The 57671-nt window shown below is 41.7% G+C and carries 52 protein-coding genes and 4 pseudogenes (2 of these 56 cut by a window edge); 27 read left to right on the top strand and 29 right to left on the bottom strand.

Annotated elements, in window-relative coordinates:
- A protein-coding gene (locus tag V7L12_RS19005) for an alpha-mannosidase (RefSeq protein ID WP_335086538.1) crosses the window boundary here: on the bottom strand, positions 1-3085 show its 5' portion. Its footprint begins 257 nt before the window's first position; 3085 of the gene's 3342 nt are visible here — the first part of the coding sequence; the start codon lies at positions 3083-3085; its stop codon lies off the left edge, out of view.
- Between the two features lie 87 nt (positions 3086-3172).
- Here V7L12_RS19005 and V7L12_RS19010 point away from each other — a divergent pair, with 87 nt between their 5' ends.
- A complete protein-coding gene (locus V7L12_RS19010) occupies positions 3173-4834 on the top strand; it encodes a hypothetical protein (RefSeq protein WP_335086540.1) in 1662 nt (553 codons plus the stop codon).
- 2 nt (positions 4835-4836) lie between these two features.
- Here V7L12_RS19010 and V7L12_RS19015 read toward each other — a convergent pair whose 3' ends face one another.
- Entirely contained in the window at positions 4837-5115 is a 279-nt protein-coding gene (locus V7L12_RS19015; protein WP_335086542.1) for a hypothetical protein, read from the bottom strand.
- Between the two features lie 318 nt (positions 5116-5433).
- On the opposite strand from V7L12_RS19015, the gene V7L12_RS19020 reads away from it, so the two are divergent.
- On the top strand, positions 5434-6354 hold the full coding sequence (locus V7L12_RS19020) for an alpha/beta hydrolase (RefSeq protein WP_335086544.1): 921 nt from the start codon (positions 5434-5436) through the stop codon (positions 6352-6354).
- A 329-nt stretch (positions 6355-6683) separates the two neighbouring features.
- Here the strand turns inward: V7L12_RS19020 and V7L12_RS33255 are convergent, their stop codons facing one another.
- The 9 genes from V7L12_RS33255 to V7L12_RS19060 form a co-directional block, all read right to left on the bottom strand.
- The gene (locus V7L12_RS33255; RefSeq protein WP_442947899.1) at positions 6684-6797 is read right to left on the bottom strand and encodes a ribbon-helix-helix domain-containing protein; all 114 of its coding nucleotides are present in this window, start codon (positions 6795-6797) and stop codon (positions 6684-6686) included.
- A gap of 69 nt (positions 6798-6866) precedes the next feature.
- On the bottom strand, positions 6867-7184 hold the full coding sequence (locus tag V7L12_RS19025; protein ID WP_335086546.1) for a hypothetical protein: 318 nt from the start codon (positions 7182-7184) through the stop codon (positions 6867-6869).
- A gap of 62 nt (positions 7185-7246) precedes the next feature.
- Positions 7247-8017, bottom strand: a complete 771-nt coding sequence (locus V7L12_RS19030; RefSeq protein WP_335086548.1) for an SDR family NAD(P)-dependent oxidoreductase — start codon at positions 8015-8017, stop codon at positions 7247-7249.
- Positions 8018-8023: 6 nt separating this feature from the next.
- The gene (locus V7L12_RS19035) at positions 8024-8311 is read right to left on the bottom strand and encodes a hypothetical protein (RefSeq protein ID WP_335086550.1); all 288 of its coding nucleotides are present in this window, start codon (positions 8309-8311) and stop codon (positions 8024-8026) included.
- Positions 8290-9297 (bottom strand): arsenosugar biosynthesis radical SAM (seleno)protein ArsS, encoded by a 1008-nt coding sequence (gene arsS, locus V7L12_RS19040; protein WP_335086552.1) that lies wholly within the window; start codon positions 9295-9297, stop codon positions 8290-8292. The genes V7L12_RS19035 and arsS overlap by 22 nt, the downstream gene beginning before the upstream one ends.
- Before the next feature lie 43 nt (positions 9298-9340).
- A complete protein-coding gene (locus V7L12_RS19045) occupies positions 9341-10306 on the bottom strand; it encodes an inorganic phosphate transporter (RefSeq protein ID WP_335086554.1) in 966 nt (321 codons plus the stop codon).
- 163 nt (positions 10307-10469) lie between these two features.
- Positions 10470-11438 (bottom strand): arsenosugar biosynthesis arsenite methyltransferase ArsM, encoded by a 969-nt coding sequence (gene arsM / locus V7L12_RS19050; protein WP_335086556.1) that lies wholly within the window; start codon positions 11436-11438, stop codon positions 10470-10472.
- A gap of 296 nt (positions 11439-11734) precedes the next feature.
- Entirely contained in the window at positions 11735-12409 is a 675-nt protein-coding gene (locus V7L12_RS19055) for a response regulator transcription factor (protein WP_335086558.1), read from the bottom strand.
- Positions 12410-12601: 192 nt separating this feature from the next.
- Entirely contained in the window at positions 12602-12889 is a 288-nt protein-coding gene (locus V7L12_RS19060; RefSeq protein ID WP_335086560.1) for a Mo-dependent nitrogenase C-terminal domain-containing protein, read from the bottom strand.
- A gap of 760 nt (positions 12890-13649) precedes the next feature.
- Between V7L12_RS19060 and V7L12_RS19065 the strand changes: the two genes are divergently transcribed.
- The 6 genes from V7L12_RS19065 to V7L12_RS19090 all read left to right on the top strand — a co-directional run bounded on the left by V7L12_RS19065 (position 13650) and on the right by V7L12_RS19090 (position 20166).
- Positions 13650-13811, top strand: a complete 162-nt coding sequence (locus V7L12_RS19065; RefSeq protein WP_334931277.1) for a hypothetical protein — start codon at positions 13650-13652, stop codon at positions 13809-13811.
- A gap of 3 nt (positions 13812-13814) precedes the next feature.
- Complete coding sequence (locus V7L12_RS19070) at positions 13815-15308, top strand: sensor histidine kinase (protein ID WP_335086562.1); 1494 nt, start codon at positions 13815-13817, stop codon at positions 15306-15308.
- 15 nt (positions 15309-15323) lie between these two features.
- A complete protein-coding gene (locus V7L12_RS19075; RefSeq protein ID WP_335086564.1) occupies positions 15324-15752 on the top strand; it encodes a response regulator in 429 nt (142 codons plus the stop codon).
- 109 nt (positions 15753-15861) lie between these two features.
- The gene (locus tag V7L12_RS19080; RefSeq protein ID WP_335086566.1) at positions 15862-16899 is read left to right on the top strand and encodes a sensor histidine kinase; all 1038 of its coding nucleotides are present in this window, start codon (positions 15862-15864) and stop codon (positions 16897-16899) included.
- A gap of 21 nt (positions 16900-16920) precedes the next feature.
- On the top strand, positions 16921-19392 hold the full coding sequence (locus V7L12_RS19085; protein WP_335086568.1) for a GGDEF domain-containing response regulator: 2472 nt from the start codon (positions 16921-16923) through the stop codon (positions 19390-19392).
- 156 nt (positions 19393-19548) lie between these two features.
- Positions 19549-20166: a class I SAM-dependent methyltransferase gene (locus V7L12_RS19090; RefSeq protein WP_335086569.1), complete on the top strand. Its 618-nt coding sequence runs from the start codon at positions 19549-19551 to the stop codon at positions 20164-20166.
- A gap of 69 nt (positions 20167-20235) precedes the next feature.
- On the opposite strand, the gene V7L12_RS19095 is transcribed toward V7L12_RS19090, so the two are convergent.
- The gene (locus V7L12_RS19095; RefSeq protein WP_335086571.1) at positions 20236-20733 is read right to left on the bottom strand and encodes a GNAT family N-acetyltransferase; all 498 of its coding nucleotides are present in this window, start codon (positions 20731-20733) and stop codon (positions 20236-20238) included.
- Positions 20734-21061: 328 nt separating this feature from the next.
- Here V7L12_RS19095 and V7L12_RS19100 point away from each other — a divergent pair, with 328 nt between their 5' ends.
- Complete coding sequence (locus V7L12_RS19100) at positions 21062-21262, top strand: hypothetical protein (RefSeq protein ID WP_334815769.1); 201 nt, start codon at positions 21062-21064, stop codon at positions 21260-21262.
- A gap of 628 nt (positions 21263-21890) precedes the next feature.
- Complete coding sequence (locus tag V7L12_RS19105) at positions 21891-23069, top strand: hybrid sensor histidine kinase/response regulator (protein WP_335086573.1); 1179 nt, start codon at positions 21891-21893, stop codon at positions 23067-23069.
- Between the two features lie 62 nt (positions 23070-23131).
- On the opposite strand, the gene V7L12_RS19110 is transcribed toward V7L12_RS19105, so the two are convergent.
- Together V7L12_RS19110 and V7L12_RS19115 are read right to left on the bottom strand one after the other, a co-directional pair.
- On the bottom strand, positions 23132-23851 hold the full coding sequence (locus V7L12_RS19110; RefSeq protein WP_335086575.1) for a DUF4079 domain-containing protein: 720 nt from the start codon (positions 23849-23851) through the stop codon (positions 23132-23134).
- A 467-nt stretch (positions 23852-24318) separates the two neighbouring features.
- Positions 24319-26043 (bottom strand): glycosyltransferase family 39 protein, encoded by a 1725-nt coding sequence (locus tag V7L12_RS19115; protein ID WP_335086577.1) that lies wholly within the window; start codon positions 26041-26043, stop codon positions 24319-24321.
- 282 nt (positions 26044-26325) lie between these two features.
- Here V7L12_RS19115 and V7L12_RS19120 point away from each other — a divergent pair, with 282 nt between their 5' ends.
- Positions 26326-26721, top strand: a complete 396-nt coding sequence (locus V7L12_RS19120) for a RidA family protein (RefSeq protein WP_335086579.1) — start codon at positions 26326-26328, stop codon at positions 26719-26721.
- 61 nt (positions 26722-26782) lie between these two features.
- Here the strand turns inward: V7L12_RS19120 and V7L12_RS19125 are convergent, their stop codons facing one another.
- Entirely contained in the window at positions 26783-27574 is a 792-nt protein-coding gene (locus tag V7L12_RS19125; protein ID WP_335086581.1) for a GNAT family N-acetyltransferase, read from the bottom strand.
- Positions 27575-28235: 661 nt separating this feature from the next.
- Between V7L12_RS19125 and V7L12_RS19130 the strand changes: the two genes are divergently transcribed.
- From V7L12_RS19130 to V7L12_RS19140, 3 genes are all read left to right on the top strand, one after another.
- A complete protein-coding gene (locus V7L12_RS19130; RefSeq protein WP_335086583.1) occupies positions 28236-29306 on the top strand; it encodes an LOG family protein in 1071 nt (356 codons plus the stop codon).
- Positions 29307-29786: 480 nt separating this feature from the next.
- The gene (locus V7L12_RS19135; RefSeq protein ID WP_335086585.1) at positions 29787-31109 is read left to right on the top strand and encodes a D-alanyl-D-alanine carboxypeptidase; all 1323 of its coding nucleotides are present in this window, start codon (positions 29787-29789) and stop codon (positions 31107-31109) included.
- A gap of 267 nt (positions 31110-31376) precedes the next feature.
- Positions 31377-32600, top strand: coding sequence for an HhoA/HhoB/HtrA family serine endopeptidase (locus tag V7L12_RS19140; protein ID WP_335086587.1), 1224 nt, complete (start codon positions 31377-31379; stop codon positions 32598-32600).
- A gap of 109 nt (positions 32601-32709) precedes the next feature.
- Here the strand turns inward: V7L12_RS19140 and V7L12_RS19145 are convergent, their stop codons facing one another.
- From V7L12_RS19145 to V7L12_RS19190, 10 genes and pseudogenes are all read right to left on the bottom strand, one after another.
- The gene (locus V7L12_RS19145) at positions 32710-32994 is read right to left on the bottom strand and encodes a type II toxin-antitoxin system RelE/ParE family toxin (protein WP_335086589.1); all 285 of its coding nucleotides are present in this window, start codon (positions 32992-32994) and stop codon (positions 32710-32712) included.
- On the bottom strand, positions 32991-33218 hold the full coding sequence (locus tag V7L12_RS19150; RefSeq protein ID WP_335086591.1) for a hypothetical protein: 228 nt from the start codon (positions 33216-33218) through the stop codon (positions 32991-32993). The genes V7L12_RS19145 and V7L12_RS19150 overlap by 4 nt, the downstream gene beginning before the upstream one ends.
- A gap of 212 nt (positions 33219-33430) precedes the next feature.
- Positions 33431-34333 (bottom strand): MBL fold metallo-hydrolase, encoded by a 903-nt coding sequence (locus V7L12_RS19155; protein ID WP_335086593.1) that lies wholly within the window; start codon positions 34331-34333, stop codon positions 33431-33433.
- Positions 34334-34369: 36 nt separating this feature from the next.
- Entirely contained in the window at positions 34370-34729 is a 360-nt protein-coding gene (gene panD, locus V7L12_RS19160) for an aspartate 1-decarboxylase (protein ID WP_335086595.1), read from the bottom strand.
- A gap of 113 nt (positions 34730-34842) precedes the next feature.
- A complete protein-coding gene (locus V7L12_RS19165; RefSeq protein WP_334815798.1) occupies positions 34843-35355 on the bottom strand; it encodes an inorganic diphosphatase in 513 nt (170 codons plus the stop codon).
- Positions 35356-35815: 460 nt separating this feature from the next.
- Positions 35816-36001 carry a hypothetical protein gene (locus V7L12_RS19170; RefSeq protein ID WP_094349221.1) on the bottom strand — a complete coding sequence of 62 codons (186 nt, stop codon included), beginning with the start codon at positions 35999-36001 and terminating at the stop codon, positions 35816-35818.
- 1069 nt (positions 36002-37070) lie between these two features.
- A pseudogene (locus V7L12_RS19175) lies at positions 37071-37499 on the bottom strand (DUF362 domain-containing protein); the annotation flags it as partial.
- A gap of 85 nt (positions 37500-37584) precedes the next feature.
- A pseudogene (locus tag V7L12_RS19180) lies at positions 37585-39161 on the bottom strand (group II intron reverse transcriptase/maturase).
- A 566-nt stretch (positions 39162-39727) separates the two neighbouring features.
- Positions 39728-40270 (bottom strand): annotated as a pseudogene (locus tag V7L12_RS19185) (DUF362 domain-containing protein); the annotation flags it as partial.
- 130 nt (positions 40271-40400) lie between these two features.
- Positions 40401-41822 (bottom strand): aspartate ammonia-lyase, encoded by a 1422-nt coding sequence (locus tag V7L12_RS19190; RefSeq protein ID WP_335086597.1) that lies wholly within the window; start codon positions 41820-41822, stop codon positions 40401-40403.
- 130 nt (positions 41823-41952) lie between these two features.
- Here V7L12_RS19190 and pgsA point away from each other — a divergent pair, with 130 nt between their 5' ends.
- The 5 genes and pseudogenes from pgsA to V7L12_RS19215 all read left to right on the top strand — a co-directional run bounded on the left by pgsA (position 41953) and on the right by V7L12_RS19215 (position 43635).
- On the top strand, positions 41953-42471 hold the full coding sequence (gene pgsA / locus V7L12_RS19195) for a CDP-diacylglycerol--glycerol-3-phosphate 3-phosphatidyltransferase (RefSeq protein ID WP_335086599.1): 519 nt from the start codon (positions 41953-41955) through the stop codon (positions 42469-42471).
- A 117-nt stretch (positions 42472-42588) separates the two neighbouring features.
- Positions 42589-42783, top strand: coding sequence for a type II toxin-antitoxin system HicA family toxin (locus V7L12_RS19200; protein ID WP_335086601.1), 195 nt, complete (start codon positions 42589-42591; stop codon positions 42781-42783).
- Positions 42784-42785: 2 nt separating this feature from the next.
- Entirely contained in the window at positions 42786-43010 is a 225-nt protein-coding gene (locus tag V7L12_RS19205) for a type II toxin-antitoxin system HicB family antitoxin (RefSeq protein ID WP_335086603.1), read from the top strand.
- A 48-nt stretch (positions 43011-43058) separates the two neighbouring features.
- A pseudogene (locus V7L12_RS19210) lies at positions 43059-43310 on the top strand (hypothetical protein); the annotation flags it as partial.
- 172 nt (positions 43311-43482) lie between these two features.
- The gene (locus V7L12_RS19215; protein ID WP_335086605.1) at positions 43483-43635 is read left to right on the top strand and encodes a hypothetical protein; all 153 of its coding nucleotides are present in this window, start codon (positions 43483-43485) and stop codon (positions 43633-43635) included.
- A 78-nt stretch (positions 43636-43713) separates the two neighbouring features.
- On the opposite strand, the gene V7L12_RS19220 is transcribed toward V7L12_RS19215, so the two are convergent.
- Positions 43714-44598 (bottom strand): SMP-30/gluconolactonase/LRE family protein, encoded by an 885-nt coding sequence (locus tag V7L12_RS19220; RefSeq protein WP_335086607.1) that lies wholly within the window; start codon positions 44596-44598, stop codon positions 43714-43716.
- Positions 44599-44826: 228 nt separating this feature from the next.
- Here V7L12_RS19220 and V7L12_RS19225 point away from each other — a divergent pair, with 228 nt between their 5' ends.
- Positions 44827-45573: a Uma2 family endonuclease gene (locus V7L12_RS19225; RefSeq protein WP_335086609.1), complete on the top strand. Its 747-nt coding sequence runs from the start codon at positions 44827-44829 to the stop codon at positions 45571-45573.
- 414 nt (positions 45574-45987) lie between these two features.
- On the opposite strand, the gene V7L12_RS19230 is transcribed toward V7L12_RS19225, so the two are convergent.
- Positions 45988-46926: an NAD-dependent epimerase/dehydratase family protein gene (locus V7L12_RS19230; RefSeq protein ID WP_335086611.1), complete on the bottom strand. Its 939-nt coding sequence runs from the start codon at positions 46924-46926 to the stop codon at positions 45988-45990.
- Positions 46927-47178: 252 nt separating this feature from the next.
- Between V7L12_RS19230 and V7L12_RS19235 the strand changes: the two genes are divergently transcribed.
- The 7 genes from V7L12_RS19235 to V7L12_RS19265 all read left to right on the top strand — a co-directional run bounded on the left by V7L12_RS19235 (position 47179) and on the right by V7L12_RS19265 (position 53811).
- Positions 47179-48321 (top strand): glycosyltransferase, encoded by a 1143-nt coding sequence (locus V7L12_RS19235; RefSeq protein WP_334815814.1) that lies wholly within the window; start codon positions 47179-47181, stop codon positions 48319-48321.
- A 111-nt stretch (positions 48322-48432) separates the two neighbouring features.
- Positions 48433-49188 (top strand): sugar transferase, encoded by a 756-nt coding sequence (locus tag V7L12_RS19240; protein ID WP_335086780.1) that lies wholly within the window; start codon positions 48433-48435, stop codon positions 49186-49188.
- Positions 49189-49681: 493 nt separating this feature from the next.
- Complete coding sequence (gmd, locus tag V7L12_RS19245) at positions 49682-50761, top strand: GDP-mannose 4,6-dehydratase (RefSeq protein ID WP_334815816.1); 1080 nt, start codon at positions 49682-49684, stop codon at positions 50759-50761.
- A 22-nt stretch (positions 50762-50783) separates the two neighbouring features.
- The gene (locus tag V7L12_RS19250; protein ID WP_335086613.1) at positions 50784-51728 is read left to right on the top strand and encodes a GDP-L-fucose synthase family protein; all 945 of its coding nucleotides are present in this window, start codon (positions 50784-50786) and stop codon (positions 51726-51728) included.
- Positions 51729-51796: 68 nt separating this feature from the next.
- Positions 51797-52363, top strand: a complete 567-nt coding sequence (locus V7L12_RS19255) for a 5-formyltetrahydrofolate cyclo-ligase (protein ID WP_335086615.1) — start codon at positions 51797-51799, stop codon at positions 52361-52363.
- A gap of 243 nt (positions 52364-52606) precedes the next feature.
- Complete coding sequence (locus tag V7L12_RS19260; protein WP_335086617.1) at positions 52607-52885, top strand: hypothetical protein; 279 nt, start codon at positions 52607-52609, stop codon at positions 52883-52885.
- 89 nt (positions 52886-52974) lie between these two features.
- Complete coding sequence (locus V7L12_RS19265; protein WP_334716902.1) at positions 52975-53811, top strand: carbohydrate ABC transporter permease; 837 nt, start codon at positions 52975-52977, stop codon at positions 53809-53811.
- Between the two features lie 154 nt (positions 53812-53965).
- Here V7L12_RS19265 and V7L12_RS19270 read toward each other — a convergent pair whose 3' ends face one another.
- Together V7L12_RS19270 and V7L12_RS19275 are read right to left on the bottom strand one after the other, a co-directional pair.
- Positions 53966-54619 carry a sugar transferase gene (locus V7L12_RS19270; RefSeq protein ID WP_335086619.1) on the bottom strand — a complete coding sequence of 218 codons (654 nt, stop codon included), beginning with the start codon at positions 54617-54619 and terminating at the stop codon, positions 53966-53968.
- A 347-nt stretch (positions 54620-54966) separates the two neighbouring features.
- Positions 54967-57671: the 3' portion of a hypothetical protein gene (locus V7L12_RS19275; protein WP_335086621.1), read on the bottom strand. 1384 nt of this gene lie beyond the right edge of the window; only the last 2705 of its 4089 coding nucleotides appear in the window; its start codon lies beyond the right edge, outside the window; it ends in the stop codon at positions 54967-54969.

Below are 57671 nucleotides of genomic sequence, written 5' to 3' on the forward strand. Positions count from 1 at the left end.
CCGCTGATAAATCTAGGAAACTTACTCCTTCAATAGTGCTGTTAGCGGTAGCGGAGGGTTGAGCCAGTGACCAATTCAATATCACTTGCAACGGTATATTCAATTCATAGCCACGCCGTACTGTATGGGCTGATTCCCAGCTATCAGCATGAGGATACAAGGTATATTTGAACTCGTGAAAACCTCGGTCAGCCTCTGAGTCTGGCCAATTAGAACTGCGTAGCAGTGTTAGGCGGAGTTGATTTGGTTTGCTGTCATAACCGTATTTACAATCATTGAGCAAACTGACACCATAACGATTTGGGATTGCGGTATTTGTCTGTGTGTCTTCTGCTGTTAAATCAGCCCAACGCAAAGCAGGAACTTCCCATTTTGCTTTCTCTGCAGGGGTTTGCGGTTTAGTGGGGCGGCGAATCGCACCACAGGGAATTTCATAAGTAGCAAAGTCGGCTTCAATATTTAGAGGAAAAGCAGCTTTCACTAATACATGATTTTCTTGCCAATTGACAGTTGTAGCAATGTTCAGCAGAGGTGAACCAGCTTGCAGAATATAGTCTTGGCAAAATTCCGATTCACCCAACTGACGCACCACGCGTACACGACTTTGCACTGGGCCTTGTTCTAACCACTGAATAGATTGAAGATTTGTTGAGGGTAAGGGATGTTGAGCATAATTGGGGTCTATATTCCAAGCATCCCAATATTGCCCACTGTCTTTAAAAGCTTGTAGTTGATTCCCCGCCCCACTCAAAACTTCTCGTTGATAAGTTTTGTCAAAAACACTTGATAAATCTCCGGTGTCAGGATCTATAACAACTCGCAAGAATTCATTTTCTAAAATCCAGTCTGGGAGGAGTGGGGGAGATGAGGGAGAGACGCGATTAATCTCGTCTGTAGTGGGGAGTGAAGGGGAAAGCCAAAATATGCGGTAGCCTACGGGTGGAATTTCGGTGCCGAGAAATAGTATGGTTGATGGTTCAGATAATTGGGAGACAAGCTGCTTTCCAGAAGCATCGTAAATCTGCCATTCTTGGGTAGTTGTTGGTAGTGTGGGTAAGGCTACAGAGACTACCTCAGAACGTTGCCAATTGAGAGAATTGAAAACAAAAATAGGCAGACTATCGGGTTTTGGTGGTTCTGATAGGGTAATGTGAGATGCGATCGCTAAAAGTGATTCCTGTAATATTTTCGTTCCCACTTGCTCTACTTGTTGCCATTGGGGCAAGGCATCTGTGTAAACTTGGGTAATTGAAGAACCAGGTAAAATATCGTGAAACTGTTGAAATAACACCAATTTCCAAGCTGCTTCAATTTCTGCCTTGGGATATGTCACACCACAGCTTACAGTTGCCAAGGTAGCAAATAGTTCAGCTTCATACAATAAATTTTCACAACGACGATTCCAGCGTTTTTGATCTGCGTGGGTAGTGTAGCAACCGCGATGAAATTCTAAGTATAGTTCGTCATTCCAAGTCGGGAATAAGGGAGAATCATCACTACTGCCTTCTGCCTCACTTCTCCTGCCGGAGACGCTGCGCGAACGACTACGCTCATTGACCATCTGCCTTCTGCCTTCTGCCTCCTGCCTTCTGCCTCCTTTACTGATTTGCTGTAAATACTTTTCAGCCGTCGTAAATTCTAAGTCTGGGAAGAAAGGCGACTTTTGCCAGCGTTGGGCAGTTTCTAACATATCACGAGTGGGGCCGCCGCCGTGGTCGCCAACACCGGGAAGCCAGAGAGATTCTGGTAAACTAGTTTGGCTTTGCCACTCAAGAGTATAAGTTGCCATTTTAACCGGGTCAATGCTTTCACCGATGAGTGCAGACATCAAACTAAAGACTTCGCTACCGTCAGGCGATCGCCACCAAAAAGCCCCATAATCAAATTTAGTAGTATCATTCCACCGCAACTTCTGCGTCACAAAATACTCAATTCCAGCATTAGCGAAAAACTGCGGTAAAGTTGCACAGAAGCCAAAAGTATCTGGAACCCACACTACAGTTGAAAGCTTGCCAAATTTTTCCTGGATGTAGCGTTGACCATACAGTAGCTGACGGACTATTGATTCACCAGCAATTAGGTTGAGTTCTGGTTCCACCCACATTCCGCCGACAACTTCCCAACGTCCAGCAGCTACCTGTGCTTGAATTGCCCTAAACAAATCCGGGCGATGTTCTTCAATCCAAGCATAAAGTGCTGGACTTGAATGACAGAAAATTAACTCAGGAAAATCTTCTTGCAACTTCAGAACCGATTCAAAAGTGTTTTGTGCCGCATTCCAAGTTTCACTCACAGGCCATAACCATGCTAAATCTAAGTGAGCATGACCCAATAAAAAAATTTTAGATTTTATATCCGTAGCTTTCAAAAAGGGGGCTAAGATATCGGATTGAATTAAATTTTGGCGTAGAGATAAAAACGACTGTACCAACTCTCCCTTCTCTTCCTCCGTGTCCTCTGCGCCTCTGCGGTTCGTAATCTCCCCCACCATCGCCGCCAAAACATCCAACTTCTCCGGCGCAAATTTTTCTAAATAAAGTTGCACCACAGCTAACTCATCAGCCACAAAACCCGGATCGGGATTATTATCAACATAAGACTCATAAACTAGGAGCGATCGCACTAAAGCACCATCACAATGTCCCGGACTCACTAACCGCAAAGCCACAGTGAATTCTTCCCCTGGCGTTACCCCTTGACTGAGAAGTACTCTCGGCGAACAATCAAATAAATCACCCACCAGCACTAACTCGCCATTTACATAAATCTCAGCAGAATCCGCCCACCAAACCAGCGCCAGCCGCAAAGATAACCCAGCTAAGGGATAACCGTGTAAATCTTGGGGAACTACCAATCTTTGCGCTAGCCATAGCACTTTTTTCCCGCCCGTCCAAGCAATATGTTCTTTAGCATTCAACTGGACAGGTTGCCAATGAGACAAATCAGCAGCTACAACATCAGTAATAACTAAGTCAGATTCCTGATACAGCCATCTAGACTGAAGATTAACTTGAGAAAAAGAGCGCAATTGCTCAATCGCTTGTGAGATAAGTTTGGTCTGGGATTGAGAGACAGTCGGGGTCATATATTCGCTAAGATGAGGTGTTGGTCGTTTTTATTGTTTGGCGCGAGTCTCACAACTTAACAAGACTTGAACTAAAAAATTACTACTATGTCTTCTGGTTCCTCTGGTCGTTATCAAAGCAGACTATTTAACTTTGTCCACCAGCAATCTCGGCGGGTGACACAACAGTGGGAACATACCTTTCGGCATTTGCAAGTTGCCACTAAGTGGGGTGTCGAGGTACTACTTTACCCAGTGTATCTACTGTTTCAGTCATCTGAATCATCTGGGAAAACGCTACATACTAAAGAACCACAAACTAGATTAAAGTTACAACCAAATGATACCGATTTCCAGCCTGAAACTCTACCCAATGCTGATAGCCCCATTCAAAATGTACTAGAGGCAGTCAATTACCTGTCATCAGATGAACCCGCCTCCACTCCTACGAAAGCATCTGAACATTTTAATCCCTTGGCTTTATTGGGAGTTTTTCGGCTGAAATTCGTTGAGAATAACTCTAATCTTATTCAATCATCAAATACTACAGATAATCAAGCTGTCAGTCTCAACCCTTCACAATTAGAGAATGCCCTTCAACAGCGTCTTCCAATAGTGCGAGGAATTGCCACAAATTTGATAAGTCGAAATTTAGTACTTGTTAATGCTGATAATGAAATTCTGGATATCTTAACATCTGAACAACAGGCAAAATTAGAAGACCGAATTATTAACGAAGTTGCTAATTACTGGCAGTCTTCTCTACGAGACGCTGCGCGAAAGCGTTTAATTGTAGATAAAAAAGAAACGCAGTTATTACCACAAATTGACCGATTATTAGCAAAACTCACTGACGTAAATCCAGCTAAAATTCCGGTTTTAGCCGAGGGTATACCAAAAGATTTACTTAATACAGATAGATTATTAGCATTTCTAGATATAGCCATTGCTAAGTTAGAATCGAATGCTTTAGTCCCTGTGCAAGAACGTAGCCAGAAAATTGTCCAAGTTGGCCAAACTCAGTTAAACATATTTCTTTATGGCAAAGAGCAATTAACTGCCAAAGGAAAAATTGCCCCTAACGCTGATGGTTTAGAAACTCATTCACAGAATTTTCAGGCTTTGATTGAAGCGGCGCTTAATTACTTTTTTGGTGTTGGTAATAGAAAAACACTTGAGACAACAATTAGCAATGAGAAATTGCCAGGTAAACTATTTCCATCACGCCTTAGAAAAGCTTTGTCTAAAAGCCCTCTGGTAGAGAATCAGGATTTAACAGACGATCCTTGGCTAACGTGGAATGATTTATTTGGTGACACCGAAGCCGTTGTTGACAAGCCAGTTACATTTTCTGGGAAGATAAATCCTGCTTTAACCCCAAGTTTATCAGTAGGGCATTTTCCACAAAAGAATTTGAGTGTAAAACAACCTAAAATTGGATCTGGCTTGATAAAAAGAAAACAACCAAGTAGTAATCTTACCTCAAGTCAAAAAACATCTGAAAAAGTCGCCTTTGTAAAACAAACTCAAACCCGCATTTCCCAAACTAAAAGCGAGAGTCGTAAAGGGGAAATTTTGCAACAGCAATTTCACCAAAGCAGTCATGTTGAGGCACAGCCAGACTGGATAGAAACCACAGCAACTTCAACTGGCTATGAAAAGCACCCTTTAGAGCAACTTTTGGAATGGCTTGATTATATTATGGTCTGGCTAGAAGAGAGATTTGTAAAGATTTTTCAGTCGTTGCGGCAGCTATGGCAAGGGAAATAATACTAATTCGTAATTCGTAATTCGTAATGTTTATGAGGTATCCTTTCGAGGTGTTCGACCGTTACTTTGAAAAAGGAATGGATGAGCGCTCGCATCACAAAGCGACGCAACCCAGAGTTAGCTCTAGGTTCGGAATGTCCTTGACTAATAGCTTCCAGTCGATTGAGAGTTTTCTCGATAATTTGGCGAACAGCGCGTAGGCGTAGCCCGTCGTAGACATCGCCAGCTGCACCTACACCCTCTTTTACTCGCTTGATTGCGGCGGTGGTCAAAGATGGCAAAGTTTCTGATTGTTTTCTATTTTCCTGCTGATGGCTAGATTTTGAGTCGGTATGAACTTCCGAAGTTGCCCCATCAGCTAAGTCTTCTTGAACTGACTCGCTAGAAGAACTTTTGATAACACCCTCTTTGAATTCATAAAATAATCATAATTCTTGAGGTTATATCATTAACCAACCCACGGTTAGAAGTTGTGGAATTATTTTCAGGATACTTTAAATACAACATGAGGGTAACTCAATTAACTGTAATTACTATAGATGTTGATAGATGTTGACTTTTTAGTAGCTTGTTGGGAGAATACGTAAAAAATTAACCCTATGATTGACCATAGCGATCGCCTAGCTTCTCGTAAAGAAGGCAGATTCCAAGGTGTTGGAGGACTTGAACTGTATTATCAAAGCTGGCATCCAGAGGGTAAAGTCCGGGCAATATTAGCCATTGTGCATGGACTCGGAGGGCACAGCGATCGCTACAGTAATATAATTGAGCATTTGATACCCAAGCAATACGCTGTCTACGCCTTAGACTTGCGCGGTCATGGACGCTCACCGGGTCAGCAAGGCTATATCAACGCTTGGAGTGAGTTTCGTGAAGACCTGGGAGCTTTTTTACAGTTAATTCAGACTCAGAATCCTGGATGCCCAGTTTTTCTCTTGGGTCACAGTTTAGGAGGGGTAATTGTCTTAGATTACATTCTGCGCTATCCCCAACAAGCATCATTATTGCAGGGTGCGATCGCTCTTGCACCAACCTTGGGGAAAGTTGGGGTTTCACCGATTCGGGTACTTTTAGGAAAAATGCTCTCACGAGTGTGGCCAAGTTTTACCCTGAATACAGGGATTGACATTAGCGCTGGTTCACGAGATCCGCAGATTTTAGCCGCTTATGCCCAAGATACAATGCGACATACCCGTGCTGCTGCCCGTCTGGCTACAGAATTCTTTGCAACAGTTGATTGGATTAATGCTCATGCAGGTGATTGGCAATTACCATTATTGATTCTCCACGGTGGCGCAGACCGAGTGGCTTTGCCAGGGGGAAGCGACATTTTTTACCAACGGCTAAATTGCAAAGATAAGCTGAGAATTGAGTATCCGGGAGCCTATCACGAACTTCAGAGTGACATAAATTACCGCGAGGTAATGGCTGATTTAGAAGATTGGTTGGAGCGACACCTACCATCTGAGGTGGTGCAGTTAAAACGGGGAAGCGCTGAGTTAGAGTTTCCCAGTTCTTAGCCTTTCAGTAGTGAGGCTTGATTACTCTATCGTCAAGCAATGTGTAGGCGTAGCGCGTCGTAGCCCCAAAGCTTAAGGATATGAATAATGCAATATGCCAAGGCAATACCTTCGCCAATTTTTTAGAACGCCCACAGAATGCGGGTTTCGGACTATGAGTTTAAGCCTCAGTTCAAAAGCCTGAAACCCTTACTGTTTTAAGATAGCGCAAATTCGTCAGCTAACTTATCTGCAACTACTTCAAACTCCTCATTGTTCAGTTGATCCTGTGTCTGAAGCTTCGCCATCAACTGAGCGCGTTTTCCTTTTTGACTCTTGCGCTGTTGGTCTTAAAAGATTAGCTCTTGAAGATATTCATTAGCTGAACTATAACCGCCTTTAGCTACTTGTTGTTCGACAAAGACTTTCATCGATTCAGGTAAGGAAATCTGAATGTTAGTCATACCTTGAGATATCTGGTGGGCGATTTTATCTACTACGTTACTAGAGCGATCGCACCTTCAAATGTAGAGTCAATTGTTTGTATTATCCGAAAAATATATTGCTGAGGATTGAGAGTTTTTTCCAACCAAAATAGGTTCTCCCTTCACTCCTCCACGGGTAAGGGTACAAATCTTATAAAGGTTTTCACACTCAAAGATTGCTAGAACTAGCTCTTTCCCAGTTTGATAAGACGATGGTAAAGGTTTACCTACCTCGCATTCCATATCAATTTCGTTATCACGCCACTGTAACTTCCAAATACGCTTTTCGGTTATTGGTGCTTTGACAGACTGAGCAAGAGCGCTATATACCTGCTCTGCTTTAATATCATCCTTGGCTGCTGGCACAAAAAACTTCATAGGCTGAGGTTAAAAATAACGTATGTTTCATTAGCACCAGCGTAACGCAGTTACCAAGGCAATCTGCTCCCATTCCATGAGAAAAAGTGTCCACTATCGCCTTCTTGAAGCTGTTCGATGACAGCCAATAATTGAGTAACGGTGCGTTCCACTGAAAATAATTGTTCCGCAGGTACATTTCTTTGGAAAGGACGAGAAAGGCGGGTATCAGTTGTACCAGGATGCAATGTTACTATTAATACTTTCGGACAACTTCTTTTATACTCAATTGCCGCAGTTCGCATCAACATATTGAGTGCTGCTTTAGAAGCCCGATAGCCGTACCATCCACCAAGTTGGTTATCGCCAATACTCCCCAATTTAGCAGAAATAGTGGCGAACACGCTGCGTTCTCCATGACGAAACAGAGGCAATAAATGTTTAGCCAGTAAGACAGCACCAATACTATTTATCTGAAAGTAGCGCAGCAAATTTTCTGAATTGATCTGTCTTAAGCTTTTTTCCGGTTGCAAAGTATCTTCATGCAACAGTCCTACACAGTTGACTACTAAATGCAGTTTGTCGGCTTGAGTAGATATTTTTTGAACGGCTTCAATAATCTGCAACTCGTCAGTAATATCTATCTCCAAACAAATTAATCGCTCAGGATATTCGTCTGCAAGAGCTATTAACTCTGAGGCCGATTCCGGCTGACGAGAAGTTGCATAAACTTTAGCTATTCTGTCATCTTGTAGCAATTTTTTCACAAAACCCAAACCAATACCTTGGCTGGCTCCCACAATCAAGGTATTGACAAGATTAATTTCATCGATAAAAGACATATCAATTTAGGTAACTTGTGGAGGTATTTGATATTCATAGCGAGAGACAAAATAAGCACCAACTTGTCTGTCGCTGTGATGACGGAAACCAAAGCCTTCATATACTGCTCTTAGGCGCAAACGCAAAGCATCGCAATCTAGACGTAAATAACGTTTACTAAGTGTTTGTGCGTGTTCAACAGCCCAAGTCAGCAGTGTCGAACTGCAAAGCGATGTACAAATGCTGACTCTTCCTGAGAGATGTCGGGCCAGAAAAGTAAATGCTCTAGTTTTTAGAGCAAAGCGCCACCACAACTAGAACCACATCCAGCAGTACAACCATAGCAATAAGCAGCAGTTTGTACCTCACTAATCAGGTCTAAATTGCCAGCTTCTAACAATTTGCCAACTGTCAAAGTTTCACCATTGCGAGTTTTTGCAGGCAAATTCATCATTTGGTTAAAGTCACAATCATATACATTGCCCAGATAGTCAATTGAAAGTTCATCGCGACACATTAAATGTTCAACTGTGCTGGGATTAAAATGCGACTCTAAAAACTGCAAATAGCTAGCGTACAGTTTTCTCCGTTCTAAATGCATTTTGGTTCTACCAACTGGTAAGTTGGTAAAGGTGAAGAGGTTGTTAAACACAATATTAAAATGTTCTTGTAAGAACATTTTGTAATCTCGTTCTAGGTTACTCTGTTCGGGAGCTAAAGAAAATTTTTCATCGGTGGGCAACTGGGGATTAAAAACCAAGTCCAAAATTAAATTCTGGTCTTTACCATAGCCAAGTTGGTTAAGCCACTGCAAAGCTTTGACTGAACTATCAAAAACACCAGTACCACGCATTTTATCAACATTATCTGCTAGGTAACAGGGTAGAGAAGCCACAATTCTTACTTGGTGTTTAGCAAAGTATTCTGGTAAATCACCAAATCCATCTTCAAAATAAATGGCCAAATTAGACCGGACAATCACTTGTTTACCAGTTGCTTTTGCTGCTTCTACCAGTGGCTTAAATCCATAATTCATTTCGGGTGCACCACCAGTTAAATCCACAATTTTAATTTCGGGAAATTTATGGATTAGTGAAATTAGTTGTTCGCAGATTTCAGGAGAAAGTTCTTCTGTACGTTTTGGACCAGCTTCGACATGACAGTGTGTACAAGCAAGATTACAACGCTTACCTAGATTAATTTGTAAAACAGTGATTCCTTTTTTTGTCAAAGGTGAACTGAGTTTGTTTTTAAAGGCTGTGACTGCTGTATCTAGTAGAATTTTAGTTTGAGTTTGCATTAGTTACTACTCCTAAAAAATTGCACAACAATATTCAATTTTTCTAACCTTGCAATAATCTGTAGGTTATTGCACTAATAATTGCAGCAGTTGGTAAAGTTAAAATCCAAGATAGTAGAATCTGATAAAAAACACGAGTATTAGATTTAGATTTTTTGCTAATTAATCCTACACCAAAAATAGAACTGACTGAAACGTGAGTGGTAGAAACTGGAAGCCCAAACTGAGTAGCTGCAATCACCATAACCCCAGTTACTATATTTGCTGATAAGCCTTGAGTAGGATTCATTGAGGTAATCTTTTCACTCATAGTTATTGCAACTTTTTGAGAGTTGAGTAAACCGCCAAGTGCCATTGCGATCGCTATTGTGATCATTCCTCCCTGAATCGAGAAATACTCAATAATTAGGATGAGTGAAACAATCTTAGGAGTATCATTTAATCCTCTAGCAAAACTGATAATTCCAGCACTGAAAAAATGGCAAACATCAATCATTTTTTGGTTGACTGGTAGATGCCATTTTGAATTAAAATAGCCAGATAAGCTGTAAATTCCTGCTCCCAAGGGAATAGCAATGATTGGACTGAGTAATAAAGGCAAAATAAAGGAAGTTCCTAAAGCTGCAAAATTAACTTGTAGTCCAATCGCAACTAATCCAGCCCCAACCAACGCACCTGTTAAACTGTGAGTTGTAGAAATGGGAAACCCCATAAAGGAGGCAATGAGTACAGTCAAACCAGCAGCGATCGCTACTGCAAGATGAAATTCTGGGGCATTAGCGATCGCATCAGGTAATAGTCCTTTTCCAGAGAAGTTTTTAATTAATGCTCCTGCCAAAAAAGTCGCAGTTATTGCACCAGCAAAAGTTGTGAAACTTGCCCACAAAATTGCTGTTTGATAGCTGCTAATTCGGCTACCAAATAGCGTTGCTACACCTTTAAAATTATCATTTGCTCCATTTGAATATGCTAAAAAAAGCGTAGCTAAAAACAGACTAATTAACAACATTTTGGAGTTTATAAAGAAGAACTCAGAATTCAGAAATTAGATGTAATTAGTGAAAGATTCAAATTGTGCATTTATTACCCAGCGATGCACTGAGCTTGTCGAAGTGTCGCACAGAACCATTCTAAATTCTGACTCCTGACACCTGAATTCTTTCTTAGATAAATTAACAGCACCCACCACCGCTATAGTGCCAGGTTGAATTGGTAACAATTATTTCTGCTGGCTTACTAGCAGCAAGTTTAGCAGCAGTTTTATCACATACCGCAGCCGGAATACCTAGCTGAAGTATATGACCTGCTGAATCGTCAAAGAAGGGTTCAGAACCAGCATAAATTGCCGTTTTTCCAGTGAAAATGCAAGCACCATCTTCTGGAATTACAACTTTAAAAGAGACAGAATCCAGACTTTCTAAAAGTAGGTTTTCTTCTAAATTATAAGTCTGGGAATCTAGTAGGCGATAAGGACGACGGGCACGAATTTCAACTTGACCAAAACCAGCATTTATAATCCTTTCAGTATACTGTTGATATGTGAGTGCGCCTGATAAACACATTGCTCTCAATCGCTCATCTTCTTGAAGATGTGCTGGAATTGGACGAGTGGCAATTGGATCGCTCATCTGCAAGCGTCCACCTGGTTTTAATACGCGATGTGCTTCTTTTAAAGCGCGAGTTAAATCTTCTGGTTCAAAGATGTTGAAAAGGCAATTCTGTGCCACGATATCGACGCTAGCATCAGCAACAGGTAAGTTAAAAGCATCACCTTCGCGGATTTCTACAAAGCTGGTGTTAAACCAGGGGTTTTCTTGAGCAGCAATTTCCAGATTACGTGCAGCTGCTTCCCGCATGGCTCCAACCGGTTCAACGGCAATTACAGCACTTGCATAACGGGAAAAATAAGCGAATTGCAACGCTTCTAAGCCGCCACCAACGCCGACGTACAGCACAGTAGGTTGGTTTCCTAGTTCGGTGGGGTGAACAGTAGTACCACAACCATAATTCATTTCCTGCATTGGCAAAGGAATTTTCAATCCTGGTAGTTGCAAGGGCGTACTTTGTACACAACAAAGTCCAACTTGCGGGGTTTGGGCAACTTCACGGTAGAATTGTGCTGCTGTTTCTAGATAAGTCATGCCATTTTGGGTTTTGGATTTTAGATGATGATAGCTTTGTGCATCCTAATATAATTAACTCTGAGTTGGATGAGTTTCTGCTGAGATTGCCAAAAACCCCAAATCCTCCTATAGTAGAAAGTTTGAGATTTTACCGTTATTTGACACTGGAAGACGGACAAGAAGTTAAGAGGAGATGAGGGAGCAGGGGAGCATACTTCCACTGTGTTCAGTAACCAGGGGAACAGGGGAGAAGTTGCAGTAAGTTTTTCCCCTCTGCCCCTCTGCACCTCTGCCTCTTGTGCCCAATGCCCAATTCAATCATGCAATGTGTAGCCAACACCGATCACAGTTTGAATGAGGCATTTTTCGTTATTGGCTTCAAGTTTCAGGCGTAGGTAGCGAATGTAAGTTTCAATGATGTTGGCATCGCTCATAAAGTCGTAACCCCAAACTTCCTCTAAAATGCGATCGCAGCTAATTATCTGTCGCGGATGGGCCAGCAAATATTCTAGTAAATCAAATTCCTTAGCAGTTAACTCAATTAACCGCCGATTTCGGTACACTTCCCGCGTGCGACGATTTAAACTTAGGTCTTCAAATTCTAAAACATCTGCGTACTCTGCTTGCTTGCTTCTTCGTAGGTGAGCGCCGACTCTGGCTAATAATTCATCAACGCTGAAGGGTTTAACGAGGTAATCATCAGCACCAGCGTCTAAACCTGCAATGCGATGGCTCACTTGATCTTTGACGGTTAATAAGATTATCGGCACTTTCTCAGCTATACTTCGCAGGCGGCTGCAAATTTCCAACCCCGACAAACCAGGCAACATCCAGTCTAAAATTACTAAATCCAAATGCAACTCCCTTGCTGCGGTGAGTGCAGTTAATCCATCGTAGGCAATACTGACTTGATAGCCTTCATAATTCAATTCCAATTCGACAAATCGTGCCAGTTTGACCTCATCTTCAATCAGTAAGATGTGCGTCATGATGATGTTAATGATTTCAGCAGGATACGGTAAGCAACAATACGGTCTGGAAACACTTTAGTGAGGTGTCAGCTACTTAATAGCTAAACATCTAATTAGGTGTACGTTAGCTTAGTATAAACCTGAGTAAGTAACAACCGTAAATCTGCAATTAGCGATCGCTGCTCGATCAAAGAACAATCCAACTGGCTATCAGCAATAAGCTGTGATATCTTCACCACATTCATCAGCAAGATAACAGAGCGCTCTAAAACGCAAACCAACCACTTCCTCGTATAGAGGATTTAATTTACACATAGGTGGAATATGAAATAGCTTCCGACCAAACAGCGTGATGTCTCGCTCAAAGGGACATTGAGCAGGAATAGCTTTACATAGAAAATGAGCCAATTTGGAGTTATGAATTTCTATCGTTTCCAACCACTCACGGACTGGGTGCAGTAGCTCGTTGTGTAAGTGAACTTGAATAAAGCTTGTCATAATTTTTCACCTTTATAATTTCAAACTAGATTGAGTTTTTTGTATTTGAACCTTTATAAATAAATACAGTTAGGTTTTATAGTTTTATGCACTTATTACTTTTTCTTTGGTTCTCTACAGAGGTAGAAAGAGTACTGTTAACTACACATTCAAGTACTACAGTTACCGATAATTTGTCCTGACTTTTCACTTCATATTGAAAAACCCATCCAAAACTTAACCCCCTAACCTTTCCCTAGTAGGGAAGCTCGATTTTCAGGGCAAAAATGTAGACAAAACAACGCTTTTGGGCAAATTGGCACTATTTGACAAACATTTCGGCTCAATCCCTTAACAATGCAGAATTTTTCAGGTTACTGACAGTACTTTATGTTTATATAGGACTCCGATTTGATTTCTGAAAACATACTGAGACTGAAAAGCCTGTTTTATCAGGTTTTTATCTGAAATCCTGTTCAGAAATCAGATATGAGTCCTATATCTAGTCTATGTATTTATTAATCAATTTAATATCAAGCTAATATAAGTCAAGGTTTTTAAGTGCAATTACTAATGTTGGCTACCACATTAATATAATTTATGCAAGCGAAAAGCTTGTGAAAATGGCTACGGAAATATACTGAATAATTTAACAAAATTTATTATTTGCTTTCTCATGTCTCAGAAAATATACGCTCACAATCATTAACTAATATAGATATCCTTTATTAGAGCTAATTCGCTCTCAAAGTTAAGAAACTTGGTATCAGTTACTAAAACTATGACGAGTAGTGGGGCTGCTAGTCACCCTTCTCTTTCAGAGACGGGAACACGTGACGATCCTAACGGCGCTAACGCAGCGATCGCGCAGCCTCTCGTAGAAACGCTGGCTCACCGTTTTTACCACTTTAGTCAGCAGCTGCTTTTTCAACTAGGAAGGTAAAAAATGGAATGGGCTATTTACAAAAAGAATACAGGCAGTTTTGTAATAGCAGTCGCAATTATGACTGGTGTTGGCATAATTTCATATCTTAGTTTGCTTCAGTATAGAGAAAACGCTCAATGGGTAACACATACACGCGAGGTGCTTGAAAAGACAAAAGAAGTAATGTCACAGATCAAAGATGCAGAGACTGGACAACGGGGCTATCTTCTCACAGGCAAAGAACGGTATCTGGAACCGTATCGTACTGCAACTGGCGAGATTGCTCAGAAACTTCAGGTTCTGCGCCAATTGACTGCGGATAACCCAAATCAACAGCAGCGGCTCGATCGCCTTGAACCCCTAATTGCCAAAAAACTGGTTTTGATTGAACAGACGATTAACGCTAGGAGCAAAAATTTAGAGTCCTCGCTGCAAATAGTTCAGACAGATCGGGGTCAGCAGATTATGGAGGACATCCGAATGCTGACCACAGCTATGGAGAATGAAGAGAATCAGTTGTTGAAACAGCGATCGATAAAGGCGAACGCCAGCGCTCATCAAACAACTTTGCTGACTATTTTTGGCAGCATTATCGCTTCTGTTATCGTCGGTTTCGCAGCCATGATCACCAATCAGGAACTCGTCAAACGCAAGCGGATGGAAAATTCTTTGCAAAAGGCTCGTGATGAATTAGAAATAGAGGTTAGCAAACGGACTGCTGAACTAAGAAACACTAACGAAGAATTACAAACTGAAATTAATGAGCGCAAAAAGGCGGAGTCAGAGATTCTGCGTCTGAACGTCCAGCTTGAGCAACGAGTTGCAGAACGCACAGCACAACTCGAAGCCACTAACAAAGAGATGGAAGCATTTAGTTATTCTGTGTCTCACGACCTGCGCGCCCCCTTGCGGAGCATCGACGGCTTTAGTCAAGCACTCCTAGAAGATTATGCTGACAAGCTGGACGCACTAGGTCAAAACTACCTCCAACGAGTGCGTGCAGCCACCCAGCGGATGGCACAACTAATCGACGATTTACTGAATCTGTCACGATTGACGCGTAGTGAGATGCATTGCGAAAAGGTCGATCTCAGCGCACTAGTGGAGGCGATCGCTACAGAGTTGCACAAAACCCAACCAGAACGCCAAGTAGAGTTTATCATTACGCCGGGATTGGTTGCTAATGGTGATGCTCATCTGTTACGGATTGTGCTAGAAAACCTGCTAGGTAATGCCTGGAAGTTTACAGGAAAACATCAAAAGGCCCGAATAGAATTTGGGCTTTTGCTGCAAGATGACACCCATGTGTATTTTGTCCGTGATGATGGTACAGGCTTCGATATGGCCTATGTTGAGAAACTCTTCGGTGCTTTTCAGCGCCTACACGCCATGACTGAGTTTGAAGGTACTGGTATCGGACTAGCTACTGTGCAGCGCATTGTTCACCGTCATGGTGGCCGTGTCTGGGCTGAAAGTACAGTGGAGCAAGGCGCAACATTTCACTTCACTCTTTAACTAGAAGAATACAAAATGATTTTACTTGTAGAAGACAATCCTGACGATGAAGCGCTAACCCTACGCGCACTTAAGAAAAACAATATTCTGAACGAGGTCGTGGTAGCACACGATGGGGTGGAAGCCCTAGATTATCTCTTTGGTAAAGGTGTGTACACCGCTCGCGACATGAGCGTTATGCCGAATCTCATCCTTCTAGATTTGAAGTTGCCTAAAATGGATGGTCTGGAAGTTTTGCGACACCTGCGAACCGACCACAGGACAAAAATCCTTCCCGTCGTCATTCTCACCTCCTCCAAAGAGGAGCAAGACTTAATTAATGGTTACAGCTTGGGAGCCAACAGCTATGTTCGCAAACCAGTAGACTTTTCCCAATTCAGTGAAGCGGTGCGACAACTAGGATTGTACTGGTTTGTCTTAAACGAATCACCGCCGAGAATATAGCTTATACCAATCCTCCAAAATCAGGTTATAGATGCAAGGCCGACTTTCTTAATTACGAATTACGAATTACGTAGCTTGCTTCTCGCCAAAGGCGAGTATTACGAATTACATGGGTATACCACTGCGTGTATTACTTGTTGAGGATTCAGAAGACGACGCTTTGTTGCTGCTGCGTGAACTGCAACGTGGTGACTACGAAGTAACCTTTGAAAGGATTGATACACCCACAGCCATGAAAGCTGCGATCGCAGAGCAAACATGGGATATCGTAATCTGCGATTATTCTATGCCCACCTTTAGCGCCCCTGCTGCATTGAAGCAGGTTAAGGAAAGTGGACTTGACCTGCCATTCATTATTGTCTCAGGCACTATTGGTGAAGATACGGCAGTAGCCGCCATGAAAGCTGGTGCCCATGACTACATCATCAAAGGCAATCTAGCGCGACTTACCCCTGCTGTCGCCCGCGAGTTGCGCGAGGCACTAGTGAGACGAGAGCGTAAACAAGCAGAGGAGCAGATTAAAGCATCCCTTCAAGAAAAAGAGGTGCTATTGAAAGAAATTCATCACCGGGTAAAAAATAATTTGCAGATTATTTCTAGTCTGCTCAACCTGCAAGCAGAGTATCTCAAGGACAATCAAGCCCTTGAGGTATTCAAAGATAGCCAGAACCGGATTGAATCAATGGCTCTAATCCACGAGAAACTATATCAATCTCAAGACTTGGCAAGGATTAATTTTGCCGACTATATCCAAGATTTAGTAACTAATTTATTTTATTCATACAACGTTAATTCCAGCGATATTACCTTGGAAATGAACGTTGAGGAGGTTTTTCTAGCCATTGATGCAGCTATTCCTTGCGGCTTGATTATCAACGAACTTATTTCAAATTCCCTAAAATATGCCTTTCCCCAAAGAGAACCGGGAGAAATTTGTATTGACTTTTGCTCCAGAGAAGGAAATTTATTTACACTTACTATCAGTGATAATGGTGTCGGTTTTGCCCAAGATTTTGACTTTCAAGCTACAGAATCATTAGGTTTGCGATTAGTCAAAGGTCTAACACATCAGCTACAAGGCAATATCGATTTTATCAGTAACAAGGGAGTAGAGTATAAAATTATATTTTCGAATAAAATTTTCTAAATTTAGAAGTTAAAGAAAATCATGAAACCAGTAAATATATTAGTTGTTGAAGATGAATTCATTGTGGCAATGGATATACAAAATCGGCTAAGGAAATTTGGATACACTGTTCTGGGGCTTGCCGATTCTGGAGAAGAAGCAATTAAGAAAGCAGCAGATAATTCTCTAGATTTAGTTTTAATGGATATTCACCTCAAAGGAAATATGGACGGTGTGGAGGCCGCTCAGATAATTCATAATATTTTTAATATTCCAGTCATATATCTTACTGCTAATGCAGACGAATCAACATTGAATCGAGCAAAGGTAACAGAGCCGTTTGGCTACATTCTCAAGCCCTTCAAAGAAAAAGAATTAAAGTTCACGATTGAAATTACCCTTTCTAAACATCGGACGGAAAAAAAATTAAAACAGAATGAACAATGGCTGACTACTATACTTAAAAGTATTGGAGATGCTGTGATTACTAGCGACGAATCTGGAACTGTGACTTTTATGAATCCAATTGCGGAAGTACTGACGGGTTGGAATTATTCAGATGCGTTTGGTAAAGAAGCAACAGAAGTATTCAATATTGCTCATGAAGAAACTCGTACAATAATTGAAAGTCCTGTAAAGCAAGTCCTTCAGTATGGGGTTACTGTCGGTCTACCAGAGCAGACAATACTTATTGCTAAAAACGGTACAGAAATACCAATTGATGATAGTGTTGCACCAATTAAAGATGAGAACGGTAATATCACTGGTGCAGTTTTGGTCTTTCAGGATATCACCGAACGCAACCAAATTCTGGAGGCACTAGCGCGTCGCCAGCAAGAATTCAAAGCACTAGTTGAAAATGCACCTGATATTATTTCCAGATTTAACCCTCAATTGCGCTACGTTTACGTTAATCCAGCTATTGAAAAGGTTACAGGAATATCAGCCGAAACATTTATCGGCAAAACAAACGCAGAGTTAAATCTGCCAGAAGAATTTTACCGGATATGCGATCGCAAGCTTGGGCAAGTTTTTCAAACTAAGCAAGAAACCGAGTTTGAATGCAGTTTAGCGATCGCTTGCGAAACAAAACATTACCATACCCGTCTTGTGCCTGAATTGGCTAGCGATGGATCAGTATATTTTGTTTTAAGTATCGCTCGTAACATTACTGCTCTCAAACTTGCGGAAGCGCAATTAATTCATGATGCCTTTCACGATATACTAACCGGTCTGCCAAACCGCGCCTTATTTATGGAACGGCTAGAGCGTGCGCTCATGCTGACAAAACGACGTGCGAACTATACATTTGCTGTTCTCTTTCTAGACTTAGATCGCTTCAAAGTTGTCAATGACAGTCTCGGCCACATGATTGGCGATCAACTACTAACTGCCCTTGCTCGTAGATTGGAGAATTGCCTGCGCTCTGGAGATACAGTTGCTCGTCTAGGGGGAGATGAGTTTACAATTTTGCTTGACGATCTCCAAAATGCCAATGACGTAATAAGCGTAGTGGAGCGGATACACCAAGCTCTGACATCTGCGTTCCAACTCAGTGGGTACGAGGTATTTACCACCGTCAGCATTGGCATCGCCCTGAACAAGGGTAGTTACAACCTACCGGAGGAACTCTTGCGCGATGCTGACATTGCAATGTATCGCGCTAAAGCATTGGGTAAGGCACGCCATGAGATATTTGACTCAACCATGTACACCCAAGTAACGAAGCTATTAGAGTTAGAGATGGATCTACGACGGGCAGTTGAACGCCAGGAGTTTCAGGTTTACTACCAGCCAATTGTTTTATTAGAAACTTACAAAATTATTGGTTTCGAGGCTCTCGTTCGCTGGCAGCACCCGCAACACGGATTAGTTTCTCCAGACAACTTTATTCCCCTAGCAGAAGAAACTGGGCTGATTATCCCTATTGGTTATTGGGTACTAGGCGAGGCTTGTCGGCAGATGCGTGCTTGGCAAGTACAATTTCCTACTGACCCACCCTTGACAATCAGTGTAAATCTTTCCACTAAGCAGTTTTCACAACCAGGCCTGATTGAGCAAATTAATCAAATTCTCCAAGAGACTGGTTTGGAAGGTGGCAGTTTAAAGCTGGAGATTACCGAAAGCGTACTTATGGAGAACATTCAATTAGCAACTTTTATGCTCTTGCAACTGCAACAGATGAATATCCAATTACACTTAGATGATTTTGGCATCGGCTATTCATCCTTGAGTTACCTGCACCGCTTTCCCAGTAATGCCTTGAAGATTGATCGTTCCTTTATTGCTAAGATTGGTGCTAATGGAGAAAACTTAGAGATTGTTCAAGCGATCGTCGCTCTAGCCCAGAGTCTAAATATAGATGTAATAGCAGAGGGCGTAGAAACATTAGAGCAACTGGCACAACTTAGAGTGATGAAATGCAAATATGCACAGGGATATTTTTTCTCCAAACCCCTTGATCGCAAGTCGGTAGAAACATTAATTTTATCTGGCATTGAACCTAGATATTAGCCAGTCTTTAACTTCGTGTAACTAACCCGACAAAAGCCCGATATTACAACCAATTCAGAACCGCTATAGTTAACTTGTGTTGTTAACCAAATTCTTGGAGGCGCAGCTAAACTTACTCTCAAAAAGTATCAAGCTTTAAGAAAGCTGCGAAAACTAATGACTGATGACTTTTTCAATCACAAAAAGCTACTTTTTGACCTATGGGCATCAAGTTACGATTGGTTCTTTCCTTCAGTGTTTTATCGAGCCGTTCACCAACGGTTGCTGGAGTACGTCGATTTACCAGAGCTAGCAAATGTACTTGATATCGGCTGTGGTACTGGACGCTTGCTTGAGCGCCTTGCTACTCAGTTTCCCCATCTACGAGCTACCGGATTGGATTTATCTGCTAATATGTTGCGGGTAGCAAGACAGAGCAACCGCCACCGTCCACGCTTAATTTATATCGAAGGTAAAGCTGAGTCTCTTCTTTTTGCTGATGGTCAATTTGATGCCGTTTTCAGCACTATCAGCTTCTTGCACTATTTAGAACCTAAACAGGTAGTTAGTGAGATCACACGCGTACTTTCTCCTGGTGGACGCTTTTATTTGGTTGACATTACTTCCAAAAAAGAGGCAGAACCTCAATTATTGCCTATCTCTCCCCGTGGAATTAGACTCTACAGCCCTGATCAACGTCAACTTCTTGGCTCCTCTGCTGGGCTATTGTGTTTGAATCACCATTATTTACTAGGGCCTGTCTTACTAACGATTTTTGCTAAACCTTCAAGTTGAAATAGGAAATGGGGGAGAGTAAAGGGCTGGAAACATCTTGTATCAAGCCTTGTTTTGCATATCTTAAAATTACGAATTAGTCTGACCCTGATGTTCCATAAACACCACAGGAACTTTGAGCAGCCTTTTAGCTAATTGCGAGAATCTAAATTTCTCCTTGAGCGTAGATAAGCCTATTGTCTTAGGAAATTGTGGCAAGTCTTCAAAAGATATTGGCACAAAGTCAAAGCGACTGTAAAACTGCACCAGCCGTTGACCTAAGCATTCTAGATAAAGTGGTTGCGTTGCTGTATTAATCAAATGCTGCGTTAGCAAAATACCCAAACCGCGACCTCTCCAAGCTGATGCAACGACCAAGCTACCAAGTTCTTGTGCCCCTGAGAAATTACGTAGCTGTCCACAAGCTATCAGATTCTCATTGTATTCAATTACCCAAAATTGCTGCCAATTTAATTGGGTTGGGTCGAGTTTCGCTGAAAATACCAGCAATCGAATCGACCACTGATCCCTAGAGGTTGCCTTGCGAAGGACACATCCAGATGGTAACGATAGATTGCTCTGGTTCATTAATTACACTTTGATAGTTTGTATCACCATCACACCATACTATTCATTCAGATCCAGTCAGATCGTTTGCCATTTTCTGTCAACTATCAATAAACCAATTTTAAAAGCGTCTTGGACATAAAACCCATTCCGAGTTCTCCCTTAACGAGAGCAAGGGTTCTCAGGTTAATAAATTCTATATTTGGGGATTTTTATCAGCATATATGAGTAGTACTAAACAATACTTACGATAGAGGGACGAATCAGCCATAACTATATTCTAGATAGATACACTCACACCCCTAATTTTTTAAGATAGTCCCAAGAATAAATGATTAGGAATGTAGTCATGGCTGAAGAACAAAAAGAAAAATCTAATAATCAAGAAGCTACACCTACCGCTTCTGGCGGCTACCAAACCACCGTTGACGAAAGTACCCGCAAAACTGGTGATGCTGAAAAGAGTGATGCTAAAACAACTGCTACTCCAGAAGCACCAGAAAATGATTCTGTAGCAGGTAGCCCTAATCAAGGAACTGAGTCACGTTAATTGGTTTGAACTTTCTCAAGTTTTAATCATCTTGTCAGGTTTTTGTAATCACCTTAATACAGTAAGTATCGAGTGGATATGTGGTGTAACAGCTACAATTATCCACTTATTTTTTGTGTGATGAGCCACATTATCTCTACGTGCCTTATGGTTGCTTACCGCAAGTATCGTAGTCAAAAACCCCGATGCATCTAGCATAAAACGTTACAAAACAGTAGGATGAATATATGATTGATAAAACAAAGTAGATGCAGCAGTTGATTCAAGACTTGCTAGTGTTACTCTCGTATGGAGACTCGCGATCAAGAATTTGTGGTCGTTGACTGTAATATAGCACTGAGTCTACTCTAAGTAATTTATATATAGCGATCGCTCAGGATAATGGTGTCAATATCTTCAGCGAATTTTTGAGGTTTTCCGCCGTCTTCATACTCGTCGAGAACAGTATGGTGGTCGCATCTGGGCTGAGTCAGAACCGGGCCGGGCGTAGGAACAGTATTTTATCTTACCTTCAACGCAAATTAAGGTATCTTTAAATATATACCTAATAACTGCTTAGTAACCTTCTAGTAAGCGTTCAAAATAGGAAATCAGGTGATTATCTAACAAATTGATATAACCCTGTACTATGGAAAAGCTCACAATTCACATTCTATTAGTAGAAGATAGTGCAAGTGATGCTCATCTGCTACACCGGATATTTTTAAATTCAGATCGAGAACAATGGCAGATGTTACATGTTGAACGGTTATCTGAGGCAATAGAAGCTAGCAGGGAAAACTCTGCGTCCACCCTTAATAATTCTCAGATAGAGAGTCGAAAGCAACGCAGATTCGACCTAGTTTTGTTAGACCTCAGCCTTCCAGACTCTATTGGACTGGACACGTTAAAAGAATTTAGGGCAGAAGTACCTGATATCCCAGTTGTGGTTTTAACAGGTATTGATGATGAAGATTTAGCACTGCAAGCATTAGCAGAAGGAGCGCAAGACTATCTAGTTAAAGATCAAATAACTATACAACGGTTAGTGCGTGCCATTCGCTACGCCATTGAAAGAAGCGAAATTCTCAACCAACTACGTGAGAGTGAAGAACGCACCCGTCAAGCGCTAGCAAAGGAACAGGAACTCAACGAGTTAAAGTCAAACTTTGTAGCAATGGTTTCTCACGAGTTTCGCACCCCTATGACTACGATTCGGACGGCTGTAGATATCCTTGAATACAACAGCAATAAACTAACTGATGTCCGAAGAACTAAATATTTTGATCGAATACAAAATGCTATCAATCAGATGATTAATCTCTTAGATAAGATATTGTTCTTGAGTAAAACGGAAGCAGCTAAACTCGAATACAAACCTACACTTTTAAATTTAGAAAATTTCTGTAGCGAACTCACAGGTATTTGTCAACTCAATGCAGGTAGTAAGCACAGCATTATCTTTACTTTTCAAGGTGAATCAGCCCAAGCCCAAATGGATGAAGACCTACTAAATTGTATTTTCACCAATTTGATTTCCAATGCCATCAAATATTCCCCTGAAAATGACACTATTTGGTTTGATTTGATTTGCAAAGATCGCCTCGCAATTTTCCAGATCAGAGATCGAGGAATGGGCATTCCCCTCAAAGACCAAACTCATCTATTTCAAACCTTCTATCGCGCCAGTAATGTGGGTGTAATTCAAGGAACAGGACTGGGACTCACTATAGTTAAAAAATGTGTGGAGTTACATGGTGGTCATATTCAATTAGAAAGTGAGCAGGGTGTTGGCACAACAGTAATTGTCACTCTGCCACTACAATGATTAGCCAAGTAAATTATCATAGTTGGGCATTGGGCATTGGGCATTGAATTCTTTTCCCTTGCTTATTTTGGTGCTTGGGGATTTGGCGTTGGACAAGTTTTATTAGCAAAATCACACTGATAAATATAGGGTTCTTGCCAACTCAGGGGAATTTCTAACAAGTCTCGAGTTCCTGTCATACCTTGTCCAATAAATAGCAACAAAGCAATGCAGTTTAAAATCGTATGGACGATACGCCAACGATTGGACTTATCTTGATAAATATCTTGAACAATTGCTAATGAAAAAATCATTAGCAGTGCTGCGGTAATTCCAATATAATAATGTGACCAATACCACTCATTGGTGCGGCGATAGACTCCATCCTGACAGCCTAGAATTACTAAACCTGCACCAGTTAAAGTTGCAAAAACTGCCCGCCACACTCGCTGCTTTGCCCGATAAAGAAATACTAACGAGGCGATGGTGGCAGCAAATATTAGTAGTATAAAAATAACTTGAAAAGGTGTTTGATTCCACAATTGATTTTTGATAATATTTTTGCCAAGAGGGTAGCTTAATCCGATTAAAGTTAATCCAACAACTGCACTTGTCAGCCTTTCACCTAACTGCTTATGTTCTGCACCAACCACTGGAGGAATTTTACTCTTACTTCCCGCTAAAATTTGCATTCTGCGTTGGCGTGTTTGCCAAGCAAAATTAACTACTGTACCGATGAGTGGAAACACGATTATAATTGCGATCGCTGGATGTAAAAGACCAAGAAAATCTGTTATTTGCATACAACACCTTTCAATGAATCATTGAATTCATCACAAAGGATAATTTAAAGCATCGTACCATTACTTAAATTAATTTCAGATGAGAATTTGTTTAATATTTATTTTTGTTGTTTTTAGCTGATTTTAATCAACAAATATTTGAATATCTTATAAAAGATGATGACTCTAGCAAATATAAAGTTACGCAAATAGATAGTCGAAAAAGAATGATTTCCAGGTAGGGGCAATAAACCCTCTTTTCGGAGATTGCCATGAGTGCGATCGCAACCTCCCATATCCATGCTGATGCTTTAAATAATTCTCGACATAGCCAATAAATACTTAGAGAAATCAACAAGCTGATGCATGCAGATAAACTTCTGATTACGTCACAGAATTGCCAAATATTTCCACCCAAAACCGAGCGAATATATAATACAGTGGTGGATGCTATGGTTCGTCTACTCCCAAAGATATAATTGTGTCACTTAAGCCTTTCTCCATATTGGGACTTTGGAATTTGGCCAAACTTTCCTTGGAAGAATTGTTTGCCCAGTTGATAGCTCGGCAGATAATTTATTATTAGGTGAAATATTACGTCGGCGCAAATTACGAGTTTTAGCTAATTTCCAGATTGAATAATAGTTATCACTATAAACAATATCTGTCTTGAATTTATACTTTTTTTCTATTGTTTTGCCCCAAGTGTCTGAAGGATTAAGTAAAAATACATCAGTAAATCCATCAGGAATTTTAGGAATTTTTTGATTGTTCACCAACAGAAATCGCACTTTTGGTTGCAAAAGATAGCTTAAAGAAAAGACATCACCATAATTATTGCCGAAAGCATCACTAATCAAAAGTGGACGATTACTCTGATTAATGATTTGGGCAACTTGGGGATTGCCAGAATTCATATCCTTATTCCACCAAGTTTCTGCCTGGGAACTCACCTTAAAAGAAATCAAACCACAAATAATCACTAATGCCACGATTATGTACCAAAAGCTCCGACGCGATCCGCTTCCATTATATAGTTGCGTAGTTAGTAGATAAGCAACAGCTACTTGGATTCCTAAATAAGATGGGATTAAATATGCTTCGGTAGACGATCGTATACTTCCAGCAATTAAATCTGGCAGTATTAGGGGTAATACTGGTACTACAATTAATGTGATAATAAAAGACCAGACTTTATAGTTAGTTGTTCGACAAAGAAAATAAATTGAATATACTACCAAAATTAAAAAGCTTAGTGCAATTAAATAGCCTAGAGGATTTTCTGAACTAAGGTCTATATCAAAAAAAATCCGGCTTAACTGCATTAACAAAAATGGGAATACAGGTATCAAATCTGACTGCATTGTTATTTTATCTGCTGAAATTAAAAATTGAAAAAAGTCACCAGTTACAATTGTTATCCAAGGCATGAAAGCTAAAAAACCTACCAGTGATGCTAGCAGATATGTTCTCACAGTTTCAGTAAACTGAAGTTTGGCATTTATCATCACATAAATTCCGTGAGCAACTGCTACAAATGCACTCCAAAGAAATGTATAAAGACTAATGGCTAAAGTTACTGCATAAATGCTCCAGATAGCGAACAAATCTGGTTTTTGTCGTTCTTGTGCTAGCTCATCTTCTAGCCGTATGGCTCGTAGCAGAGACGCACTGGATAGTAAAATGGTGACTAACCAAAGAATATATTCTTGTGCTTCTTGGGCGTATACTAAGTGAATAGGGGAGATTGCCATGAGTGCGATCGCAACACCAGGAACCGATAATGGCACATTAAATAATTCTCGGCATAGCCAATAAACACAAGGAAAAACCAGCAAACTAATGAGGGCAGATAAACTTCTAATCGCCGTCACCGAATTACCAAAGATTTCCATCCACAATCTGGCTATTATATAATACAACGGCGGATGCTGAGAATCTTGTTTTGCCAAAGACATAATTGTGTCATTTAAGCTTTTTTCTGGATTTGCACCTTGAAACTGGGCAAAACTTTCTCCACCAATGACACGATTATTAAAGAGTTGCTGTTTTACTTCATTAATTGTGTAACCAGAAATCCGCAATGAGGTATAAGTTTCATCATGCCAGAAAACTTTGCCATCAATATTAGAAAAGCGAAACAATATACCCATCGTCAATAAGAAGATAGTTAAAAATCGCAACCAACTCGGAGCAAATTTGAGATGGCGCATAAGTAGTTTTCCCAATAGTTTGTCTAAAATAATTCAGTTAAATGGACTGAATGAGGTGCGTCCGTTAGGAATTATATCTGAGTTTGTTCATCAGATATAGCCAAAGTACTTTGATGGAGAATCATCTGATTTGAAAGATTGACAATAAATATCTCTACTTCTATTAACTCTGAAAACAATTACACAAGGTTGTATCAAATACCGCAAAACTGACCTTGATTTTGCAGTCGATATGCGAATGTGGAGTAAAATATCATAAATTGGTAATAAATTAGGTTTATCATGCAACTTAAGCGGACATTTTCTAATACATCTTGGGAGTCAAAAGTAGGTTACTGTCGAGGCATAAGAGTCGGAAGCCACATTTATATTTCTGGTACTGCACCAGTTGATACCACAGGAGGTATTTTTGCTCCTGGCGGTGCTTATGAACAGGCAAAGCGCTGTTTTGAAATTATCCAAAAAGCTTTACAAGACTTAGGTGCGGATCAAAGCAATGTTGTGCGGACTCGGATGTTCGTTACAAACATTAGCTGTTGGGCTGAATTTGGACGAGCACATCAAGAATTCTTTGGAGAAAATCCACCAGCTTCAACTATGGTAGAAGTGAAATCCTTAGTTGATCCAGCGATGTTAATTGAAGTTGAAGTTGATGCGATCGCCTCAGATTCAGAGTGAATAACATCAAACTTTAGTTTCTGTAGCTGCCTGTGACTGTCGTTAGTACCAAAGAGAATTTTTACAGAATTTGGTAACGCCATCTAGCAAAGTCTTTGCCATTAGATATAGTTAAAAAATCAATAGTTTTAAACTGCCGATCGATAGCTGGAAAACTGCATATTTTAGCTCCAATATTCAAGTATGCCTGCAAAATTTTCGGAATTTCCAAATTATATGTATCTGGGCAATTTTCAGGCATTTCTAGACAAGATTGGGGATTTGGATAAACCAAAATACTCGGATGCATTAAGTTATTCTGCTGAAAATAATCATAAGCGCAAGTAGCTTGCCAAGCACATTGTGTTAGTAATGATGCACAACCAAAGAAATATTGATTTTTACTCCAGATTAGATAATTTGCCAGCCCTTCCCAGAGTAGCAAAAGTGCCTGACTATTGCGATATTCTTTAGCTATACATGCACGCCCAACTTCTACTGATACCTGAAGTACAGAATTGGGAATTCCATTAAGATTAAATATATCGGTAGCATCAAAGCCTAATCTTTGAGAAGCCATTGTATAGGTTTGCATCCGATAAGTTCCAATCGTTTTACCCGTTTGTTTGGAGATTAGGATTAAATGATGGCAAACCGCATCAAACTTATCTATATCCATCTGGGTAAAGTTAGAAGCAGGAAATCCCAAGCCTAGTTCAAGATTAAACACTTCAAAGCGCAACCGAAAAATTGATTCTAATTCTTCTTCAGTTGAAGCCAGCCGTAGGGTATATTTTTCAGTTTGAAGGACGGGAAAATCTTCAAGAGGGGGAGGAGGATTCAGTGGGTAATTGATGCGTCCAGAAACTTCCATCTATCTTCCTACTTAGATTTGCAAAAATATTCTACTAGGATTTAGGCACTATACAAATAGCTCACATTATGAATTAATGTGTCGAAGTGTAATTGAGACAGTTTTCGATAAAAGATCCTTTAGAGCAATACGCTTGGGTTAAGGATTTTTGGTACTGATTTTTGACCTGTAAAGACGCGTTAGCATAGCGGGGCGTTCGCAATAGCGTCTCCAAGAGTTGCCCAGTCCAATTTTGCGTTTCTACCAAGGATTTTAGGTTTAACTGAAGGTATTGTGGTCTAGAGAGCTTTTTTACTTACTTAGATTAGGGATAGAGTGCTTTTATTATGGACATTAATTCCCAAAAAATCTGGCAATAAGATACAAAATTTTCTTTTGATATACGCTATAGATGTAAGTCACACCATTTTACACAAACCCTGATATATATTGTGGTGGCAAGTACCCTCAGTGAGGGAGTTATGTCAATTTATCGACCGAGATAACTTGCTATGGTGTTCAAAAGTTGAAGTATCGCAACAAGTCTGATCAAAAATATTTTTAGAATTTCCAGTTTCAAAACCAGTTCTGAATTTGCTAACTGCACATCAGAGGGCTATTCCCGCTTGCTAGAGTGTGAGTAGTTCACGTAAAATATAATGCCATTGTTGCGGCAGTTCTCATGACCTCATCTGCGTCGTTTGACACATTAGAGTCTTTACAGGCGGATATCGCTGAATTGATCGTTCGTTTACCGACATTAAAAAATCGGCAATTTATTCTGCAAGCACTTACTACTATTGTTCGTTTAGCTGATACCGAAATTGAGCGTCTCGATTGGAAAATATTATCGTCTGCATTAGCAGATATGGAGCGCGGTTTCCAGCTTTTTTATGATTATCGACACGTTCGCAAAGTCACCATCTTTGGTTCTGCTCGTCTAGCTCCAGATAGGCCAGAATACCAAATGGCCCTTGAGTTTGCTCGTGCTATTTCTCAATTAGGATTTATGGTGATGACTGGTGGTGGTGGTGGAATCATGCAGGCGGGTCATGAAGGTGCTGGGCGAGAAAATTCCTTTGGATTAAACATTCAGTTACCCTTTGAACAGCAAGCAAACCCTTTTATAGAGGGCGATCCCAAGCTAGTTAACTTCAAATATTTCTTTACCCGCAAGCTGTTTCTCCTCAAAGAAAGTGATGCTGTAGCCTTGTTTCCAGGAGGCTTTGGTACTCAAGATGAAGCTTTTGAATGTATGACATTAAGCCAAACTGGTAAATTTGGGCCAGTACCTTTAGTTTTAATCGATCGCCCTGGTGGTGATTACTGGCGCTCTTGGAGCGAATATATTGATAAGCAATTAGTGCAAAATGGTCTTGTCAATCCTGAAGACCCCAGCCTTTACACGGTGACAGATAACCTGGATGTGGCTTGTAATGCTATCACCCGTTTTTACCAGGTTTATCATTCCAGCCGCTATGTAAGCAATAAGTTAGTCATCCGCCTGAAGACAGATATATCAGACGCTCTTTTAGAACAACTTAATGCTGATTTTAGCGACATTATTATTCAAGGAAGAATTGAAAAAAGTCAGGCATTACCTGAAGAAGCACAAGATGAAACTGTTGAACTACCTCGCCTCATTTTGTACTTCAATCAACGCGATTTGGGGCGCTTGTATCAGATGATTGCCACAATTAACCGGATGGGTACTCCTTCACCAGAAGATGTAGCGCATCCAGAAAGAAAGTAGGTAAGCTAAAACACATCTAATTTGCATATTAAAATTTTCTCAATATCTTGTGGGGTGGATATCTTATCCGCCCTGATTATGCAACTTGAATGCTGATTAGTTTATTAAGGGAAAAAAGGGGGAGAATTTTGAATACTTTCCCTTTCCTTGTTTCAAGGTTATAGAATTACGTCACCGATCGCGCAGCCTAAAGCCTTTTCTTCTCAGGCTGTCTGCGACATGCGCGTAGCTTGCTTCTTTGCAGGAGTACGCCAACGGCATAGTATTTGCACAGATCAAAGATATTTTTATTTTCATGCGGCTATCTTCATGAGCAATGGGCATTTTGGCATTGTCCAAGCAAGCCACGAAAACAATATAATTCACCCTACTTACAGATGAGAAAAACAGCAGTTATTATGACTCAATACTGATTATTGTAAAAAAGCTTGTATATTAGCACAGTAAACAACGCTTGAGATCCTAACAGAGGAATAAAAAATGCTGGAATTATTGGGTTCAGGTTTGGTATCGCTTTGGCTGGAAATGGCTGGGGTACAAATCAAACCTCTAGATGCCTTAGATGCACTAACTTGGCAAAGTAGCCCTGGCTTGGTTATTGCCCCCGATCCAAATCCATCTGGGGCGACTACAGTGCAGGAATATTTGAAAAAGCTGATCACATCAAAAGTGGTGGCGCAAAATCTGGCTGAGAGTCAGGGGATTTGGATGCAGTCGGGGCCAATGCTGATGGCAAATCACCAAGGTACGACACCTCTGCCGGCTGCTTCTTTAACTAAAATTGCCACTTCACTAGTTGCTTTGAAAACTTGGGGGCCAGATTACCAATTTGATACTTTGGTGAGTGTCACTGGGCCTGTGGTAAATGGAGTTGTGCAGGGCGATTTGGTGGTTACAGGCCGTGGCGATCCTTTGTTTGTTTGGGAAGAAGCGATCGCTCTTGGTAATACTCTCAATCAAATGGGCATCAAGCAAGTAAAGGGGAATTTGATTATTACTGGCAGTTTTGCGATGAATTTTCAACGTCAGCCAATGCTAGCAGGTCTGATGCTCAAGCAAACACTAAATCGTGCAACTTGGGGTCGCCCTGCTATTTATACACACTCAATCATGCCCAAGGGAACGCCTAAACCTCAAGTTGTGATTGCGGGTGCGGTGAAAGTTGAGGCGCAACCAAACCCTCAACAAACTTTGTTACTGCGTCATCGCTCATTGCCCTTGAAGCAACTTCTCAAGGAAATGAATGTTTACAGTAACAACGATATGGCAGAGATGCTGGCAGACTCAGTGGGGGGAGCAGCTGTAGTTCAATCAACTGCTGCTAACCTTGCTAGGGTGCCACAAGTAGAAATTCAGTTAATCAATGGTTCTGGATTGGGTCCCGAAAATCGCATTTCCCCCAGAGCTGTTTGTGCCATGTTTATGGCTATTCAAGCGGAGGCATCTGTACATCAACTGAATTTGGCTGACTTGTTCCCCATGTCTGGATTCGACCACCGGGGGACACTACACACTAGACACATTCCCCTGGCGACTGTGATCAAAACTGGTACTCTCCGGGATGTGAGCGCTTTAGCGGGAGTGATGCCCACACGCGATCGCGGTTTGGTTTGGTTTGCTATTATCAACCGTGGGACAAATGTCTGGGGTTTGCGGACTGGACAAGACCAACTTTTGCAAAGTGTTGTTAAACAATTACAACTACCTCCAACCGTTCCTATTGCCCTGACTCCACACTCAGCCATCAACTCTTTACCTCAGCTAGGCGCAGCTAGTCGGAATGAAATTTTATACAAAAGTTAGTTCATCCATAGTCTAGAGTTAGAACAGAGAGCGGACTAATCTTATTAGCAATCCAAAAGTTTTATTGATGGGTAAAAACCGAACTTGTAAAGGGTAAATGTCCATAATAGCTTTTGGGTGAAATTTTCTATTAAGTTGATTACAGGTAGTTCGCAAAATGCCCTAACCCCAGTAGTGGAAAGAGCAGGCGAAACCTGAAATAAAAATAACTGTAAATAGATTTGTCACGACTAAGCAACAATTAAGCTTATAAATTAGGTTGTGATTATGCGATTTCCCAAATTATCTCAGTCTCTACGGCAACTAAGTACTCATGTTTTAGCGATCGCGCTAGGAGTTCTGCTAACGGTTAGCACATTGCAGGTGTTACCCTCCCAAGCCGAACCAGCACCCACAATAACTGCTGGAACTGCTGGAGATACTTCAAATCTAATTGCTCAACGGCAATCACCAGCCACTGCTGCGATCGGTAGCACTAGCTTTGTTACAGCAGCAGTGAATCGGGTTGGTTCAGCAGTTGTCCGCATTGATACTGAGCGGACAATTACTCGTCGGGTTGATCCATTTATGGAAGATCCCTTTTTCCGGCGGTTTTTTGGTGACGGTTTCTCCCAACAGATGCCTTCTGAGCAGTTACGCGGTTTAGGCTCAGGTTTCATTATTGACAAGAGCGGGTTAGTTTTGACTAATGCTCATGTGGTTGATAAAGCTGATAAAGTAACAGTCAGACTCAAAGATGGCCGCACCTTTGAAGGGAAGGTTCAGGGTATTGATGAAGTCACAGATTTGGCAGTAGTCAAGATTAACGCTGGTAACGATTTACCAGTCGCGCCCTTGGGTTCTTCCACCAATGTCCAAGTAGGAGACTGGGCGATCGCAGTTGGTAATCCTTTGGGATTCGATAATACTGTTACCTTGGGAATTGTCAGTACCCTCAAACGTTCCAGCGCCCAAGTCGGTATTAGTGACAAACGTTTGGATTTCATTCAGACAGACGCTGCCATTAACCCTGGTAACTCTGGCGGGCCATTATTGAATGGCCAAGGTGAAGTAATTGGTATTAACACAGCCATTCGCCCTGATGCGATGGGTATTGGGTTTGCCATTCCTATTGATAAAGCCAAAGCGATCGCAACGCAACTGCAACGTGATGGCAAAGTTGCTCACCCCTATCTAGGTGTGCAAATGCTAACTTTGACACCCGATCTTGCCAAGCAAAATAACACCGATCCCAATTCTCCTATTCAGATACCAGAAATCAATGGTGTTTTTGTTATGCGAGTTGTCCCCAATTCTCCAGCCGCATCTGCGGGTATCCGGCGCGGGGATGTAATTCTGCAAGTAGATGGTAAAGCTATTACCAGTGCTGAACAATTGCAGAATGTTGTGGAAGACAGTCGCCTTGGTCAAGTATTACAGGTGAAAGTGCAACGAGGTAATCAGACACAGCAGCTTTCAGTCCGCACAGCTGAGTTGCAAAATGCTTCTTAGAGGCAATGTAGCTGATTTAAATTGTGTGGAATAGTAAGGGCACAGTATTGCTGTGCCCCAAGCGCGTATCCTCTCAAAATGAGATTCACTTAGTGATATCACTACACAGTTAATAAACTTCATCATGCGTCCCGATATCGAGCAGAACAATAACTTCACTATTTGTTTCTGCATCCAGTTCAATAGAGAAGACAACACGACAATCATAGCCGCAAGAGCAGGACTGAAGACCTTCGAGCTTGCCGCTTTGTTTGTGCGTGCCTAAGGCTGGGGCAAATACGTCTGCTTCCATTTGTTGAAGAGTGTCTTCAATGCGTTGCTGGAGTTCAGCATTTCGCTTCACAAACCTACGAAATGCTCGTTTGAATTTTGGGGTCAAAACCAGCAGTCTCATTCCTCTAGTTCGTTTAAAGACTGGCGTAATGCTGCAATAACATCTTGGGCTGACTGATGCCGAAATTTACCTGTATGGAAATCAGCTAGGGTTTGTTGGGCATCTGTAGCTATTTCTGCACGACGATTTTCATCGTGGCGGTTTTGTAGAATCTTGATCAGCATTTCTTGCTGCTCGGAGGAAAGTTGCAAAGCGTCTTCCAGCACTTGATTGAGAGTACTCATGATCGAATTAGACTATCAACTCTCAGGTTGAAAATGATTACAAAGTTGAGTAAATTATAGCGTTCTACCTCACAATCTACGAGACAATCCGCCTTTACACACCAGATCGCGGCATCTCGACAGAAAAGCGAATTGACAAGTCAGTGCTTGTGGGTAGCTTGCCGCCGTCAGCATCGTTCTACCACTGATTAAAAACTGCCAATAGAGTCAAATCACTTACCAACAGTTAAAACTAGACCTTCATGGGCTAGTATCGCTTCCGAAAAGGCAGATTTAATATCGACTTGAACTTGGTCAAGAAAATCATCATGGTCATCTGGGTGATGATGAGAAATAGCTAGCCGTTGAACGCCAGCATTCAGAGCTACATTCACCGCAGCTTGCCAGAGTAAATCTGCACAATCATGGTTGTGAGATGTAGGCGGAGTATAAGTGGCATTGGCAATCAGCAAGTCAACGCCTTGAATGAACTGTAAAATCCGCTCTCGCTCCACCTGATCGGCATTTGGATGCAAATCCGTGATGTAGGCAACACTATACTCTTGCCAACTAACTCGGTAGCCAACTGACCGCTGAGTTTGATTAATTAATGCAGTTGTAATGGTGACATCATCTAGCTTCACGTCACTTTCAGGAGTCAGATTGCAAAACTGCAATTCCGACTGCATTACCTGTAAAGGGTAAGGAAAGTGAGGCTGGAGCATCTGGTCGTACAGGCATTGTTTGATTGAGGCTCCATTTGAGGCAGCTGTGCCGTAAATATGCAAGCAATTTTCCCCAATAAATGCTGGAGCAAAAAAGGGAAACCCTTGAATCCGATTTGATTGACAGTTGGTAAAAAATAAATGGGCTTCTAGTGGCTGTTGCAGTTCTTGCCAAGTTTTACCCAGTATGCGTAAGCCAGTACCACCATCAAAAATCAAGCGTTTTCCAGCTATATGCATTTCTACACAAGCGGTATTACCACCATAACGATTGGTATTGCTACTGGGAGTGGGAATCAAACCTCTTACACCCCAGAATTGCACGATAAATTCACCTGCTGGGCTACTTGGCAGGGTAGATGACTTTTCTCTTATGTAGCTCTGGGAACCCGACAACTCAAAATTTGACATTTTCCTTGAAATTTAGACCTTACTGAGCAGGTCATCCTAGCGCCGCACTTCCAACAGCCTGTTTTTTTCGTCCACAATGACTACCGTAGGAGAGTAACTTTTTAACTCTTCTGGAGTGAACTGCCCGTAAGTCATTATAATCAAGCGATCGCCAATAATGCCTAGACGTGCCGCACCTCCATTTAGCTCAATTATTCCTGAATGAGCTAGAGCGGGGATCGCATAGGTAATAAAGCGCTGACCGTTGGCATTATTAACTACTTGCACCTGCTCATAAGGTAAGATACCAGCTTTTTCCAAAAGGATTTCATCAATGCTGATACTACCCACGTAGTTGATGTTCGCTCCCGTAAGGGTGCAGTTATGAATTTTTGCCAAAAGGAGAGTACGCTGCATTCTGGTTTGGGTTTGGTGGCAGTTTTTGCGATCCGTAAAAAGCAAAAGTAATTAAAGTGAGGAGTTAGGAATAAAAATTCATAACTTTTAACACCTAACTCCTAACTCCTCTATTATCCTCTATAAGCTTTGACGGATTTTTCTACTAAAGCTGCAACCTTGTCCACATCTTGCCAACCGAGAATTTCAGTCACCTTTTTTTCCAAATTTTTATAACTACGGAAAAATTCAGCAATTTCATCTAAGCGGTGTGGTGCTAAGTCTTTCAGGGATTTTACTTGAGTGTAGCGCGGATCTTTGTCAGGAACACAAAGGATTTTTTCATCGCGATCGCCACCGTCAATCATCTCCAAGAAGCCAATCGGTCGCGCAGCAATAACGCAGCCGGGAAAGGTCGGCTCGTCAATTATGACCATACCATCAAGGGGATCGCCATCATCAGCCAAAGTATTGGGTACAAAGCCGTAGTCATAAGGATATTGTACCGAGGAATAAAGTACTCGGTCTAGAGCAAAAGCTTCTAGTTCCTTGTCGTATTCGTATTTATTTTTACTTCCGCCAGTAATTTCAATCAGAACGTTGATTAGACCCGCTTTCGGTTGGGCAGGAATACGAGATAAGTCCACAAAAAACTCCTCTGATAACACTGAATCATGGGGGCACTCAGTCAGCTTCGCTCCCCGTGTAGAATTTTAGGGCAATATGGATCTCTTCCCAAGGTATTTGTTCTAAGGTATTGGAAATTGGGCATTGGTTATTTCTCCCTAATCTCCCAATCTGCAGGAAGCTAAAGCAACATCTCCCCATTTTCCAGTTCTCTGAAATTAGCCAAAAAATAGAAAAAGCGTTACGAGCAAACTTCGCAACGCTTTTTCCAAGAGGGTATTATGGATATCCTCAGTCCTTAATTGCTATTAGAGGGATTTCTGTCCTAACTTTGTTAAAACAACTGAAATCTGGAGTCACACAATCCAGATTTAGCTTATTCTTGACGAACTACACCCACATCTAGAGAGATTGTCTACAAAATCAGTGTTCTGCTTTTTTGTAGATATCCTCATGAGGAAATGCGACTGGGAAGCTCGATCAATCTTGATTTCCTTGTATGTTTTGGATCAGAGGTTGCTGGTTATTTTGAACATTAGTTGAAGAATAGTGGGCGATGACAAATACGGGTAGGGTAAGAGTCAACAGAGCGATCGCAGTTCCCACAATGTCTGCCAAACGTTGGGAATATGTATCGGCATTGGCAGACTGGCTATTTGAATTCATACAAAATTGAAGTTCTTCGTAACACTGTGTAGATTTACTCTCTGAGTGAGAGTATTAATGCTATTTTAGCTATTTTTAAACTGTTAAATGTGTAGCATTCTACAATTTAAACCAGTTATACAACTGTCATAGTAGCCTTTTTATACATGGACTTCTTAATACAAAGTTACAAGTAAACAAATCATGTTTTATTTTGTAATTAATATTTTCAGATGTTTCCCTATATGGTGTAACGGGTTGCATACCCAAAGCCAACTTTGACAGCATCATAAGTTACATTTTTTCGCTGATTAAAGATTAATTAGCAAAACATATTTGTCCGATACTTCATGATTATAACATCCTACAACGCCTTTGATAAGGTCATTTTACTGAAATTGCTAATTTGTGATACAGGACACAAAACCGCAAAAGCACTGAATATTTCTCAGTGCTTTTGATTGTTATATGGTAGTTATACACAAAAATATTTGACACCAGAGAAGAAATAGACAGGAATGATTTTTGTAACCAATGATAACTACCGAATAAATACAGATACATCAACTGTATAAGGCAGAATGGATTCAGTGATATCACTAAACAAATATTTAATAATTTTAATTTTGCAATCTGTGTAATATCACAGCATTTTTGTCAATCTATATAAAGGTAGAGTAAAAAAAGTTTTAGAAGGTGGCGTAGACATTTAGTGGGTTATTACCAAACTTTCATCATATCTGAACAAAAAACCTAATCCCAATTTCCAGATCCTAAATCCGTATAACTTTTGGATAAATTCAAATCTAAGACGAAAAATTGTATAAAAAATTAATCAGCTAAAAAAACCGCCACTAAATATAATAGGGCGGTCTGGTTAAGCAATCGGAGGGTAATTACAGATTACTCTGCTAATAAATGAAATTGCTGTAACGACGTTTGCACTAAATTGAGGATTGGAGATTGGGCACAAGAGACAGAGGTGCAAAGGGGCAGAGGGGAAAACTTACTGCAACATCTCCTGTGCTCCCCCGGTTACTGAGCGCAGTCGTTGGCGTAGCCTCTCCAAGAGTTGTATGCTCCCCATTCCCTACTCCCTTCCATAAACACTGATTGGTTCCTTGATAAATCGGGTGTAAAGATGCTTAAACGTAGACTTAATTACGCGGGGCATACCAAAATCAATGGGCATTAACTTGTCTGGTAGCCGCCAATCTTCTATTTTTAATAAGTCAGGATTAAAATGCGGAAACTCTATGGCAGCAAGTTCTGGACAAACTCCTAGCCTTTGAGAAGCTGCAACTGTGGGCACTTGTTCAGGAGAAACATTGAGGATTTCTACCATTGCCCGATCTAAAGCAAATATATCTGATGCGGCTGCTAAAATGCCCAGTTGGCGAGGTTCCCCGTTGCTGGGGCCATTACCTTCATGACCGATGATACCATCTAATATGGTTAAGTCAGGGTTAATCGCTCTGGCAGTTTCTACTAGCATTTCACCAAATCTATTTGCGTCTTGGTTGAGTCGATGGGGGATATTATTCCCCGCACCTCTCAGTTAAATCTGGGCGTGCGACTTTCATCGCACCCAGCTTCCGATGTTCTCAGCTTGCGCTTTTGCTCATGTGTTTGTAATCGTGGCAACTCTCATGAATTGCTTCCAGATTCTTATTCTTCCAGTTGGCGTGATTTCCATCGATGTGATGCAGGTGAACCCGTTCCTCATCGATGAATTTTAAGCCGCAGGAAGCACATCTATGGTTTTGCTTCTTAAGAGCAATAGAGGTTTCGCCGTCGTAGAGCTTACTTTTGCGTTCGCTCCAGTAGGCTGTATCTCCGTCATAGGGGGATTTTACACCTTTGACCATGACGTGTTTATTTTCGGAGTAGGAAACTTTTGGGAATGCTTTGTCTAGTAATTTCTTGCTAGAGTGGCGGTTTTGCTTGGTTTCCTTGTTAAATACCGTGTAGGTTCTTGTTTCGATGTGGTATAACGAGTTTCTTGACCCGTCCATCTTGCAGAACTTATGGTAATTTCTCCAACCTCTAACTACCGGGGCTAATTTCTCAGCCTTTGTGGTAGCACCATAATTCGAGTTGTTGACGATGTGTTTTACTTTCTTACGAAAAGCTTTGAAGTTGTCCACTGAGGGAGTACTTCTAAACTTTCCATTGCTCTGCACTTTGAAGTGCCAGCCGAGGAAATCAAACCCATCTGTCGCGGCGGTAACTTTGGTTTTCTTTTGGCTTACATTCATTCCGCGTTTGCGGAGAAACTCGCTGATTCTTTCAAGTATCTCTGTTGCGTCATCTTCGGGTCGGAGTATGATTACCATATCATCTGCATATCGGATTGATGGCTCGATGATTTTCCTGGCTGGGGTTTTGGCAGTGACTTTGAACCCTCGATTTGTGTGCTGTCTGTGTATACTCTCAATCCCGTTGAGCGCTACATTGGCTAGTAGTGGGCTGACCACTCCCCCTTGTGGGGTTCCCTGTTCGGGGAATTCTGGATTAACTCCCGCCTTGAGGCATCGGAATATTCCGAGTTTTAAGCCTTTGGGGGCAATGAGTTCATCCATTATTGCTGAGTGGTTAATCCTGTCGAAGCATTTTTCGATATCGAGTTCGATTACTCGTTTTTCTATTCCCTTGCTTAGGGAGCGGAGGTTATTGAAGATGTACATTTGTGCATCGTGGGCAGAGCGCCCCGTTCTGAACCCGTAGCTCCTAGTGTGGAAAGTGGCAACGCGCAAGCTGGTTCGAGTGCATATTTTGCTAGGCATTGCCAAGCTCTATCCGCGATGGTTGGTATTTTGAGCATTCTGGTAGTCCCGTCCTTTTTGGGAATGGGGATTTCCCGTAAGCCCTGATGCTTCCAATTTCCGCTATTCATTTTCAGTAATTCTTCAAGATTGAAGCGTTCTTCAAATGAGAGGGATTTTTTCCCATCAATACCTGCCGTCTTTTTGCCAGCATTTAGCTGAGATACTTGTCTTATTGCAAGAAATCGAGCCGAGGTGGATTTGAGAATAAGCTTTTGGAGTGACCTAGCTTTCCGCTTGTCTCCAACTTGAACAGCTTTGTACACACGCTTTTGAAGGCGGAAAAGATTTCGGCGGAATTTCTTCCACGGTAGGGCTTTCCAAGATTCACTAGTTTTTACACTGTGTCTAATCATTTTCTCTTCTAGAGTGAATGTATTCTGAACACCTCAGACCAATTACGGTCTGTCCTACCCGAATTGTGGGGATTCCTCCGCTCGTCTGGGCTACTTGGGGTTCGACTGCCCCCTTGACCCACAACTCGTTTTTATTCGTTCCCTCGGAGAGATTGATTGTTCCGTTAGATGTAGCCAATTCGACTCATAGATTCCCTTGACTCTTGCCGATTACCCGGAAAATGTTCGGCGGGAATGAACTCTAGTAGGGTCAGGGGTTTTTTGAGTTGCGCCCTGCCGTGGAATAAGTCGCTTTTCTAGGCTCTGTTTCATCATAGGAACTCCCTGTTAGCGCCAGTGTCAACCCGCAACGGTCGTCTGATTGCGCCCTGTTCCCAGCTTCACTCTACAAGAACCGAGCTTGTTCGGTGTGGGCAGATAAGGAGTCAATTCTGAGTCTGAATGGTAGGGCTTTCACCTACATCTGACCGAGAGTTCAGCCTTTATTGACAGTAATCTGCTGTCAGGCTGGATTAGTTATTTACGGGCTGTTTTTTACCGTGATTCACTAATCAACGAATCGCACTTCCCGCTTCCATGTGCCACCAAGCTTTCATTTTGCCGGGGACACAACCAAACAGGTTTTTTACGCCCAGTGTTAATGTCAACTGGGCATGTGATTTCACTTTGGGTAAGTTAATCACTACATCTGCTTCCATTGCTTCTTTAGACAGGCGCAGATGGTTAAAATTGTCACTAACAGTTTGGTAACGCTGACCGTGAAAATCGATGATAGGAAGATTGAGTTCTTCTAAAATAGGCAGATAGCCATTTGCTATTGCTACGCCCTTGGCACTACCAAAAGCAGGACTATCGCCCAAAAATGGCTTACCGCCAACCTCAATTACCATTTGGGCAACTTCGTAAACTAGTTCGGCACGGGTGATACACTCTTTACCAGGACGCGATCCTGTAAGTAGATTCGGTTTGAGTAAAACGCGATCGCCTTTTTTCACAAACGCTGCTATTCCTCCAAAAGGTTCTAAGAGAGTGACTAAAGATTCCCGTAAAGCCTCTCGTTTGTAGGATGTAGCCCGAATGAGACTAACAGATGGTTTTTGAGTCTGCATGGATAGATAGGGGATAGGGGACTGGGGACTGGGGGAGATGAGGGGGACAAGGGGGACAAGGTGGGACAAGGAGAATAACTATGCCCAATGCCCAATGCCCAATGCCCAATGCCCAATGCCCCATAACCTATTATTCTGTTTTGAGCGGTAAGATACCACTCATTTGTTCTAGATTTAACACTGTCGCTAAATCTGTTTCATTCATCAATCCGCGTTCTAAAACAATCTGCCGTAGGGATTTACCAGTTTCTAAAGATTCTTTGGCAACAGCTGCGGCATTTAAATAACCGATGTGGGTATTTAGTGCAGTTACTAAAGCTAAACTGCCTTCGGCATAAGCTAAACAACGTTCCTGATTAGCAGTAATTCCCCCAATGCAGCGTTCGGTGAGTGCGACGATGGTATTGCCGAGAATTTCGATACTGTGAATTAGGTTATAGGCAATCAATGGCATCATCACATTTAATTCTAATTGTCCGGCTTGTGCGGCTAAAGCGATCGCACTGTCGTAACCCATCACCTGAAAACACACCATTGATGTCATCTCTGCCATGACTGGGTTATATTTCCCTGGCATAATTGAGGAACCGGGTTGCACTGGAGGCAGTTGAATTTCTTTCAAGCCTGTTTTTGGCCCCGAATCCATTAGCCGTAAATCATGAGATATTTTGACTAAATCCTGGGCTAAGTTGCGTAAAGCACCAGAAACATTCACAAATGGCGCCATACTTTGCATGGCTGCCATGAGATGGGGTGCAGGTTCTAAAGGAGTATCAATTAATTCTGAGAGAACTTCTACCACACGGGCACGATACAGAGGATGAGTATTTAATCCTGTTCCGGCTGCACTACCTCCTAAACCCAGCACCATCAAATCTCCAGAGGCGGTATAAATCCGATTTTGATGTTCTGTCAGAATTTGTGCCCAAGCCCGAAAATTTTCACCCAAACGCACGGGTACTGCGTCTTGTAAGTGGGTTCTGCCAGATTTGACGATATCTTGAAATTCTACAGCTTTTTTTTCTAAAGATGCGATCGCACCATCTATTGCTGGCTGTAATGTCTTAGATAATGCCAATAATCCACCAATGCGAATTGCCGTAGGAATCACATCATTGGTAGACTGCCCATAATTAACGTGGTCATTGGGACTAACACGTTTGTAATTGCCCTTTTCTTCACCGAGTATTTCTAAGGCGCGATTTGCGAGAACTTCGTTGAGATTCATGTGGTGGGATGTTCCAGCACCAGCCTGATAAACATCCACGACAAATTGATCGCGGAACTTCCCAGCTAAGATTTCATCAGTTGCTTGCACAATCGCCTGACTAATATCTTGGGGAATGCAATTCAGTTCTCCATTCACAATTGCTGTAGCTTTTTTAATTATCAATCCGGCATCTACGTAAGTAGCTAAAGGCTTGATGCCGCTAATGGGGAAGTTTTCGATAGCTCGTAGCGTTTGAATACCGTAATAAACGCTACTAGCAATTTGGCGATCGCCCATCGAATCGCGTTCGATGCGGAATTGGGAATCTGTGTGTTCAGTCATAGTATTGTTTTAGGAGAGCTTCAGAAGACAGATTTTCCCACGCAGTTACACTCAGATACACTAATCTGCATATATTTTGCATATTTGCTTGGCTGCTTGTTGCTTTACACTTGTTAATTTTTAATTTTCCATGACTCTACCCAACTGGATTACCTTCTCTCGCCTTCTGGGTGTACCATTATTGCTTTATGGCTTGTACAATCCCACAACACAAGCTAGATGGATATGTTTAGCGATTTTTATCATTGCGGCGTTAACTGATTGGTTAGATGGCTATTTAGCGCGGAAACTCAACCAAATTAGTGAGTTGGGTAAATTTCTTGACCCCTTAGTGGATAAATTTCTGGTACTTGCGCCATTGATGGTTTTTATTGAACTAGGAAAAGTGCCGGCTTGGGGAGTGTTTTTGATTTTAGCGCGGGAATTAGCGATCGCTGGTTGGCGGGTGAATCAAACGACAATTACCGGGGCGAATATTTGGGGTAAACTCAAAACTGTTAGTCAAATAGTTGCGATCGCACTTCTAATTGCACCCCTACCTGAAGTCTGGCAAACTCCCTCTCTAATTGCCTTTTGGATTTCTGTTGCTCTAACTTTAATTTCTGGGGGTATTTATCTTTTGCCGCAAAAAGCTAGCACTGCTGATTAAAAACATCTACTATATCATCCCTGTAGGTCTGAGATTTTCCTAGATAATCATGACAAAATATTTGTAGCTAGTCAGAAATTTCTAACAGTGCCCAAGAAGATTCGGTAACTAAAAGCAATGCTCCTAAAAGCTGGATTCACTTATAGAAGCGGCAAAGGCAGTCATACAGTATGGAGCCATCCTTTGCTACTTTACAGCCTCACTTTGTCTGGCAAAGACGGAGCAGATGCAGATTGTTACCAGGAAAAAGATGTTAAAAATGCGCTCATAGAAATAAGACAACTGGAGGAAGAAGAAGAAAAAGGAGAGTAGGAATGAAACCACAATATAGTATTGTAATTCAGTGGTCAATGGAAGATAAAAAGTACATTGTCAGCCTACCTGAGTTTGGCCCCTATGCACACACTCATGGAAATACCTACGCGGATGCTCTCAATAATGGTGAGGAAGTGCTGGAACTTTTGATTGAAGATTACCAAGCACAAAGAAAACTACTGCCAGACCCTTTAACTGCCAACGTTTCCTTTCGGTTTGTTTAATCCTCACCCTAATTATTCGCAGTTACAACTAACTTTACTCTCACACCAGCGATCGCTGGTTGGCGGGTGAATCAAACGACAATTACCGGGGCGAATATTTGGGGTAAACTCAAAACTGTTAGTCAAATAGTTGCGATACCTACGGCGGGCTACGCCTACGCACTTCTAATTGCACCTCTACCTAATGTCTGGCAAACTCCCTCTCTGATTGCCTTTTGGATTTCTCTTGCTCTAACTTTAATTTCTGGAGGTATTTATCTTTTGCCGCAAAAAGTTAGCACTAATGAAACGGCAATATAGTATTGTAACTAGGAAAAATACACCTTTAAGTTCAAAGAGAAATCAAATAATCTGCATTGCATCGATGTTTTTTTATTTGGAAGTCCTTTAGAACTCGGAAGTTGCACCTCTGAACTCGGAGGTTGAGCCTCTGAACTCGGAAGTTGAGCCTCTGAACTCGGAAGTTGCACCTTTGAACTCGGAAGTTGAGCCTCTGAACTCGGAGGTTGAGCCTCTGAACTCGGAAGTTGCACCTTTGAACTCGGAAGTTGAGCCTTTGAAGTCGGAAGTTGCACCTCTGAACTTGGAACTTCAAGATCAAAAGTTCAAAACTCAGAATTTTTAGAATTCGCAAACAAGTAAAGAGTCGAGTTGAACGAATGCAAGAGGCAATTTAGCGCCTCACCTTAACACAGCTACTACTTTATTTCTCAAAATTATAGCTAGGTAATCCAGTAACATCAGTTTGCAGAGTAAACAAATCACCTGAGTAGAAACTTTTGTCAATCTCGGCCTGGCTGAGTCCAACTGAAGCGGTGGTGATGTAGAGTGTTTGCAAATCTTCGCCGCCAAAGGTACAACTCGTTACGAATGGAACGGGTAGCTTTATCCGCAATATCTCTTCACCCTTGGGATTGAAACGAATCACACACCATCCATCCCACATAGCTGACCAAATATTTCCTTGACTATCTATCGTCAACCCATCTGCGTAGAAAGATTCATGAGTTAAATCAACAAAAATCCGGCGATTAGTAATGCTACCTGTTACTGAATCAAAGTCGTAAGCATATATTTTTTGTTGAGGAGAATCACTCAAGTAAAATATTTTTTGATCGGGACTCCACCCCAGACCATTAGAGATAGTTAATCCCGTTTCCATCACATGCAATGAACCGTCACGATCATAGCGATAGAGGCTAGCTTGGGGTTTTTCTAAAGAACACATTGAGCCGATCCAAAAGCGACCTTGAGGGTCACATTTGCCATCATTGAGACGGTTATCTGGCAGATTTCCTTCAATTTCCAAAATGGGAGTAACTTCACCTGTCTGGGTGTTGAGGAATGCCAAGTGATGACGCAGTGCCATAATTAATCTATCTTTACCTGCTGTTGCGATCGCGCCTACCACATCTCCTACATCAAAAAATAAGTCTTTCCCCGTAGCAGGATTGAACTGATGTACCCGATGGTTGTAAATATCGAGCCAGTACAGTCGGTTTTGGGTAGAGTCCCAGATGGGGCCTTCACCCAAGCGGGCACGGGACTCTAGTACATTATGGAGTGGATATTGCACAACCTGGCTCATTTTATCAACCAACAATAGTATTTACAGAAACTAGTTTCAGTAGCCTTCAGGCAATTCTAAAAAAGGTTTGCCTGACTAATAAAGAAAATTTTCATTCCTGTTCCAGTAAAAACGAAAAACGCGATAAATTGCGTCTTTCCCAGGTAGAATAAAATATTTTTCTTTTGATTTTTGCCCAACCCTTACCGCAATCCGTTAACTTAAAATTAGTCGGTCAGGATTCCCCTTATGTACCAAACAGACCCACCTCTCTCTCCTAAAGAAGTCTTACCAACCATGTACGATCTTCCCAGTGAATACCCAGAGGACTCTGGTTTGCCTGACGAATTTCACCTTTTTCAGCCCCAACTTCTGCGCTCAACCTTCTGTCCAGCTAACTATCCAACAGAGGAGGTATTTGTTGCCACTGACTTAAATCTTTACTATGACCTCCGGCATACATTGTGGTACAAACGCCCGGACTGGTTTGCTGCTGTGGGAGTTTCGCGTCTTTACGAACAGCAAAACTTGCGTCTGAGTTATGTAATCTGGCAAGAAGGGGTTGCTCCTTTTGTGATCGTAGAACTTTTGTCTCCAGGGACAGAAAAAGAAGATTTGGGACAAACTCTCAGAGAAGTTAACCAACCACCAACCAAATGGCAAGTTTATGAACGAATTTTGCGAATTCCTTATTACATCGTGTTTGACCGCTACACTGATAAGCTACAAGCATTTCAACTAGTTGCAGATAGTTACCACGAAATAGATGTAACTACTTCTAGAGTCTGGATGCCAGGAATACAATTAGGTTTGGGACTTTGGCAAGGCGCTTATGAAGGTATTGAACGCTTGTGGTTACGTTGGTACGATGAAAGGGGAAATTGGATTTCTACGCAGCTAGAACAAGAAAGGCGACGAGCTGATCAAGAAAAACAACGTGCTGATAAATTAGCGGCGAAGTTGCGACAATTGGGCATTAACCCTGATGAGGGGTAATAATGCGTAGGTACGTCAGCCTAGCTCTTGAGAATGCAGCAGTTGTATTAACGTGAGTTCGACAGACCTCTCCCTCCCAGCCTCCCTCTCCTAAAAGGCGAGGGAGGAGTAACGAGATTAGAGGGTTTTTGCTCCCCTCTCCTCGTAGGAGAGGGGCTGGGGGAGAGGTCAAAATAGCACTCGTCGAACTCACGTTGTATTATTTCCTGACGTACCCGACAAATTGGGTATTTTTAAAATTGCAAGTCCGTAAGGCTCAAATTCCCGGCTTCTCTAATAAGTCGGGAATGCAGTTGTTAATAATTACGAATTACGTTAGCGAGTCAGACGCTCCTACGTCGCTAACGCTTCTCAAAGAGACGCTGCGCGTAGCTTGCTTCCCCGTAGGGGTACGCTATCGAGCGTCATTACGAATTACGAATTATTTAAAATCTCCTCATCTACAGAGAAATCAACATTAGCTTTGTCTTTTGCATTAGCTAAATAGTCATTTTCCAGAGAGTCTTGTAATCCAGAAATCAAATCATATTCAGGATGCCAATTTAATTCTGTTTGCGCTTTATTCACCGAAGCAAAGAAATGCTGTACCCGCATTGGAAAAGCTTTGCGCTTGCCGAAATCAAACTTTTTCGGGTCGTAATGGACGATTTTGACAGCATCGGGTGATTTGCCAGCCGCAATAGCACTAGCACGGGCTAAACCATCAAAAGTGACAAAGCGATCGCCAGAGATATTATAAATCTGTCCTATGGCCTGTTCATTACCCAAAACCTTAGTCAAAGCTTTTGCCAAGTCCTTTACATGACCCAGTTGAGTGATATGCAAGCCATTTCCGGGGATAGGAATGGGGCGATCGCGCACAATTCTGTCAAAAAACCAGCCTTCTAACTCATTATAATTACGAGGGCCGTAAATATAAGTAGGACGAATAGAAGTAAAGGGCAATCCCAATTGAGTCAGGTAAGCTTCTGTTTCATGTTTACCCTTATGGCGACTTTTGGGATCTACTGCATCGCCTTCTATGTGCGGCAATTGATCGGATTTGAGATACACCCCCGCAGAACTCATATACACAAAATGTTGCACTCGGTCTTGAAAAATTTCTGCTAGTGGTTGAGTATCAGTAAGTTCCCGCCCGTTATTGTCAAAAATAACATCAAAGTTTTCTTGTGATAACTTTGCTTTTAATTGAGTAGCATCTGTGCGATCGCCTATAATTTGTCCTACTCCCTGTAAAGAAGGTGCTGGCCGATTCCCACGATTGAACAGCACCACCTCGTGTCCTTGTTCCACTAGTAGTTGAGTCAAATAGACACCAATGAACCTAGTACCACCCATAATCAGAATTCGCATAAATTCACCCTTTCTATATCAGTTGTCATCAAGAGAGTAAGGACTGGGGACTAGGGAAACAAAAAGGATAAGGAGAATAACCCATGCCCAATCTGAGATTATCAGGTTGCAGCATCCATCTGGAACCTCTGGGGGAAAGATTCCGTCTTATGTGCTAATCTGGGGCGCTTCCCGTTAATTAATCACAAGGAGAAACTTTTCAGTTAACGTCATCAAGTTAGCCTTTGTATTTTCCACTTATTCAAGTTAGCTGTGCCCTTGAAATATGCTCTAGTTCATGAGTGGCTGACACCCAAAGCCACAGGTGGTTCAGAACTCGTTGTCCGAGAAATTTTGAATCACATTGATGCTGATTTGTATGCTCTCATAGATTTTGAATCCAGCAATAGAGAAAGTTATTTATATAAACGTCAGATTGGCAAGACGTTTCTTCAGAACTTTCCCTATGCCCGCAACGGTATACAAAAATACTTGCCTTTGTGGCCCTTGGCAATTGAACAACTTGATTTGCGGCATTATGATGTCATTCTGTCTTCATCCCATGCTGTTGCCAAAGGAATCCTTACCACTCCCGAACAGATGCATATTTGCTACTGTCACAGCCCTATGCGCTATGCCTGGGACTTGACCTTTGATTATCTGCGCCACAGCAAACTGGGTAGTGGTTTACCTGGATGGGTGACACGATATTTATTACATCGTTTGCGTCAGTGGGATGTATTGAGTGCCAATCGCGTTGATTACTTCATTGCCAACTCGCAGCATACAGCTCGGCGGATTTGGCGTTGCTATCGGCGAGAAGCAACAGTCATTTATCCACCAGTGAATATTGCGGAATTTCCGTTTCTGTCTGAGAAAGAAGACTTTTACCTGACAGTTTCCCGGTTAGTGAGTTACAAGCAAATATCGTTGATTGTCAAGGCTTTTAATCAACTAAAACGACCATTAGTTGTCATTGGTACAGGAGATGAAATGAACAAGATTCGCGAGATGGCAAACTCAAATATCCAAATACTGGGATGGCAACCCGATAATGTGGTAAAAAAATATATGTCTAGGGCTAAGGCGTTTGTGTATGCAGCTTGTGAAGATTTTGGTATTGCCCTAGTGGAAGCACAAGCTTGCGGCACACCAGTGATTGCTTATGGTGCAGGGGGTGCTCTAGAAACAGTGCGAGATATCCGTTCTGGTGCGGATACAGGGACAGGTATATTTTTCAGGACTCAAACAGAGGCGGCTTTGGTGGAGGCAGTAGAAAAGTTTGAAATGTATGAGGGTTCGTTCAATTCCGAGTATATGCGATCGCACGCCGCGCAGTTCTCACCGCAAATCTTTGCAGATCGTTATCTAGATTTTGTAAACAAGTGCAACGAAAAAAGACCGTTTTTGCAATGATGGTCTTAGTTAACGTCTTATTTTTTTAGGCTTTTGGCAATTTCCCCCAGAAGCATCTCATTTTGGCTTTAATATTGGGACTATGTGTGGTGTGGATTATTAAGGAGTATGATGACTGCCCAGAGCTCACTCCTCTCCGGCAAGCGAGGCGTAAGGCAAGACACTAGACCGTCTACGCGTTTCTTAAAACGCGGTCAAAAAACAAAGACGCCAAAAGTTAAACCCAAAGGTTTATCTTTTCAGGGTTTAAACGGAGAGTTTGCCAAACGACTGTTCGATATAGTGTTTTCGCTGTCGGTATTAATTTTGTTCTTCCCCGTCTACTTAATTTTGACCTTGCTGATTGCCTTTAGCTCAGAAGGCCCAATTTTTTATGTCCAGGAACGGGTAGGGAAAAATTACAAAGCGTTTAATTGTATTAAATTCCGAACAATGGTAAGCAATGCAGACGAAATCCTCATGCAAATGATGGAAACATCGCCCGAATTGCGACAAGAATTTGAGAGCAGTTTTAAGCTGAAACAAGACCCCCGGATTACCAAAATTGGTCGATTTTTGCGAATTACTAGCTTAGACGAATTTCCCCAGTTCTGGAACGTTTTAAAAGGGGACATGAGTGTAGTCGGTCCCCGACCTCTAGTAGCAGAAGAACTGCCAAAATACGGTTGTCACATTGACGATATTTTAACAATCCGTCCAGGAATTACTGGGTTGTGGCAGGTATCTGGGCGTAATGACATTCCCTATCCTCGTAGAGTCCAAATAGACCTGTATTATGTCAAATTTAGGAATTTTTGGCTTGATTTATGGATCATCTTGAAAACTGTTGATGTAGTAATTCTACCCAAAAATAACGGGGCATACTGAGTAACTACTTAGGGTCGATTCTGTGGGGCATTTGATGCCCCTAAGTACCAATTCTTCTCCTAAGACTAAAGGATTGCTCATCTTTAGTTTCTATAATATGTGCTTTTCTACTTAACTAAGACTTCTATGAGTGTTGAGCTTTGGCTGTTTTGCCTTGATTCGCATTTCTGGTAGAGGTCTAATTTAAAATACCTATTTTATTAAGTCTTCACAAAACTAGAGATATATGAAGCTTTGACAAAAATATAACATACATAAAAATACTCTCGATCTATCTGGTAAAAAATAAAATATACATAATTAAACAATCTTGAGCTATCGAAGGTTGGACTTACGTATTAAATTACTTTTTATTAAGTATATTTATTTACGAAAAAAGTATTATAACAACAAGAACTCGTAGGTTTCCCATTAGGCAATTCAGCAATTAGTTGCTAGGTTGTATCAGATTGACTGTAACTTTTTAATCAAAGACCATAAGGGATAATTGAGCATGACGCAACAGAAGCGAGCGTTGATTACTGGTATTACTGGACAAGATGGTTCATATCTAAGTGAGTTTTTGTTGGAACAAGGTTATGAGGTTCATGGCATCATTCGCCGGACTTCTACCTTCAACACAGACCGCATCGATCACATTTACGAAGACCCCCACAAAGAGGGAGTGCGCTTGTTTCTTCACTACGGTGACTTGACAGATGGTACTACGTTGCGGCGTATTTTAGAAGAAGTAAAGCCAGTAGAGATTTACAACCTCGGCGCTCAATCCCATGTCAGAGTCAGCTTTGATTCACCAGAATACACAGTGGATGCTGTAGGAATGGGAACATTGCGTCTGTTGGAAGCAATTCGAGACTACCAGCATCGTACCGGAATTCAGGTGCGATTTTACCAGGCGGGTTCTTCAGAAATGTACGGTTTAGTACAAGCAATACCTCAAACTGAGACAACGCCCTTTTATCCCCGCAGTCCCTATGCCTGTGCGAAAGTTTACGCTCACTGGCAAACTATAAATTATCGTGAATCTTATAATTTATTTGCTTGTAATGGCATACTTTTTAACCACGAGTCACCACGACGGGGTGAAACCTTTGTAACCCGCAAAATTACTAGAGCCGTGGCTGGTATTGTTGCTGGTAAGCAGAAAAAGATTTACATGGGTAATCTAGATGCCAAGCGAGATTGGGGCTATGCGAAGGATTATGTCAAAGCAATGTGGTTGATGTTGCAGAAAGACCAGCCAGACGATTACGTAATTGCTACTGGTGAAACCCACTCGGTGCGCGAGTTTTTGGAACTGGCATTTAGTTATGTGAATCTTAATTGGCAAGATTATGTAGAGTTTGATGAGCGTTACCTGCGTCCATCTGAGGTAGAGTTATTGATTGGCGATTCTACCAAAGCACGGCAGAACTTGGGCTGGACACCATCAGTAACTTTTGAAGAACTAGTTTCCCTAATGGTAGAAGCAGACTTACAAGCATTGGGTCATACTTCACCCAATGGAAAAGGTTCGCAATTTCCAGATGATATTGCCACTATTCGTCAAACACTGGGCGCTTTGCACTTCTGATTCGCATCACATAGGATAAAATATGACCGCCTTAGTATTAAAAAATAAACGGATTCTCGTCACTGGTGGGTCGGGGTTTTTAGGTCGTCAGGTGATAGATCAACTGTGTAAAGCAGGAGCCGATCGCGAGAAAATTACAGTACCGCGATCGCACGATTCCGATTTGCGTGTTTGGGAAAATAGCCAACGTGCAGTTGACCAGCAAGACATAATCATACATCTAGCAGCTCATGTCGGTGGTATCGGTTTAAACCGCGAAAAACCCGCAGAGTTGTTTTACGATAACTTGATCATGGGAACCCAGCTAATTCACGCTGCCTATCAAGCTGGAGTAGAAAAATTTGTTTGTGTTGGCACAATCTGCGCCTATCCTAAATTCACTCCAGTGCCATTCAAAGAAGACGATCTTTGGAATGGCTACCCAGAGGAAACCAACGCCCCTTACGGAGTTGCAAAAAAAGCGCTTTTAGTTCAATTGCAATCTTACCGTCAGCAGTACGGTTTTAATGGGATTTACCTACTGCCAGTAAATTTATATGGCCCAGAAGATAACTTTGACCCCGGAAGTTCTCACGTCATTCCAGCATTAGTTCGCAAAGTTCACGAAGCCCAAATTAAAGCAGAAAAGCAACTTCCAGTTTGGGGTGATGGCAGTCCCACCCGTGAGTTTCTGTATTCAGAAGATGCAGCGCGGGGGATTGTGATGGGGACTCAATTCTATAACGAATCGGAACCAGTTAACTTGGGAACCGGTTATGAAATCTCCATCCTTGATTTAGTAACTCTAATCTGCGAATTGATGGAGTTTAAGGGTGAAATTGTGTGGCAAACTGATAAGCCTAATGGTCAACCCCGCCGCTGTTTAGATACTGAACGAGCAAAGCAAGCCTTTAATTTCACGGCTCAGGTGAGCTTTGAAGAAGGGCTAAAGAATACCATTGAGTGGTATCGTCAACACGCTGCATAACAATGTTCTGGTGAATGTAGAGTGATACAAGCTGGGCGATGCCCAGCTTATTTTTTTGACTATATTTTATGGACAAAGTTAATCATCAACTAAATAAAGTAGAACTGCGCCGCACTCTACTCAAAACACGTCAATCAATGTCCGTTGGAGAATGGAGAGAAAAAAGCGATCGCTTATGCTCTCATTTACAAAACTCTACTTTGTTTACCCAAGCAAAAACAATACTTGCTTATTTCAGCTTTCGCCAAGAACCTGACCTCAGTCCCCTATTTGCAAACACCAAATACCGTTGGGGATTTCCTCGCTGCGTTCATAAATCCCTGTGTTGGCATATTTGGACACCTAATGATTCTATCCAAAGCGGCGTTTATGGCATTACTGAACCACACCCCGACGCTCCTCTATTAGATGCTGCCGAAGTAGATTTGATTCTCGTCCCCAGTGTAGCTTGCGACTATCTAGGATATCGTTTGGGTTATGGCGGCGGATATTACGATCGCTTGCTCAGTTTACCGCAATGGCAGACAAAGCCGACTATCGGAATTGTTTTTGATTTTGCCTATTTGTCCCAAATACCTATTGAACCTTGGGATAAACCACTACAAGTTATTTGTACAGAAACCGGATTGACTTGAAAAGGTCGAAGGATTCAGGATAATGAAGACATCTCATCAAATGTTTTATGACTAACCCAACCTCATCTACTACTGAGCAGGAAGCAATCATTGACGAGATTATCGCAACTAGCCTCCAAGCTCAACAAATTAACGAATGATTTTAGGACTGCTGTAGATGTTTCTTAGGGGGCTAATGGTTCAAAAATATGATAAATATTCAATTTGTGCAACACAATGCCTTTTCTAAATTGTATACAAACTATGAATAAAGATAATGAATTAGCTGAAAAGCTGAAGAATATGTTGGCTGAATCCGCAGATAAAGAATCTGTTATTAAGTTCTTGAGATTGAGTAATTATTCAAAAGCCAAATCAATTGGAATTTTAAAAAGGGCTTGGGATATTTCTTATGATGAAGCACAAAATATCATTCACAATAGTCAAACATGGAGTGATGTAAAAAAACGTGATGCAAAAATAAACAACGACTTCTTTGATTTTCTAGAAGAATTAGGGAATTCCGAAAGTGAAGAGACTTAATTATATTAATATGTGAATAAATTTAACAACAGAATTAGGTGAATTGCTTTAACCAAATTGTATAATTACAATTGAAAATTCGTAATAAAATGCTGAACTGGAAAAAATCACGATCGCAGATTCTGCTAATGTATGCGCTATTGGGAGCGATCGCACTGTTGATGCTCTTTCCTTTACTATGGCTAATTAGTACAGCCTTGAAATCGCCGACGGAAAATATTTTTCAGTCGCCGCCACAGTTGCTACCCAGTCAGCCAACACTAAATAACTTCTCTAGTGTGTGGAACTCTCTACCTTTTGGACAATACCTGTATAACAGTACCTTGGTGTCAGTACTGACTGTGGGCTTAAACCTACTGTTTTGCGCTTTAGCTGCCTATCCTTTGGCAAGATTATCGTTTGTCGGGCGAGACTGGATTTTTGTGGCGATCGTCTCTACGATTATGATTCCCTTCCAAATCGTGATGATTCCCCTTTATATTTTGACAGTCCAGATGGGTTTGAGAAATACTTATTTAGGGATGATTTTTCCGAGTTTAGCTTCTGCCTTTGGTATTTTTCTGTTGCGCCAAGCTTTCATGAGTGTCCCGAAAGAAATAGAAGAAGCCGCCCGGATGGATGGCAGCTCAGAGTTAGGATTATGGTGGCATATTATGTTACCAGCAGTTCGCCCAGCACTGGTAACTTTAGCTATTTTCGTATTCATTGGTGCTTGGAGTGACTTTTTGTGGCCTTTAATTGTCATCCAAGACGAAAATTTATACACTCTTCCTTTGGGAGTCGCAAAGCTAGCAGGAACATTTTCTCTTGACTGGCGCTTGGTAGCTGCTGGCTCAGTGATTGCGATCGCCCCAGTATTATTACTATTTTTGTTTTTACAACGTTACATTGTACCTACAGAAACAGGTAGCGGCGTCAAGGGATAAAGAAGAATTCAGAAGTCAGAATAAGAAAGTGGTAGATGAAGGAGATAAGGGAGAAATCAATTAAAAATTCAAAATTCAAAATTCAAAATTAAAGAACTTCTGCCTTCTGCCTCCTCTTTACCAATGCCCAATGCCCAATGCCCCATTCCCAAATTCAATAAGCACCAGTCTTTTTAAATACCACCCAGATAGTTTTAATAATCAAACTCAGGTCATAAGTTACAGACCACTTGCGTTGATAATCTATATCCATTTTGACAATGGTTTCAAAGTCTGTAATGCTGGAACGCCCATTAGCTTGCCATTCTCCGGTAATGCCTGGTTTGACTCGCAATCTATCCCAGTGGTGTGGATCGTAATTACTGACTTCATCAGGAGTAGGTGGACGAGTACCAACTAAACTCATGTCCCCTAACAAAACATTCCAAAATTGAGGGAATTCATCCAAGCTAGTACGCCGCAAAAATTTACCAACACGAGTAATGCGGGGATCGTCAACAGATTTAAAGATGTGACCTTTGGCTTGGTTTTCAACCAAATGCTTGAGTTTATCAGCATCAACAATCATGGAGCGGAATTTCCAGATGCGGAAAGTTTTTCCGTCTAAACCACAGCGAATTTGGGAATAAAATATTGGACTTGGCTCATGAAGAAAGGTAGCAATTGCTACGGGAATTGCTACCATAAATGTAATAATCAGCCCCACAATTGCTCCAACAATGTCAATTAATCGTTTTCTCACGCTTAAAGTTGACGGGTGTGAAGGCTGTTGCAAACAATTAACTGAATAAAGATAAAGATTATTCACAAGGGCTAACGTTATGTCATAATAGGGGTTTTCACATCAGTAGTGTAGACATAGACATGATTTTTAGGCGATTTTCACTGCTGTTGTCGCCACTACTGAGTATTAATGTACACAAATCTTAGCAAATATAAAAACCAAAAACCCAAAATTTACATAATCTTTCAATTCAAGGGTAGATTGTAAATTTACTGTGTTTTCTCCATCTAATAAAAAGATACTACTATCGTACATATCCAAAAAATTACTGTTCTGAAGTCATAGTAGTACTTTGCAAAATTCCAAATGCTTATAACGTAAGCATTTGGATCTTTAAGTAGTATTCTTATTTCTAGCGTGATCTACTAGTCTCAACGATCGACCTCTAAGGCAAAATTCACCGTATATGGTTCCTCCAGTGATTGCTGATTACTAGCCTTGATTGCATCTAGATAGCGACGCAAAGACAACAGTTGCTGAGAATTGGGACGATAAGTGAGACTCCCTTGTTTTTCAAAAAGTGGTGCTGTGGCGATCGCCTGATAGTCAGGATTTTCTTGCGAACTCTGGGTAAGCCAGGTTGATTCTGTGACTGAAGGTATCAAACCGGAAGGCAGTTCACCTGACAAAAAAGCCAGCAGCCGTTGCTGACAAGTCCGAGTATTGATCCCACGATCCTCAAACAACTGGATAACTTCACCGAAAGATAAGGGCCGGTCTGGTAGCAGTCGCAACAATTCTGTAAACAAGAAATAATCAGTGTATTGTTGCCTGGGTATATCTAAAATCTGGGGATGCAGAGGCAGCATCGCCAAACCATAAGCAACCCGACTGCAATTGGGAGCGCCGTTTTCGCCGAGATATAAATCTTGAATAATCTTAGTGCTGGGAAGTTTTTGCCGTAACCAGCGGTTCACCGTCCCGACACAAGCCACTCCACCAGTCAGGATGGCTTGATTAATGGCTTCTGTGGGGATGCCACAAGCTACCAATAACTTGTTGAGTTCTCGGTTTAGGCGGCGCACAAAGGGGATAAATACCTGGCTTTCTAAGTCTCGTCGCTGCAAAACCCAGCGCTGATCGGCTAATTCCAGGGTAAAAGAGTCTTGGTGTTGCAAAATCAGCTTTAGGGCTAATGCCGCATCTAATACCGCCTGTCCCAGTAGAGAACTTTCTAGACGCTGTTGGAGACGAATTCGAGCGGTGATATCTGGTTCTCCGACTCTAGGTAGTTCTAATTCTTCCAACCCTAAAGTCTGCCAACGCATTTGGTCTAAACCGGGAATTGACGGTTGCCATTGCCAAGGATTACTCGTGGTAGTTTTGCGTAGGCGTAGCCCGCCTTCGGCATCGCTTGGTGTTTCTAGGCGTGATTGCCGAGATTTCGGTGGCAATAGCAGCTGGCAGATAATATCTTGTTCAATTCCCTTGCCAGCATAAGCAAAACTGTGGAGCATGAAATCACTGTATGTCAATTGCTGCAAGCTTTCTGGTAGATTCACCAGTAACATTTCTGTGGCAGTTGTCCCAATGTTAATCACAAGGGTGTTACCAACAATGGGATGTTCGCTGGTTTTTGCAGGATGAGAACCTTGAGCATCGCTTAGTTTTACTTGCTCACCATTAGCAGCATCGAGTTCCGGGAGTAGACTAGCGATCGCTTCTTCGACAAAAAAGACTTGCTGCGGATGTTGGATGAGTTTGCTAGTGAGTAAAGCTTCCCGCACGTTAAAGCGGTATTGTTCCGACCAGTTAGATGGACAGGTACAAATTACACCAGCAATATTATTGATAATTTGGGGAAAATTTTGTTCGCTGATCCCAACAGCAGCAGCCATTAAACTAGGGGTGGTACTTGTTTTTTCGGATTTGAGGGTTAATAGTAATTTAGAGAGCGATCGCACAACCCAAATCAAAGGCCCTGCCGAAAATTCATTTAATTGCAAAACAGGTTCCCATTTCTGTCGTTCACTCTTGTAGGGAATGGCTACTTGTAGATAGGGCTTCAACTGCGCCGAGTAGAGATTATTTTTCGTCGGATCTGCTGTCGATCTTGGTCTTGCAGGAGTGGTAGCCGAGCGATCGGGCACTTTATCTTGGGCAACAGCCGCAGGTGCTGTCTGCTCATGTGCTTCGATAGTTTCGTTTTCACCGTGGGGTACAGAAGCTATAGGCAGATAAACCTCTGTTGGTAAACGAAACGATTGCTGAAAGGAACTTATTCCCGGCGGATTTTCTGCTGACCAGTAGATAGGATGTACAACAAAAGTTGAGCGATTTAATAATGCGGCGGAAATTCCTGTTGTACCTAAATCAATTCCTAAATACCAAACTGATTCTAGAACATTGGGTGAAACTTCTGGATTATTTATGGAGTTGGCAATTGGCGGTAAAGAACCTTCTGGAACAGGAGTTGTGACTTCCTTTTTTTCAGTTTCTACCTGGGGAACTGCCAAACTTGAGAAAGCAGTAGTTGATGTATTCTCTGCTACTTGGAGATTTTCAGGAGAAGTTGTGTCTTGAATGTTATCAAGTGGTTCCGAGAAAACATCCAAGTTGGTAGCTGGCTGCGACTCAGAATTTAGCTGCCGATCAAAATTAGCCAAATCCCGATCTAATTGCTGCAACTGTTCTTCATCTAAAGAAATATCTGGTACGGCTGGAGACTGGTTTGACTCAATAGAAAGTAAGTTTTCCTGGGGTGAAGCAGCAATGTAGTTATCTGAAGACAGTTCGGAGCGATCGTTGTTAATTAATACTTCCGATGGGGCGATACTTTCAGTAGGCTCTGCCAACGCAATTTCTGGTACTTCTGGAGTAACTGGTGCTGTGGTTGTAGCATTATCCCCAGAAGAAGAGACTTCCAGCAATTGCAGTTCAGTATCTGTATCAGGCAATGGGTCAGTTGCTGTAGCTGTGGCATTATCCCCAAAAGATGATACTTCCAGCAATTGCAGTTCACTATCGGCATCAGGCAATAAGTCAGTTAGGGTATTAATTGTATCAACACTAGCTGGCTGAGTGCCGATTTGTGGCAAACTGTCTATTTGTGGAGTAGAGAAGCTAAGAGGTGAGT

Source organism: Nostoc sp. (genome assembly GCF_036918245.1).
Taxonomy (GTDB): domain Bacteria; phylum Cyanobacteriota; class Cyanobacteriia; order Cyanobacteriales; family Nostocaceae; genus Nostoc.

Bases quoted from the DNA above. Each gene is read 5' to 3' on its own strand.
- V7L12_RS19010 (WP_335086540.1), top strand. From the start codon at position 3,173: ATGTCTTCTGGTTCCTCTGGTCGTTATCAAAGCAGACTATTTAACTTT.
- V7L12_RS19020 (WP_335086544.1), top strand. From the start codon at position 5,434: ATGATTGACCATAGCGATCGCCTAGCTTCTCGTAAAGAAGGCAGATTC.
- V7L12_RS33255 (WP_442947899.1), bottom strand. From the start codon at position 6,797: ATGACTAACATTCAGATTTCCTTACCTGAATCGATGAAAGTCTTTGTC.
- V7L12_RS19030 (WP_335086548.1), bottom strand. From the start codon at position 8,017: ATGTCTTTTATCGATGAAATTAATCTTGTCAATACCTTGATTGTGGGA.
- arsS (WP_335086552.1), bottom strand. From the start codon at position 9,297: ATGCAAACTCAAACTAAAATTCTACTAGATACAGCAGTCACAGCCTTT.
- V7L12_RS19045 (WP_335086554.1), bottom strand. From the start codon at position 10,306: ATGTTGTTAATTAGTCTGTTTTTAGCTACGCTTTTTTTAGCATATTCA.
- arsM (WP_335086556.1), bottom strand. From the start codon at position 11,438: ATGACTTATCTAGAAACAGCAGCACAATTCTACCGTGAAGTTGCCCAA.
- V7L12_RS19055 (WP_335086558.1), bottom strand. From the start codon at position 12,409: ATGACGCACATCTTACTGATTGAAGATGAGGTCAAACTGGCACGATTT.
- V7L12_RS19060 (WP_335086560.1), bottom strand. From the start codon at position 12,889: ATGACAAGCTTTATTCAAGTTCACTTACACAACGAGCTACTGCACCCA.
- V7L12_RS19065 (WP_334931277.1), top strand. From the start codon at position 13,650: ATGACGAGTAGTGGGGCTGCTAGTCACCCTTCTCTTTCAGAGACGGGA.
- V7L12_RS19070 (WP_335086562.1), top strand. From the start codon at position 13,815: ATGGAATGGGCTATTTACAAAAAGAATACAGGCAGTTTTGTAATAGCA.
- V7L12_RS19075 (WP_335086564.1), top strand. From the start codon at position 15,324: ATGATTTTACTTGTAGAAGACAATCCTGACGATGAAGCGCTAACCCTA.
- V7L12_RS19080 (WP_335086566.1), top strand. From the start codon at position 15,862: ATGGGTATACCACTGCGTGTATTACTTGTTGAGGATTCAGAAGACGAC.
- V7L12_RS19085 (WP_335086568.1), top strand. From the start codon at position 16,921: ATGAAACCAGTAAATATATTAGTTGTTGAAGATGAATTCATTGTGGCA.
- V7L12_RS19090 (WP_335086569.1), top strand. From the start codon at position 19,549: ATGACTGATGACTTTTTCAATCACAAAAAGCTACTTTTTGACCTATGG.
- V7L12_RS19095 (WP_335086571.1), bottom strand. From the start codon at position 20,733: ATGAACCAGAGCAATCTATCGTTACCATCTGGATGTGTCCTTCGCAAG.
- V7L12_RS19100 (WP_334815769.1), top strand. From the start codon at position 21,062: ATGGCTGAAGAACAAAAAGAAAAATCTAATAATCAAGAAGCTACACCT.
- V7L12_RS19105 (WP_335086573.1), top strand. From the start codon at position 21,891: ATGGAAAAGCTCACAATTCACATTCTATTAGTAGAAGATAGTGCAAGT.
- V7L12_RS19110 (WP_335086575.1), bottom strand. From the start codon at position 23,851: ATGCAAATAACAGATTTTCTTGGTCTTTTACATCCAGCGATCGCAATT.
- V7L12_RS19115 (WP_335086577.1), bottom strand. From the start codon at position 26,043: ATGCGCCATCTCAAATTTGCTCCGAGTTGGTTGCGATTTTTAACTATC.
- V7L12_RS19120 (WP_335086579.1), top strand. From the start codon at position 26,326: ATGCAACTTAAGCGGACATTTTCTAATACATCTTGGGAGTCAAAAGTA.
- V7L12_RS19125 (WP_335086581.1), bottom strand. From the start codon at position 27,574: ATGGAAGTTTCTGGACGCATCAATTACCCACTGAATCCTCCTCCCCCT.
- V7L12_RS19130 (WP_335086583.1), top strand. From the start codon at position 28,236: ATGACCTCATCTGCGTCGTTTGACACATTAGAGTCTTTACAGGCGGAT.
- V7L12_RS19135 (WP_335086585.1), top strand. From the start codon at position 29,787: ATGCTGGAATTATTGGGTTCAGGTTTGGTATCGCTTTGGCTGGAAATG.
- V7L12_RS19140 (WP_335086587.1), top strand. From the start codon at position 31,377: ATGCGATTTCCCAAATTATCTCAGTCTCTACGGCAACTAAGTACTCAT.
- V7L12_RS19145 (WP_335086589.1), bottom strand. From the start codon at position 32,994: ATGAGACTGCTGGTTTTGACCCCAAAATTCAAACGAGCATTTCGTAGG.
- V7L12_RS19150 (WP_335086591.1), bottom strand. From the start codon at position 33,218: ATGAGTACTCTCAATCAAGTGCTGGAAGACGCTTTGCAACTTTCCTCC.
- V7L12_RS19155 (WP_335086593.1), bottom strand. From the start codon at position 34,333: ATGTCAAATTTTGAGTTGTCGGGTTCCCAGAGCTACATAAGAGAAAAG.
- panD (WP_335086595.1), bottom strand. From the start codon at position 34,729: ATGCAGCGTACTCTCCTTTTGGCAAAAATTCATAACTGCACCCTTACG.
- V7L12_RS19170 (WP_094349221.1), bottom strand. From the start codon at position 36,001: ATGAATTCAAATAGCCAGTCTGCCAATGCCGATACATATTCCCAACGT.
- V7L12_RS19190 (WP_335086597.1), bottom strand. From the start codon at position 41,822: ATGACTGAACACACAGATTCCCAATTCCGCATCGAACGCGATTCGATG.
- pgsA (WP_335086599.1), top strand. From the start codon at position 41,953: ATGACTCTACCCAACTGGATTACCTTCTCTCGCCTTCTGGGTGTACCA.
- V7L12_RS19200 (WP_335086601.1), top strand. From the start codon at position 42,589: ATGCTCCTAAAAGCTGGATTCACTTATAGAAGCGGCAAAGGCAGTCAT.
- V7L12_RS19205 (WP_335086603.1), top strand. From the start codon at position 42,786: ATGAAACCACAATATAGTATTGTAATTCAGTGGTCAATGGAAGATAAA.
- V7L12_RS19220 (WP_335086607.1), bottom strand. From the start codon at position 44,598: ATGAGCCAGGTTGTGCAATATCCACTCCATAATGTACTAGAGTCCCGT.
- V7L12_RS19225 (WP_335086609.1), top strand. From the start codon at position 44,827: ATGTACCAAACAGACCCACCTCTCTCTCCTAAAGAAGTCTTACCAACC.
- V7L12_RS19230 (WP_335086611.1), bottom strand. From the start codon at position 46,926: ATGCGAATTCTGATTATGGGTGGTACTAGGTTCATTGGTGTCTATTTG.
- V7L12_RS19240 (WP_335086780.1), top strand. From the start codon at position 48,433: ATGACTGCCCAGAGCTCACTCCTCTCCGGCAAGCGAGGCGTAAGGCAA.
- gmd (WP_334815816.1), top strand. From the start codon at position 49,682: ATGACGCAACAGAAGCGAGCGTTGATTACTGGTATTACTGGACAAGAT.
- V7L12_RS19250 (WP_335086613.1), top strand. From the start codon at position 50,784: ATGACCGCCTTAGTATTAAAAAATAAACGGATTCTCGTCACTGGTGGG.
- V7L12_RS19255 (WP_335086615.1), top strand. From the start codon at position 51,797: ATGGACAAAGTTAATCATCAACTAAATAAAGTAGAACTGCGCCGCACT.
- V7L12_RS19260 (WP_335086617.1), top strand. From the start codon at position 52,607: ATGAATAAAGATAATGAATTAGCTGAAAAGCTGAAGAATATGTTGGCT.
- V7L12_RS19265 (WP_334716902.1), top strand. From the start codon at position 52,975: ATGCTGAACTGGAAAAAATCACGATCGCAGATTCTGCTAATGTATGCG.